Annotated in this window: 54 protein-coding genes and 1 tRNA gene (1 of these 55 running past the window's edge); 41 read left to right on the forward strand and 14 right to left on the reverse strand. The window is 37.7% G+C overall.

Translation table 11 applies throughout. The features are described from left to right. Positions 1 to 218 precede the first annotated feature (218 nt). The 5 genes from AC1M9J_RS10930 (at position 219) to AC1M9J_RS10950 (ending at position 5,833) form a co-directional block, all read left to right on the forward strand. Positions 219 to 1,109 carry a LysR substrate-binding domain-containing protein gene (locus tag AC1M9J_RS10930; protein ID WP_481596405.1) on the forward strand — a complete coding sequence of 297 codons (891 nt, stop codon included), beginning with the start codon at positions 219 to 221 and terminating at the stop codon, positions 1,107 to 1,109. A gap of 167 nt (positions 1,110 to 1,276) precedes the next feature. Continuing rightward, positions 1,277 to 2,623 (forward strand): spinster family MFS transporter, encoded by a 1,347-nt coding sequence (locus AC1M9J_RS10935; RefSeq protein WP_481589338.1) that lies wholly within the window; start codon positions 1,277 to 1,279, stop codon positions 2,621 to 2,623. A gap of 36 nt (positions 2,624 to 2,659) precedes the next feature. Further along, complete coding sequence (locus AC1M9J_RS10940) at positions 2,660 to 3,652, forward strand: helix-turn-helix transcriptional regulator (protein ID WP_481587688.1); 993 nt, start codon at positions 2,660 to 2,662, stop codon at positions 3,650 to 3,652. Positions 3,653 to 3,740: 88 nt separating this feature from the next. Next, entirely contained in the window at positions 3,741 to 4,856 is a 1,116-nt protein-coding gene (locus AC1M9J_RS10945; protein ID WP_481596403.1) for an NAD/NADP octopine/nopaline dehydrogenase family protein, read from the forward strand. Beyond that, positions 4,847 to 5,833, forward strand: coding sequence for a 3-hydroxybutyryl-CoA dehydrogenase (locus AC1M9J_RS10950; RefSeq protein ID WP_481596413.1), 987 nt, complete (start codon positions 4,847 to 4,849; stop codon positions 5,831 to 5,833). The genes AC1M9J_RS10945 and AC1M9J_RS10950 overlap by 10 nt, the downstream gene beginning before the upstream one ends. Positions 5,834 to 5,863: 30 nt before the next feature. On the opposite strand, the gene AC1M9J_RS10955 is transcribed toward AC1M9J_RS10950, so the two are convergent. Further along, entirely contained in the window at positions 5,864 to 6,331 is a 468-nt protein-coding gene (locus tag AC1M9J_RS10955; RefSeq protein WP_092767678.1) for a MarR family winged helix-turn-helix transcriptional regulator, read from the reverse strand. Positions 6,332 to 6,469: 138 nt separating this feature from the next. Here AC1M9J_RS10955 and AC1M9J_RS10960 point away from each other — a divergent pair, with 138 nt between their 5' ends. The 17 genes from AC1M9J_RS10960 (at position 6,470) to AC1M9J_RS11040 (ending at position 23,343) form a co-directional block, all read left to right on the forward strand. Next, entirely contained in the window at positions 6,470 to 7,603 is a 1,134-nt protein-coding gene (locus AC1M9J_RS10960; RefSeq protein ID WP_481596402.1) for an amidase, read from the forward strand. Next, positions 7,600 to 8,757 carry an acyl-CoA dehydrogenase family protein gene (locus tag AC1M9J_RS10965; protein ID WP_481592079.1) on the forward strand — a complete coding sequence of 386 codons (1,158 nt, stop codon included), beginning with the start codon at positions 7,600 to 7,602 and terminating at the stop codon, positions 8,755 to 8,757. The genes AC1M9J_RS10960 and AC1M9J_RS10965 overlap by 4 nt, the downstream gene beginning before the upstream one ends. Before the next feature lie 24 nt (positions 8,758 to 8,781). After that, positions 8,782 to 9,141, forward strand: coding sequence for a hypothetical protein (locus AC1M9J_RS10970; RefSeq protein WP_035266405.1), 360 nt, complete (start codon positions 8,782 to 8,784; stop codon positions 9,139 to 9,141). Positions 9,142 to 9,151: 10 nt separating this feature from the next. Continuing rightward, complete coding sequence (locus AC1M9J_RS10975) at positions 9,152 to 9,688, forward strand: nuclear transport factor 2 family protein (RefSeq protein WP_481592080.1); 537 nt, start codon at positions 9,152 to 9,154, stop codon at positions 9,686 to 9,688. A 30-nt stretch (positions 9,689 to 9,718) separates the two neighbouring features. Further along, entirely contained in the window at positions 9,719 to 10,996 is a 1,278-nt protein-coding gene (locus tag AC1M9J_RS10980) for an aromatic ring-hydroxylating oxygenase subunit alpha (protein ID WP_481952310.1), read from the forward strand. 10 nt (positions 10,997 to 11,006) lie between these two features. Continuing rightward, positions 11,007 to 11,492: an aromatic-ring-hydroxylating dioxygenase subunit beta gene (locus AC1M9J_RS10985; RefSeq protein ID WP_092767687.1), complete on the forward strand. Its 486-nt coding sequence runs from the start codon at positions 11,007 to 11,009 to the stop codon at positions 11,490 to 11,492. A gap of 9 nt (positions 11,493 to 11,501) precedes the next feature. Further along, entirely contained in the window at positions 11,502 to 12,239 is a 738-nt protein-coding gene (locus AC1M9J_RS10990) for an SDR family NAD(P)-dependent oxidoreductase (RefSeq protein WP_092767689.1), read from the forward strand. A gap of 29 nt (positions 12,240 to 12,268) precedes the next feature. Beyond that, the gene (locus tag AC1M9J_RS10995) at positions 12,269 to 13,222 is read left to right on the forward strand and encodes a PDR/VanB family oxidoreductase (protein ID WP_481596401.1); all 954 of its coding nucleotides are present in this window, start codon (positions 12,269 to 12,271) and stop codon (positions 13,220 to 13,222) included. Between the two features lie 49 nt (positions 13,223 to 13,271). Further along, positions 13,272 to 14,234: a p-hydroxyphenylacetate 3-hydroxylase reductase component gene (locus AC1M9J_RS11000; RefSeq protein WP_180028234.1), complete on the forward strand. Its 963-nt coding sequence runs from the start codon at positions 13,272 to 13,274 to the stop codon at positions 14,232 to 14,234. 226 nt (positions 14,235 to 14,460) lie between these two features. Next, positions 14,461 to 15,696, forward strand: a complete 1,236-nt coding sequence (locus AC1M9J_RS11005; RefSeq protein ID WP_035266345.1) for an OprD family outer membrane porin — start codon at positions 14,461 to 14,463, stop codon at positions 15,694 to 15,696. A gap of 35 nt (positions 15,697 to 15,731) precedes the next feature. Beyond that, complete coding sequence (locus tag AC1M9J_RS11010) at positions 15,732 to 16,874, forward strand: ABC transporter substrate-binding protein (protein ID WP_180028233.1); 1,143 nt, start codon at positions 15,732 to 15,734, stop codon at positions 16,872 to 16,874. 85 nt (positions 16,875 to 16,959) lie between these two features. Continuing rightward, complete coding sequence (locus tag AC1M9J_RS11015; protein ID WP_481597782.1) at positions 16,960 to 17,997, forward strand: branched-chain amino acid ABC transporter permease; 1,038 nt, start codon at positions 16,960 to 16,962, stop codon at positions 17,995 to 17,997. Then, positions 17,994 to 19,796: a branched-chain amino acid ABC transporter ATP-binding protein/permease gene (locus tag AC1M9J_RS11020; protein ID WP_481609105.1), complete on the forward strand. Its 1,803-nt coding sequence runs from the start codon at positions 17,994 to 17,996 to the stop codon at positions 19,794 to 19,796. Before AC1M9J_RS11015 ends, AC1M9J_RS11020 begins: the two co-directional genes overlap by 4 nt. Then, the gene (locus AC1M9J_RS11025; RefSeq protein WP_481590751.1) at positions 19,793 to 20,566 is read left to right on the forward strand and encodes an ABC transporter ATP-binding protein; all 774 of its coding nucleotides are present in this window, start codon (positions 19,793 to 19,795) and stop codon (positions 20,564 to 20,566) included. The genes AC1M9J_RS11020 and AC1M9J_RS11025 overlap by 4 nt, the downstream gene beginning before the upstream one ends. A gap of 38 nt (positions 20,567 to 20,604) precedes the next feature. Beyond that, a complete protein-coding gene (locus tag AC1M9J_RS11030) occupies positions 20,605 to 21,606 on the forward strand; it encodes a ketopantoate reductase family protein (RefSeq protein ID WP_481587678.1) in 1,002 nt (333 codons plus the stop codon). Next, entirely contained in the window at positions 21,596 to 22,339 is a 744-nt protein-coding gene (locus tag AC1M9J_RS11035) for a class II aldolase/adducin family protein (RefSeq protein ID WP_228143120.1), read from the forward strand. Before AC1M9J_RS11030 ends, AC1M9J_RS11035 begins: the two co-directional genes overlap by 11 nt. A gap of 17 nt (positions 22,340 to 22,356) precedes the next feature. Further along, positions 22,357 to 23,343: a TauD/TfdA family dioxygenase gene (locus tag AC1M9J_RS11040; protein WP_481587677.1), complete on the forward strand. Its 987-nt coding sequence runs from the start codon at positions 22,357 to 22,359 to the stop codon at positions 23,341 to 23,343. 604 nt (positions 23,344 to 23,947) lie between these two features. Here AC1M9J_RS11040 and AC1M9J_RS11045 read toward each other — a convergent pair. Further along, entirely contained in the window at positions 23,948 to 25,309 is a 1,362-nt protein-coding gene (locus tag AC1M9J_RS11045; protein WP_481952311.1) for a spinster family MFS transporter, read from the reverse strand. 173 nt (positions 25,310 to 25,482) lie between these two features. On the opposite strand from AC1M9J_RS11045, the gene AC1M9J_RS11050 reads away from it, so the two are divergent. Continuing rightward, positions 25,483 to 25,932 carry a MarR family winged helix-turn-helix transcriptional regulator gene (locus AC1M9J_RS11050; RefSeq protein ID WP_092767707.1) on the forward strand — a complete coding sequence of 150 codons (450 nt, stop codon included), beginning with the start codon at positions 25,483 to 25,485 and terminating at the stop codon, positions 25,930 to 25,932. A 97-nt stretch (positions 25,933 to 26,029) separates the two neighbouring features. After that, the gene (locus AC1M9J_RS11055; RefSeq protein ID WP_180028226.1) at positions 26,030 to 27,106 is read left to right on the forward strand and encodes a nitrilase-related carbon-nitrogen hydrolase; all 1,077 of its coding nucleotides are present in this window, start codon (positions 26,030 to 26,032) and stop codon (positions 27,104 to 27,106) included. A gap of 13 nt (positions 27,107 to 27,119) precedes the next feature. Here AC1M9J_RS11055 and AC1M9J_RS11060 read toward each other — a convergent pair whose 3' ends face one another. The 3 genes from AC1M9J_RS11060 to cysS all read right to left on the reverse strand — a co-directional run bounded on the left by AC1M9J_RS11060 (position 27,120) and on the right by cysS (position 29,598). After that, a complete protein-coding gene (locus AC1M9J_RS11060) occupies positions 27,120 to 27,812 on the reverse strand; it encodes a cupin domain-containing protein (RefSeq protein ID WP_481952312.1) in 693 nt (230 codons plus the stop codon). A 224-nt stretch (positions 27,813 to 28,036) separates the two neighbouring features. After that, positions 28,037 to 28,112 (reverse strand) — tRNA-Gly (locus AC1M9J_RS11065). 64 nt (positions 28,113 to 28,176) lie between these two features. Continuing rightward, complete coding sequence (gene cysS / locus AC1M9J_RS11070) at positions 28,177 to 29,598, reverse strand: cysteine--tRNA ligase (RefSeq protein ID WP_481952313.1); 1,422 nt, start codon at positions 29,596 to 29,598, stop codon at positions 28,177 to 28,179. 222 nt (positions 29,599 to 29,820) lie between these two features. Between cysS and AC1M9J_RS11075 the strand changes: the two genes are divergently transcribed. The 11 genes from AC1M9J_RS11075 (at position 29,821) to AC1M9J_RS11125 (ending at position 41,639) form a co-directional block, all read left to right on the forward strand. After that, entirely contained in the window at positions 29,821 to 30,786 is a 966-nt protein-coding gene (locus tag AC1M9J_RS11075; protein ID WP_481596412.1) for a KpsF/GutQ family sugar-phosphate isomerase, read from the forward strand. A gap of 3 nt (positions 30,787 to 30,789) precedes the next feature. After that, positions 30,790 to 31,329, forward strand: coding sequence for a KdsC family phosphatase (locus AC1M9J_RS11080; protein WP_481587672.1), 540 nt, complete (start codon positions 30,790 to 30,792; stop codon positions 31,327 to 31,329). 39 nt (positions 31,330 to 31,368) lie between these two features. Beyond that, entirely contained in the window at positions 31,369 to 31,914 is a 546-nt protein-coding gene (lptC, locus tag AC1M9J_RS11085) for an LPS export ABC transporter periplasmic protein LptC (protein WP_180028221.1), read from the forward strand. A gap of 25 nt (positions 31,915 to 31,939) precedes the next feature. After that, positions 31,940 to 32,470 (forward strand): lipopolysaccharide transport periplasmic protein LptA, encoded by a 531-nt coding sequence (gene lptA / locus AC1M9J_RS11090; RefSeq protein ID WP_373683313.1) that lies wholly within the window; start codon positions 31,940 to 31,942, stop codon positions 32,468 to 32,470. Continuing rightward, positions 32,470 to 33,216 (forward strand): LPS export ABC transporter ATP-binding protein, encoded by a 747-nt coding sequence (lptB, locus tag AC1M9J_RS11095; protein WP_481589320.1) that lies wholly within the window; start codon positions 32,470 to 32,472, stop codon positions 33,214 to 33,216. The genes lptA and lptB overlap by 1 nt, the downstream gene beginning before the upstream one ends. A 1,425-nt stretch (positions 33,217 to 34,641) precedes the next feature. Beyond that, positions 34,642 to 36,048, forward strand: coding sequence for a TolC family outer membrane protein (locus AC1M9J_RS11100; RefSeq protein WP_481952346.1), 1,407 nt, complete (start codon positions 34,642 to 34,644; stop codon positions 36,046 to 36,048). After that, the gene (locus tag AC1M9J_RS11105) at positions 36,045 to 38,180 is read left to right on the forward strand and encodes a type I secretion system permease/ATPase (RefSeq protein WP_092767723.1); all 2,136 of its coding nucleotides are present in this window, start codon (positions 36,045 to 36,047) and stop codon (positions 38,178 to 38,180) included. Before AC1M9J_RS11100 ends, AC1M9J_RS11105 begins: the two co-directional genes overlap by 4 nt. Continuing rightward, positions 38,177 to 39,364 (forward strand): HlyD family type I secretion periplasmic adaptor subunit, encoded by a 1,188-nt coding sequence (locus AC1M9J_RS11110; RefSeq protein WP_035266373.1) that lies wholly within the window; start codon positions 38,177 to 38,179, stop codon positions 39,362 to 39,364. The genes AC1M9J_RS11105 and AC1M9J_RS11110 overlap by 4 nt, the downstream gene beginning before the upstream one ends. Positions 39,365 to 39,473: 109 nt before the next feature. Further along, positions 39,474 to 40,076 carry an IMPACT family protein gene (locus AC1M9J_RS11115; RefSeq protein WP_481614198.1) on the forward strand — a complete coding sequence of 201 codons (603 nt, stop codon included), beginning with the start codon at positions 39,474 to 39,476 and terminating at the stop codon, positions 40,074 to 40,076. Then, positions 40,063 to 40,680, forward strand: coding sequence for a DapH/DapD/GlmU-related protein (locus tag AC1M9J_RS11120; protein WP_092767727.1), 618 nt, complete (start codon positions 40,063 to 40,065; stop codon positions 40,678 to 40,680). Before AC1M9J_RS11115 ends, AC1M9J_RS11120 begins: the two co-directional genes overlap by 14 nt. Positions 40,681 to 40,790: 110 nt before the next feature. Then, the gene (locus tag AC1M9J_RS11125; RefSeq protein WP_481952314.1) at positions 40,791 to 41,639 is read left to right on the forward strand and encodes a universal stress protein; all 849 of its coding nucleotides are present in this window, start codon (positions 40,791 to 40,793) and stop codon (positions 41,637 to 41,639) included. Positions 41,640 to 41,918: 279 nt separating this feature from the next. Here AC1M9J_RS11125 and AC1M9J_RS11130 read toward each other — a convergent pair whose 3' ends face one another. From AC1M9J_RS11130 to mutS, 4 genes are all read right to left on the reverse strand, one after another. Continuing rightward, positions 41,919 to 42,584 (reverse strand): O-methyltransferase, encoded by a 666-nt coding sequence (locus tag AC1M9J_RS11130; RefSeq protein WP_035266381.1) that lies wholly within the window; start codon positions 42,582 to 42,584, stop codon positions 41,919 to 41,921. A gap of 136 nt (positions 42,585 to 42,720) precedes the next feature. Next, on the reverse strand, positions 42,721 to 43,440 hold the full coding sequence (locus tag AC1M9J_RS11135) for a D-Ala-D-Ala carboxypeptidase family metallohydrolase (protein ID WP_035266384.1): 720 nt from the start codon (positions 43,438 to 43,440) through the stop codon (positions 42,721 to 42,723). Between the two features lie 131 nt (positions 43,441 to 43,571). Then, positions 43,572 to 43,895 (reverse strand): ferredoxin FdxA, encoded by a 324-nt coding sequence (fdxA, locus tag AC1M9J_RS11140; protein WP_035266386.1) that lies wholly within the window; start codon positions 43,893 to 43,895, stop codon positions 43,572 to 43,574. 236 nt (positions 43,896 to 44,131) lie between these two features. Beyond that, positions 44,132 to 46,783, reverse strand: a complete 2,652-nt coding sequence (mutS, locus tag AC1M9J_RS11145) for a DNA mismatch repair protein MutS (protein WP_481952315.1) — start codon at positions 46,781 to 46,783, stop codon at positions 44,132 to 44,134. A gap of 298 nt (positions 46,784 to 47,081) precedes the next feature. Between mutS and AC1M9J_RS11150 the strand changes: the two genes are divergently transcribed. The 5 genes from AC1M9J_RS11150 to AC1M9J_RS11170 are packed head-to-tail and all read left to right on the forward strand — an operon-like array spanning position 47,082 to position 51,941. After that, on the forward strand, positions 47,082 to 48,332 hold the full coding sequence (locus AC1M9J_RS11150; RefSeq protein WP_481952316.1) for a dienelactone hydrolase family protein: 1,251 nt from the start codon (positions 47,082 to 47,084) through the stop codon (positions 48,330 to 48,332). Between the two features lie 21 nt (positions 48,333 to 48,353). Then, on the forward strand, positions 48,354 to 49,139 hold the full coding sequence (locus AC1M9J_RS11155) for an SDR family oxidoreductase (RefSeq protein WP_481952317.1): 786 nt from the start codon (positions 48,354 to 48,356) through the stop codon (positions 49,137 to 49,139). Positions 49,140 to 49,160: 21 nt separating this feature from the next. Further along, positions 49,161 to 50,399: a styrene monooxygenase/indole monooxygenase family protein gene (locus AC1M9J_RS11160; RefSeq protein ID WP_481952318.1), complete on the forward strand. Its 1,239-nt coding sequence runs from the start codon at positions 49,161 to 49,163 to the stop codon at positions 50,397 to 50,399. A gap of 19 nt (positions 50,400 to 50,418) precedes the next feature. Further along, positions 50,419 to 50,943 (forward strand): flavin reductase family protein, encoded by a 525-nt coding sequence (locus tag AC1M9J_RS11165; RefSeq protein ID WP_035266396.1) that lies wholly within the window; start codon positions 50,419 to 50,421, stop codon positions 50,941 to 50,943. Between the two features lie 53 nt (positions 50,944 to 50,996). Beyond that, complete coding sequence (locus AC1M9J_RS11170; protein WP_481952319.1) at positions 50,997 to 51,941, forward strand: SphA family protein; 945 nt, start codon at positions 50,997 to 50,999, stop codon at positions 51,939 to 51,941. Between the two features lie 49 nt (positions 51,942 to 51,990). On the opposite strand, the gene AC1M9J_RS11175 is transcribed toward AC1M9J_RS11170, so the two are convergent. Further along, a complete protein-coding gene (locus tag AC1M9J_RS11175; protein ID WP_092767742.1) occupies positions 51,991 to 53,028 on the reverse strand; it encodes an AraC family transcriptional regulator in 1,038 nt (345 codons plus the stop codon). Between the two features lie 460 nt (positions 53,029 to 53,488). Here AC1M9J_RS11175 and AC1M9J_RS11180 point away from each other — a divergent pair, with 460 nt between their 5' ends. After that, positions 53,489 to 54,469 (forward strand): AraC family transcriptional regulator, encoded by a 981-nt coding sequence (locus AC1M9J_RS11180; protein WP_481952320.1) that lies wholly within the window; start codon positions 53,489 to 53,491, stop codon positions 54,467 to 54,469. 43 nt (positions 54,470 to 54,512) lie between these two features. On the opposite strand, the gene AC1M9J_RS11185 is transcribed toward AC1M9J_RS11180, so the two are convergent. From AC1M9J_RS11185 to antA, 4 genes are all read right to left on the reverse strand, one after another. Then, complete coding sequence (locus AC1M9J_RS11185) at positions 54,513 to 55,856, reverse strand: MFS transporter (protein WP_481952321.1); 1,344 nt, start codon at positions 55,854 to 55,856, stop codon at positions 54,513 to 54,515. Between the two features lie 98 nt (positions 55,857 to 55,954). Further along, the gene (gene antC, locus AC1M9J_RS11190; protein WP_481952322.1) at positions 55,955 to 56,989 is read right to left on the reverse strand and encodes an anthranilate 1,2-dioxygenase electron transfer component AntC; all 1,035 of its coding nucleotides are present in this window, start codon (positions 56,987 to 56,989) and stop codon (positions 55,955 to 55,957) included. An 11-nt stretch (positions 56,990 to 57,000) separates the two neighbouring features. Continuing rightward, the gene (antB, locus tag AC1M9J_RS11195) at positions 57,001 to 57,492 is read right to left on the reverse strand and encodes an anthranilate 1,2-dioxygenase small subunit (RefSeq protein ID WP_035266119.1); all 492 of its coding nucleotides are present in this window, start codon (positions 57,490 to 57,492) and stop codon (positions 57,001 to 57,003) included. A 2-nt stretch (positions 57,493 to 57,494) separates the two neighbouring features. Then, on the reverse strand, positions 57,495 to 57,671 hold the 3' portion of the coding sequence (gene antA, locus AC1M9J_RS11200) for an anthranilate 1,2-dioxygenase large subunit (protein WP_035266117.1). Its footprint extends 1,260 nt past the window's final position; the window shows 177 of its 1,437 coding nt (coding positions 1,261-1,437); the start codon falls outside the window, past its right edge — the gene reads right to left on this strand; the stop codon is at positions 57,495 to 57,497.

Below are 57,671 nucleotides of genomic sequence, written 5' to 3' on the forward strand. Positions count from 1 at the left end.
ATTTTAATGAGGACTAAGGTTTGAGTTTGCATCGTTGCGACCGCCATCTTGTGTGGGCGGATCGTCGGGATTTCAACGAGCAAGGTTTCAATATTTTTGTACATGCAGCAATATATTCCATTAATATATGCTAAATACCTTATTTGAAATAAAGTATTGAAAATAGAGGTTAAGTAGTATATTAAAATACTAAAAAAGTATGGATTGAGGAAATTTCAATGGAATTAAGAACATTAAAGTATTTTGCTACTGTGGTCGAAGAAAAAAGTATTACAAAAGCTGCTGAAAAATTATGTATCGCACAACCACCACTTACACGACAAATCAAAAACTTAGAGTCAGAGTTAGGTGTCGTATTATTTGAAAGAGGCATGAGACCGATCAAAACAACTGAAGTTGGAGAATTTTTTTACCAATATGCTGTACAGATACTGACCTTAACAGCACATGCTAAATCGATGGTAAATCGATATAAAGTGACAGATACTACCGTACGAATTGGGTATGTTGGTTCGCTTTTTTATTGGAAATTACCTGAGATTATTGATTATTTAAGAAAGCATATTGCAAATATAAAAGTTGAATTAGTGGAATGCGGAACCAGAGACCAGGTAGAAGCTTTGAAATTGGGAAAAATTGATATTGGGTTTGGTCGATTAGGAATTAGTGATCCTTCAATAAAAAGAATAGTGATCGAAAGAGAGCAACTTTTTTTAGCAGTGCACAAAGATCATACATTAGTGACCCAAAATGTTAAGGAAGTACATTTATCACAATTGGTCAACGAACATATTTATATATATCCAAATACTCCTAAACCAAACTTCTCAACTTTTATTCAAGGAATATTCTCTGAACTTGACTTAATTCCACAAAATCTGATCGAGACGAGAGAAATCCATATGGCATTGGGGATGGTGTCATCTGGTGAGGGGGGGTGTATTATTCCAAAGAGTGCATGCTCTATAGGTATGAAAAATTTGAAATTTATACCAATTCTAGATAATGAGGCTGAAAGTCCAATTACAGTTGCCTATAGAAGTATCGATAATAATGAATACATCAAACAAATATTAGATTATCTAGACGAATTGAAGAGCATGAACTAATTTTTATGATTAGATTAATATAAAATATCTATTTATATGTAATATTTAATGGAAAAATAAATAGAATAATAATGTTAAAAATGATATTAATTTTATAAATCAGCATAAATTGGCATGGATTTGTCATAGGGATAGCGCTGATCTATAAAATATTTAGGATGATTTCGATGGAAAAAATTTCCGAGTTAAAGAGTAATGATGCAAAAAAAAAGGATATTTATGCTTGGTATGTTGTAATACTTTGCATGATTGCATATATATTTTCTTTTATCGATCGTCAAATTTTGGCTTTGATGATTGAACCGATAAAAGCAGATTTGAATTTAACAGACACGCAATTCAGTTTACTTCACGGACTAGCTTTTTCTTTATTTTACGCATTCATGGGTCTTCCATTGGCTTATATCGCAGATCGATTCTCAAGACCAAAATTAATTGCTGCCGGGATTGTATTTTGGAGCATTGCAACAGCTTTATGTGGTTTAAGTAAGAACTTTATCCAGTTGTTTTTGAGCAGAATGGGTGTAGGAATTGGTGAAGCTGCTTTGTCACCTGCAGCCTATTCAATGTTTAGTGATATGTTTGCAAAAGATAAATTGGGTCGAGCTGTCGCTATTTATTCGATTGGATCTTTTGTTGGTGGGGGAATCGCATTCTTAGTAGGTGGTTTTGTCATTGGATTACTCAAGGACATGTCTCTTATCGCTGTACCCTTATTTGGAATGTTAAAGGCATGGCAAGTGGCGTTTATTTTAGTAGGTTTACCAGGAGTCATTATTGGCATATTGGTACTTTTAACTGTTAAAGATCCTAAGCGTAAAGGGCAAATGGTCGATGCGCAGGGGAACGTGGTAAAAGTAAAGCTTAGTGATACTTTTAAATTTTTGAAAAAGCATAAAAAAACATTTACATGTCATTATTTGGGATTTACTTTTTATGCCATGGCATTGTTTTGCTTAATTAGCTGGACACCTGCATTTTACATACGACATTACAATATGACAGCTACTGAAGTGGGCTATATGTTGGGTGCCGTGTTACTGATTTCAAATACTTTAGGTGTATTTGCGGCTGGTTGGATGAATGATTATTTTATTCAAAAAGGCAGAAAAGATTCGCCTATGTTTGTGGGTGTGATTGGAATCGTAGGTCTGATTATTCCAATGATTTTGTTTTCACAAGTTAATGAATTATGGCTATCAGTTACATTGTTGGTTGTTGCAATGTTTTTCGCTTCTTTCCCAATGCCGATCTCAACAACAGCAATGCAAATGCTTTCGCCAAATCAATTACGTGCCCAAATCTCATCTATCTTTTTACTCATCAGTAATTTGATTGCTTTAGGTATTGGTACCACATTAGTGGCTTTAATTACGGATCGTATTTTTGAAAATCCTTTAATGGTCGGTTCATCGATATCTATCGTTGGTGCAATATCATGCGTATTGTGCTTTGTCTTATTGAAAGTGGGTTGTAAAGCCTTCGAAAATAGTTTGCAAGTTGAGTCTAAATAAATCATGTCTGAATAAAGTAATGAGGGTACACCTATCATGTATTTATCGAATCTGAAACTTTTAAAGAAATTCAACTTATTGTCTTCAAAAGATTATTTTCAGATTAAAGATGTGATAGGACAATACTTGTGCCCTCATCAATTTGAAGTATTGAATGATGAATCTTTAGAAGTAAAATTAAGTGGGTTTTCATTTGGTCAAGTTGCACTATTTGAATTAAGTTACAATGCTCCAGTTCAAATTAGTTTTGGTGCTGAGTGTCAAAGTTATCTGTTTAGATTTAATTTGGAAGGGGAATGTAAAGTCAAATATGATCATTCAACTTATCAACAACGTCCTGGATTACTTACAGTTTCTCATCCTCATTTTGAAAATAGAATTGAACTCCAAGCCAAATGTAGAAATATCATATTAAAAATTGATCATGAGTTGATCAACACTGTTTTATATCGCTTGTTGGGGTATATCCCTCAAAAAAATCTTATTTTCGATAGTGGCATTTCCTATACATCTGAAGAAAGAATTTCAATTTTAGAAACACTGAACTACTTATGCTTTGCATATTCAAATATTGAAAACTGGTGGCAAATTTCTGATAGCTTTAGTTCATATTTGACTGAGTTATTACTGATCAAAATTCCACATAATTTCAGTGAACGAATCGCAGATAAAAAATATCAACTCATCCCAAGTTATATCAAAAATGCAGCTCATTTGATTGAGCAACATTATATGGAAGCAATCTCGATTGAGGAAGTTGCGAGGCTTGTAAAAGTCTCGGTAAGAACGCTTCAAAAGGGATTTAATACCTATTTGAACCAAACGCCTCTCAGTTTCATGACATCAATCAAATTGGACCGAGTTCATCAAGAACTTAAACACACTCAGGTTGATCAGCCTATAATTGATATCTTCAATGCTCATGGTGTAAGAAGTTTTGGACACTTTACTCGGCTTTATAAAAAACGTTATGGATGCACGCCTTCAGAAACCGTGAAACAAAACAAATTAATAGAAATAAATTCGTAATTCGAATAGCAGCACCGCTTTTTGACGCGAGTAAAAGGAAGAATCTTTCCTACTATCACAATACACAATAAATATGTAAGGGAAGAAAATGAAAATCACGGTTCTTGGCGGTGGACATGGATGTTATGCATCAGCAGTGGAGATGGCGGAAAAAAATCACGAAGTTAAATTATGGCGAAGAGATCGAGATTCACTAAAAGAATTAGCGAAATATGGTGAGCTTACTGTAAAAGACTTTCGTGGCACTAGAACAGTATCTGTTGGGGATGAACATCAAAAAATCCAACTTGAAACTGATTTATCCAAAGCTATTGAAAACGCTGAATTGATTATTATTCCTTTACCCGCAACAAGCCATGAAGATTTATCGATTGAAATAGCACCCTACTTAACATCTGGTCAAGTCGTATTTTTACCCCCAGGTACTTTTGGAACATACCTATTTGCTCAAGCAATGCTTAAAGTTGGAAATAAGTCTGACGTGGCTTTTGCTGAAACGGGTACTTTGCCATATTTAGTAAGAAAACATAGTCCGAATTCTATCGTGATTAGTGTATATGCGACGCGATTGCCTACTGGGGTCTATCCAGCAAAATTAAAAGATCATGCTATTAGAGTATTAAAGCAAGCTTATGACAGCATCGAGCCTATAGAGGATGCTTTGAGTGGAGCTTTAATGAATGCAGGACCCATTATTCATCCTCCATTAATTATGCTCAATGCTGCACCTTTAGAACATTTTGATGTATGGGATATTCATAATGAAGGTACTCAACCTTCAGTGAGGAAAGTAACGAGCTTATTAGATCAAGAGCGAATGAATATTCGTGAAGCATTGGGATACTCGAAACAGCATTTCCCACTCGCAGATCATTACAATAAAGAGGGTGAAGGAGATGAGTGGATGTATGGTAGGGGGGCACATGGTAAGTTGACTGACAGTGGCGATTGGCGCGAGAAAATAGATTTACATTTACATCGGTATATGCTCGAAGACACACGATTAGGCCTGTCATTTATTGTATCGGTTGGTAAGTATGTTGGAGTCAAAGCGCCGATTGCTGAAGGGCTTCTGAATATCGCATCATCAATTACTGGTAGGGATTTGTATAGTGAGGGTCGCACTCTTGAAAATTTAGGGTTATTTGATTTAACACAGCAACAATTAAAACACCTGTTGAACTCCGGAGAGCAATCTGCATGATTAAAAATATTATTATTGTAGGTGCAGGTAGAATGGGTAATGCGATTGCGATCGCATTCGCATATGCAGGAATTGAGATTGCACTTGTAGACGTAAAAGATCGAAACCCAGCAGAAAAAAATGAATTTCTGCAAAAATGGAATGACAGCCTCGACCAAGAGTTGCATCTCTTAGAACATATCGGGATGTTAGTGAATGATCAATGTAAAGTATTAAAAGAAAGAATTCATTTCTATTTCAAAGATAATCAAACTATTGATTGGAAAAATTGTGAATTAATTATTGAAGGTGTACCTGAAATAATGACTCATAAACAACACTGTTTTCGGTGGTTGGAACCCTTAATTTCTAAAAACTGTATTGTGGCATCAACGACTTCGACCTTTTTGGTCACTGATATAGCAAAATTAATTTCTCATCCAGAACGTATTGTTAATGCGCATTGGCTTAATCCTGGATATTTAATGCCTTTAGTTGAGCTAAGCCGATCTGAGCATACTGCTGATATAGCAGTAGAAAAACTAAAAACATTACTTGAGGCAATTGGTAAAGTCCCTGTGATTTGTAATGCAGTTGCTGGATACATTGTTCCAAGAATTCAAGCATTGGCAATGAATGAAGCAGCGAGAATGGTTGAAGAACACGTAGCAAGTGCTGAGGATATTGATAAAGCGATTCGTACAGGTTTTGGTTTGCGTTTTTCAGTGTTAGGTATGCTAGAGTTTATCGATTGGGGTGGAGGAGATATTTTGTATCATGCTTCTGAGTATTTGAGAGAAGAACTTGGTGAGCGTTACAAAGCCCCTGATATTATCAAAAAAAATATGATGGAAAATAGAAATGGCATTAGAGAACTATCAGGTTTTTACAAATATGAAAGTATGGATATTTATCAATATAAACTAAATGTCATATCAAAATTCGCTGAAAATTTGCGATTTAATCAGCTTATTCCACAATATGAAATTATGAAATAAGCGTTAGTAGGTAAAAAGATTTTAGTCTTTTTACCTATTTGGCATTAAATTGAATATTTTCTTTAATTGTAAATTTAGTGACTCAAGTTCTTGTTCATCAAAAGAATTTAATATACCAGCTAAAGTAACACGATTGATCTGATTAATTTCATCCACAAGACCATATCCTTTTTCAGTGAGCTTCACCATAGAAATCCTTTCATCATGAGGGGATGAGAAAACTTCAACTATCCCTTCTTCGACTAATCTATAGATTGCCTTAGTTGCAGTTGTTAATTTGATTGTTGCTAAATTTGCTATTTCAGTGATATTGGCTTCACCGAGAGCATTTGTACTCAAAATGATTTTTCTTTTTGTATTATCGAGACCTATTTTTTTTAAAGATTTATCAATCAATTGGGAATACTTACCATTAACTTGAGATATCCAAAAAAATGGAAAATTTTCCAAACTTTTGGGATCGTTATTTGGCAAATAATTTTCAAAATTTTTTAACATGAGCAGCAATTAAACTTAAAAAAATATAATTGATTATACAAGAAAAAAGACAAAGATTATTTTATTTCAAAATAACTTGACAAATACATTAATTTTTCAGATATTGATGTTGAGTATAAAAATACATGGAAAAGTGAATTGAATATTATATCTAGAAGTCTCTCTTTAGGAGATGGAAAAATTAGAGTCATGGTTAAAGACTCAATTGATATACAAAATGAAGTGACGACACTTGGAACTCAGGCGCGCGTTGAAGCATGCCCTGCAAACTCACACGCTGAAATTATAAAAAATATACTCAACAGTGATTGCAAAATTATTGGAAAAACTCATCTTCATGAACTTGCATTCGGTATAACTGGAGTAAACAAAAACTTCGGAACACCTTTAAATGTTAAGTATCCGAAGCTTATTCCTGGAGGTTCTTCCAGTGGTTCGGCTGCAGCTGTTGCGGCGGGTCTAGCAGACTTTAGTATTGGTACAGATACAGGTGGCTCAATTCGTATGCCAGCCGCTTGCTGTGGAGTGTATGGTTTAAAACCTTCATTTGGGCGTGTTAGCCGTGTTGGGGTTTGGCCAAAAGATACCACTTTAGACTGTGTTGGGCCATTCGCATCAGATATCAATAATCTGATTCTTGCTATGCAAATCATTGATCCTACTTTTAAACAAATCCAAATTGATCAACAGCAGATTCAATTAGGAATATTGCGTGTCGAAGCGGAATCTGAAATTTGGCATGTCTTAGATGCTGAGTTAACAAAAATTGATTTACCTCAAAAAAATCTAGTCATAAACAATATTGATGAAGCATATCAAGCAGGTATGTCGATCATTAATTATGAAACTTGGGGTGCATATCATGATCTTACTCAAACTGGACTTCTAGCCAATGATGTTCAGCAGCGTTTATTAAAAGCATCTGAAACCACTCAAAAAGATGTTGAAAATGCTGAATTAATCAGAACTCAATTCACAAAGCAGATCAATGATTTACTCAACAACGTTGATGTCTTGATACTGCCGACACTACCTCAATTTCCACCTAAATTAGACGAAGCTGAAAATACTGTTGCTTTCCTCAATTTAACTAAGCTCGTGCGACCATTTAATTTATCGGGCCATCCAGCGCTCACGATTCCATATGAAACATCAAATGGCTTACCTGTCGGTATGCAATTAATCGCTAAGCATGGTGAAGATGAAAAATTGTGTGCTATTGCACAACACATTGTCGATATTACGAAGCATTCACAAGGAGGTGGCAAATGAGCAATTTAGCCAAAGATCAAACTGAGAGCTTGATTGATCTTGAAGAATTATGTCAAGAGATTAGACAGCGAGCGTGTTCGGGTGAATTCGACGAACAAGCATACGTGAGTCAAGACATTATTCAAAAACTGAAATCAATTGGGGTATATCGTGCTTTAGTTCCTAAACGTTTCGGTGGTGATGAGGTTTCACCGCGTACGTTTTGTGAACTTATTGAAAGGCTTTCTAAAGCAGATGGATCAGTAGGTTGGGTTGCAAGTTTTGGTATGAGCCCAGCTTATCTTGGGAGTTTACCTGAAGAGACACTTTCTGAACTTTATAAAAATGGCCCAGATATCGTTTTTGCTGGTGGAATTTTTCCACCGCAAGCTGCTCAAGTGACCGATGATGGTTTAGTTGTAAAAGGCCGTTGGAAATTCTCAAGTGGTTGTAAAGGTGCAGATATCGTTGGTGTAGGCATTGCCCCGATCAAAGATAATGAATCTCATGGCTTACCACGTATGGCTGTTTTACCAGCGCATAAAGCACAAATTGAAATGACGTGGGATACAGTAGGTTTAAAAGGCACAGGTAGTCACGATCTCATTGTCGATAATGTACTTGTACCTGAGCATTGGACTTTTGTTCGGGGTGAGCCATCTAAACTCAGCGAACCATTTTTCAAATATCCATCCCTCTCTTTGGCGACTCAAGTCCTCACCGTAGTCGGAATTGGCGTAGCCTCGGCGTCATTGGAAGAATTTAGAAAATTAGCTCCAGGTAAGTCGTCGATTACTGGAGGTGCAGAAATTGCTAATCGACCTATCACTCAGTACGAATTTGCGAAAGCTGAAGCTGAGTTCCTAGCTGCAAGAACATGGTTCTACAACACCATGGATATTGTATGGGAAGAAGTACTCAACGGGCGAAAACCTGCGCCACATTTAATTAGTGATATGCGTCTATCTTGTACACATGCTGCAAGAGTCTGTGCAAAGGTCACACGCAAAATGCAAATGTTAGCTGGCATGACTGCCATTTATACCAACCATCCATTTAGTCGCTTTGTGAATGACACGAATGTCGTGACACAGCATGCATTTATGGGTGATGCAACTTTACAAAATGCTGGTGCGATGAGCTTTGGGCTTAATCCGACACCTGGATATTTATAAATGACCGAAAAGAAGGAAATCGAAATGGAAGCTAAAAAATCATTACGCGTATTGTTCTGTATGGGGATTAACCAAAACTTCTTTGATGCAGAGCCAGCAGAAGCAAAGGCAGTATGGGCAGCATTTGGTGAAATGTGGAATGGTATCCATGATTTACCTGGCGTTCATGTATACGGCAACTTAGATGATGATCAAAGCATGGTAGGTGCAAGTACGGGTTGGCCTTGGACAACCTATTTATTGGCTGATGTACCTGATATTGAAACAGTTCATGCTGCATGTAATTTATTCCGTACGACTGTGGTCGGAGAAGGTCCATATAAACTTTGGAAGTATTGCAAAGTTGAAGCAAGAGTTGGTCGTGAATTAATTATTCAACGATAAGGATATCGATATGGTCGACTCTAATGAACTCAAAAGCATTCTTCAACGTCTTCAACAGTTGGAAGCGCAGAATCAAATTCGTAATTGCGTAAATCGCTATATGGAAATTTGTGATGAACTTAATCAAAACACAAATTTAGAAGCGCTGATGGATTTATTTGATCGTGAGTGTATTTGGGAGGGGGTAGGGAAAAAATACGCCCAGTCATTTGGTCGGCTTGAGTCTTGGCAGGCAGTATATGACATGTTTAAAACATACACGCTGAAGGACTCGCATTTTGTTATGAATGCACATTTTGTGAATTCTGAACAAATTTATATTGATGGTGATGTGGCTGTTGGTCACTGGTTGATGTTGCAAACATCAACTTTCAAAACGGGTGCAAGCCACTTGAATGCAGCCAAACTGACAATCCGTTTTAAGCAACAAAATAATGGCATTTGGAAAATCAAACACTTCCAAACAGAAAATATTTTCAGTCGACCAGTAACGCATTGGACCAGTGATGATGAGTTACCAGTACCGCAATCAAATTTAGTCGGTTGAGTTGCATAAACAGTTATAAGGGAATACATGATGAATAGTGCAATACCAGTTCAAAATATTGAAATTGATTACAATGAATTAGTTCAAAGTGACCGAGTGCATACCTCTTTATATAAAGATGCACAAATCTTTGAAGATGAAATGGAAAAAATTTTCTACAGCACTTGGGTTTGGGTTGCTCATGCAAGTGAAATTCCAGATGCTGGTAGTTATAAAACGATTAATATTGGTAAACAACCTGTAGTTGCTGTACGAGATCGTAAGAAAAAAGTCCACGTTTTACTCAACCGCTGTCGCCATCGTGCTGCTACAGTTTGTGAGCATAAAAAAGGCAAAACAAATAGCTTTGTATGTCCATATCATGGTTGGAGTTACGCTTTGGATGGTACATTGCGTGGCGTTCCTTCACCTGAAAGTTATGGCGAATGTTTAGATAAATCTGAATTTCCACTGATCAGCTTACGTGTAGAAGAATATAACGGCATGATCTTTGCGACCTTCAAAGACGATATTGAGCCATTAGAAGACTTTTTAGGTGCTGCGAAAAAGTGGATTGATCTATTCATGAAGCAAGGCGCAGGTTATCCAGTCAAAGTATTAGGTGAACATCGTTTTACATTCCCAGGTAACTGGAAGATTCAGTTGGAAAATACAACTGACGCGTATCATTTCCCATTGGTTCATAAATCATTCTTAAGTTCTGTAGACGAAAAAACAGAAGAGCTTTTCAACTTTGAAAATCAACCAGGCTATGTTGAAGATCTAGGAAATGGTCACAGCGTGATGGTGATGATTCCAGAACTGGTAGATCTTGATGAAGAGTTGATGGAGCGACCAATCCAAGAGCGTTTTCAAGAACTTGCCCAAGCGCTACGTGAAGAAGGTCATGAGGAACTTGAAGTTCGTCGAATTTGCCGTGCTGTCGGTGGTTCGGGCTTTAACTTAAATATTTTCCCTAACATTGCATGTTCTATGGCGTTCTTCCGTGTAATGCAACCATTAGCGGTAGATAAAACTGAAATTCACCACTCAGTGATTACGATGGATGGTGGACCACAAATTGCCAACCAATATCGCCTACGTCTACATGAACATTTCCAAGGTCCTTTCGGTTTTGGTACGCCAGATGATGCGGAAGCTTGGGAGCGTGTACAGCATGGTGCAAATGCGGGCAATGATCTTTGGATCATGTTGAACCGTGGTTTACCAGGAGAAGTCAAAACTGAAGATGGTCTGAAGAGTGACGTGAGTGCTGAAACAGGCATGCGTGGCGCTTACCAACAATGGAAAAAGTTGATGACGGCTTAAGGGGAAGAGCATGAAAATTAATTTAAATCTTTTGAACGAAGTAACAGCATTCATTTGGGCTGAAGCTGACATGTTAGATCATTCAGAGTATCAAGCATGGTTAAATTTATGGAATGAAAATGGCAAATACATCATTCCAATTGATCCATCATTGACAGATTACGAAAACCATTTGAACTATGCATATGACAATCACCACATGCGTCAATTACGTGTAGAGCGTTTAGAAAATGGTGAAGCAATCTCGACAGCTCCCAAGGCCAATACTGTTCGTAGCCTGTCACGTGTGCGAATTATTGAAGAAACTGATCACAAGATAATTTTACGCTGTGCACAAAATTTAAGAGAGTTCCGCAAAGAAAATTTACGTCATTACACTGCTGATGTGATTTATGAGCTAATACGTCAAGAGAATGGCGAACTCAAAATAGACCGTAAAATTATCAATCTAGTCAATTCGACAGATACCTTAGCTGGTATCAGTTACATTCTATAGGAGGTGACCATGTCACAAGTTGTTTTGGTTACTGGTGCTGCCTCTGGTTTAGGTAATGTGATTGCTGAATATTTTGCTGAACAAGGGCATCAAGTTATTTTAACTGCAAGTACCTTAGAAAAAGCGGAAAGTGCTAAAGCTGCGAGTCAGTATCCATCGCAAATGTATCCCTTAAAACTGGATATATCAGTAGAGCAGGACTTTAGAGAAGCAGTGAGTTGGATTGAAACTCATTTCAACAAGTTGGATGTTTTAATCAATAACGCCACAGTAACTAAAGCAACTCCTGTCCTTGAAATCACTGCGAGTGATTTTGATTGGGTGACACAAGTCAACCAACGAGGAACCTTTCAGTCATGCCAAATTATTGGTCAATATATGGCATCTAAAGGCTTTGGTCGAATTATCAACATGGCTTCATTGGCTGGTCAGAATGGTGGTACTGCAACGGGAGCGCATTATGCAGCTTCAAAAGGGGCAATCGTAACTTTGACTAAAATTTTTGCAAAAGAATTTGCCGCTAAAGGTGTGACGGTAAATGCCGTAGCACCAGGACCAATGGAGTCTCCAATAGTACACAGCGTTGTTTCAGATGAAAAAATGGAAGCGTTTATCAATAACATTCCTGTCAAGGCTTTAGGCAGTATGAGTTTTATCGCTGAAACTTGTGCTTTGTTAGCATCCCCACAAGCAGCTTTTGTGACAGGAGCAACATGGGATATTAACGGAGGACTATTTATGCGCTAAGCATTGGCTTAGTCATAAAGGGGAAAACTATGAACGAAAAATACTCCGTAATAGTAAATAAAAGATCAGTAGAAGCGGAAAATGTTGTTGTATTAGATTTAATTTCAGCAACTGAGTCTCCATTACCTGAAATCGAAGCTGGATCACATATCGATCTATTCCTGCCTAATGGTTTAATCCGTCAGTATTCTCTATGTCAAGATCCTAGTTTAAAAGGTGTTTTTCGACTAGGGATCTTAAAAGACGAAGCATCAAGAGGGGGGTCACTGTCGGCGTTTAATGACATCTTTGAAGGGATGCAACTACAAGTCAGCCATCCTAAAAATTTGTTCCCATTGTTAGATGCATCTCACAGCATTTTAGTTGGTGGTGGTATTGGGATTACACCGTTAATTACCATGGCTTATGATTTATTAAATAACGATAAGTCATTTGAATTGCATTATTGTGCAGCTTCCAAACAAACCGCTGCATTTGTAGATGAAATCAAGCAAGGTCCCTTAGCGAGTTATACAACTTTCCATTTTAAAGATGATGGTGCAAATCATCGTGAATTTTTTGATCACGCAATGAAAGATATTGCCAAAGATTCACATTTATATACCTGTGGTCCTAATGGATTTATGGATTGGATTATTAATCTTGCTGAGTCTAAGGGTTTTAGTTCCGATCAATTACATAAAGAATATTTTCAGGTAGATATTGATTTAGGTGGCGCTAGTTTTGAAGTTGTTGCACAACAAAGTGGTAAAACGATTCAAGTAGCTCCAGAGGAAACTATTCTGCAAGCTTTAGCGCGAGAAGGGATTAAAGTCGAGTTATCGTGCGAACAGGGCGTTTGTGGAACGTGTATGTGTGATGTGCTTGAAGGCGAACCCGATCATCGAGACGTCTACTTTACTGACGAAGAAAAAGAAAGTAATGAGCAGATTTTAGTGTGTTGTTCTCGATCAAAAACACCGAGATTAGTTTTAGATATTTAATAGTTGAATTGCCATCATGGAAGGTCATTTTGGGATTCAGGAGAAGGGAATGAATAGTTATCAAAAATCGGAAGAACAAGCTATTGATCCGATGAAATTCCGCAGAGCACTCGGTAATTTTGCAACTGGGGTTACTATTATTACAGCGCAAAATGCGCAAGGTGAAAAAGTGGGTGTAACTGCCAATAGTTTTAACTCAGTTTCATTAGACCCACCTTTAATCTTGTGGAGTATTGATAAAAAATCGACCAGTTTTGAAGTTTTTAAAAACTCTAGTCATTTTGCAGTCAATATTTTATCTGGATCACAAATCGAGGTATCGAATAAATTTGCTAAACGCAATATTGATAAATTCGAAGGAGCAAACTACCGTTTGGGTGTAGGTAATGCTCCAGTTCTGGAAAATTGCTCTGCTGTTTTTGAATGTGAATTATTTCAAATTGTAGAAGGCGGGGATCACTGGATTATTATTGGAAAGGTAGTTAATTTTCAAGATGAAGGTCGTAGTCCATTAGTATATCACCAGGGTGCGTACTCAGCAGTAACACCACACCCAATGTTAAGAATTAAAGATTCAAATCCGGTCCAAACTGATGATTTGGGTCAACTATATCAAGGTAACTTATATAATAATGTTGCCTATCTCATGAGTCGAGCATTCAAGTTTTATCAAAATGATTACATCCCAAAGCAATTAGTCACAGGTTTTAGAACGAGTGAAGCTCGAATGCTTTTAGTGCTAGGCAGTGGTGCAAGTTCATGCAAAGATGATTTGCCACGTGATATAGCAATGCCTATGCGAGAAATAGAAAGAGCAGCGGAAATCCTTAAGAAAGATGAGCTACTAGTCGAAACAGAAGAATTCTACCAATTAACGGATAAAGGTAAAAAAACCGCACATTATTTATTTGATATAGCTGATGAGCATCAAAATGAAGTATTTGCAAAATACAGTGATCAAGAAAAGAATACTTTTATCACCATTCTAAAAGATATTGCGGGTATTCATTAAATCAAATTGGGCTAAATGTTAGATCATTTGGCCTTTTTTTCAATCTATGAAGATTTAAAAGGGATTTAATTATTAATTAAGGTATATAAATATACTTAAAAGAAAATTGAATTTTCTATGGAATTGGAAAAGAATTGGGTTGAATATATGAAATTTCATATAGCTGAATAGAAAAAATTAAACAGGGTTGAGTGAGAAAATCAGTAAAAAACTAAGGGGAAGTTGAGTGAAAAAGTTACCTACATTTGCAATACTAGCAATTTGCTGTAATACAGCAGTTTATGCGGACTTGGTAAAAGATAGTCAAACGACAATAAATTTAAGAAATTTCTTTATTGATCGAAATAACACAACACAGCCTGATGTTGGTAGTTGGTCACAAGCATTAGGTCTAAAGTTTAGTTCAGGTTATACCAATACACCCGTTCAGGTGGGTTTTGACGTGACTTCAAGTTACGCACTAAGATTATCAAATCATAATGCTGAAAGGTCTGATTCGATCTTACCATTTGATCCCATAAAAAATGAGCAAGAACGTAGTTATAATAAATTTGGTGCAACCTTAAAGCTGAAATATAAAGATTCTGAGCTATTAGTTGGGGAACTTTCGCCAAGAACACCTGTTGCATTTATTGATGATTCACGTCAGTTGGTGACAACATATGCTGGTGCGGCATTTGAAACGAAAGCGATTCAAAATTTAAAATTTTCAGCTGGAAGAATCACTCATATAAACGCGCGTAATGATGATGAGTTTGAAAAACTAAGCTTGTTTGCACCAGGTAAAGCAAGAATAGAAAGTAATGGTTTAAGTTATGTTGGTTTAGACTATAATTTTAGCCCTAAAATTTCAGGCTCTTACTGGTTTGGTCAGCTCGAAGATATTTATAACCAACATTATTTAAATGCAGCATATAACACTCAAATTGGCGACTCTAAAATCAAATTAGATGCACGTTATTTCCATAACAGTGAAGCTGGTGACAAATACTATGGAAACATAGATAGCAAAACATTTGGCGTTCAGGCCAACATTCAAAATGGCTCACATAGTTTTGCTGCAGGTGTTCAAAAAAATTCCGGGGATACCAATTTTCCAACATTTGATGGATTCGCTCCTCAACCTTTCCTACATACTTGGTCAACTTTAGGTTTCATCAAACCTGAAGAACTTACTTATCATGCACTTTATTCTTATGACTTTAAAAATGTTGGTTTGCCGGGTTTAAGAACGACTTTGCGTTATTTATATGGTACGAACATAGAGCGTAATGGCCTACCAGATAATAAAGAAACTGAAGCTAATTTCATTGTCGGCTACACCGTTCCAGAAGGGTCTTTTAAAGGGTTGGGTATAGAATGGAGGTATATCGACACGACTACTAAATATGGTGCAGGAACAACCAATGGTAATGATTTTGTTGAAAATCGAATCATTACTACATATAGCTATAAATTCTAATTACATAAACAGTTAATGGACAAACTGGAGATTATATGATGTTTAAAAAATTATTATTATCAACAAGCTTAATCGCAATTGCCACTTATGCTCAAGCTGATATCACGATTGGAGTTGTGACATCATCATCCGGACCTGTAGCAATGGTAGGTATACCACAAAAAAATACAGTTGCTTTATTACCTAAAAAAATTGGTAATGAGAATGTTCGATATATTTCTCTTGATGATGCGAGTGATCCTACAGCATCTGTCAAAGCTGTCGAGAAACTAATTAAAGAAAACAAAGTTGATGCAATCATTGGTCCTTCTGGTTCACCAAATGCTTCTGCTGTGATTGGGACGATTGCTAAAGCGAAAGTACCTCTTCTTGCACCGGTTGGAACTTCTACGATAGTCATGCCAATGACGGATCAAAAAAAATGGGTGTTTAAGACCACTCAGAATGATGAAATCATCGCAGAAGCGCTTGTGCAAGATATGGTGAAGCGAAAAATTACAACTCTAGGATTTATCGGTACTGCTGATCCGTACGGAGAAAACTGGGGAAAAGTCTTAGCGAATTTAGCAAAGAAAAATGGGATTAAGATCGTTGCTCAAGAATCATTTCAACGTCAAGACACCTCTCTAACTGGTCAAGCGTTAAAACTTATAAGTAAAAAACCACAGGCAATTCTAGTTGCAGCACCAGGCAGTTCAGCAGTGCCCCCACAAACTGCTTTATATGATCGAGGCTATCGAGGGCAAATTTATCAAACGCATGGTGCGGCTTTAGATCAATATTTAAAAATGGGTGGCAAGAAAGTAGAAAATACGATTTTAGCTGCCAGTTTAATGCTTGTTTTAAATGAAGTATCTAATACACATCCTTCTAAGAAAATTGCTACTAAATATATCAATGATTATAAAGCAAAATATAAACAAACACCTGCAACCTTCGGGGCAAATGTGTATGACGCAGGTATTTTGCTTGAAAAAGCTGTACCGACTGCTTTGAAAAAAGCAAAGCCTGGCACCGTGCAATTCCGTGAAGCTCTACGTGATGCATTGGAATCTACAAAAGAAGTCGCAGGAACTCAAGGCGTGTATAACATGAGCCCATCTGATCATAGTGGATTTGACAAGCGTGGGCGTGAAATGATCATTGTTAAAAATGGTCAGTGGAAACTACTGAAGTAAATTTAGCTTTTCATAAATGAACTCAGAGCGATATGCATATATCGCTCTAGGTAAATTCATCCTCAAAAAAGGGTAGGAAGATGTTATGGATTTAAATATCGCGTTAATTTTGGGGCAGGATGGTATTACCAGTGGTGCTATTTATGCATTATTAGCGCTTTGTATCATTTTAGTTTTTACTGTCACTCGGATATTACTTATTCCATTGGGTGAATTTGCTGTGTTTGGTGCATTGACTTTGGCATCCATTCAAGCAGGTATTCCAAGCTTAATAGTTTGGCTGGTCGTTGCGTTTTTTATTGTCAATACAAGTCTGGATTTATACGCTAAATTTTTTAAAAATCAAATATTTAATATCAAAATTTTTATTGCATCAATAATTTATATTTCTTTGATCGTTATCGCGATGTACACACTACCTTTAGCGACGCTTCCAATGCCAATTCAAGTTTTATTGACTTTGGCTGTGATTACACCGCTTGGTCCTCAAATGTATCGCACTTTTTTTCAACCTTTGGTGGCAGCCAAACCTTTAGTCTTATTGATAGTGTCGATAGCGGTTCATGTGGCATTAGTCGGTTTAGGACTCGTGATATTCGGTCCAAATGGTGCTCAAACACAACCGTTTAGTGACAAAAGCTTTGAGATTGGAACTCTTGTTTTAAGTAGTCAAACTTTGATCATTATCGCTTCATTCTTTGTGATGATTTTAGTGCTTTGGTATTTCTTTGAAAAAACACTCTATGGCAAGGCTTTGCATGCAACCGCTGTCAATCGAATCGGTGCACAGCTCATGGGTATTTCTCCAATCTTTGCGGGCAAACTGACTTTTGTTTTAGCTACATTTATCGGAACCTTATCAGGCATTTTAATTGCACCGATCACAACCCTGTACTACGACTCAGGATTTATTTTAAGTCTGAAGGGATTTGTAGGGGCAATCATTGGAGGACTAATCAGCTTCCCAGTCGCAGCAATTGGTGCCGTGATTGTTGGTGTTATTGAGTCTTTCTCGATGTTTTGGGCAAGTGATTACAAAGAAATCATCGTCTTTACATTAATTATTCCTTTCTTACTTTGGAAATCGCTCACAACTCGTCATGTTGAGGAGGATGAAGAATGAAATCAAAAACTTATTTCTTTATATTTGCGCTTATTGTATTCATCAGCCCATTTTTTTTACCGACCTATCAAGTCACTTTATTGAACTATATTGGTCTAAATGCATTAGTCGTGTTGGGTCTTGTATTGGTGACAGGCGTTGGAGGCATGACTACATTTGGTCAAGCAGCCTTAGTGGGAATTGGCGCATACGCAACTGCTTACTTAACTGTGACTGAACAATTACCAAGTTTCCTCGCATGGACAGGTGGAAATCCTTGGTTTGGACTTCTGCTCGGAATAGTTATCACAGTCGCATCTGCGATTTTGGTGGGTGGCTTAACACTTAAACTTTCAGGGCATTATCTGCCTTTAGGTACGATCGCTTGGGGCATTTCACTTTATTATTTCTTTTCCACCATTGAAACTTTAGGTGGGCATTCTGGAATTTCGAATATTCCCTCTATTTCTATCGCAGGATTTGCCTTTGATAATGGCAACAAAATGTTCTACCTCATTTGGCTCATTGTATTCATTGCCATTATTTTGACAAAAAATCTTTTAAATTCTCGAGAGGGTCGAGCAATCCGTGCTTTGAAAGGCGGACAAGTAATGGCTGAGTCTATGGGAGTAAATACGTTTAGAGCAAAAATGATCATCTTTGTGATTGCTGCAATTTTTGCATCAATTTCAGGGTGGCTTTATGCACACACGCAAACTTTTATTAACCCGACACCTTTTGGACTCCAAATGGGTATCGACTACTTGTTTATGGCGTTGTTAGGCGGTGTCGGTAGTATTTGGGGTGCAATATTAGGTGCAGGCATATTCACCATGGTACGCCAATGGTTGCAAGATGCTTTGCCTATTATTTTTGGCGGACAAGGTCATTACGAAACAATCGTATTTGGATTAATCATTGTTGTATTGATGCAAAAAGCACCATCAGGGATTTGGTCATTTATTACTAAGTTGATCCCAAATAAATATAAGCCAGTAGATTTATATCCTTCAATCCACCCCATTCCTCAAATGGACAAAGTAGAAAATCAAATCAACAAGGGTGAATTGATATTAGATGCGAAGAACATCACGAAAAAATTTGGTGGCTTAGTTGCGAACAATGAAATGAATCTGAAAATTCACGCTGGAGAGGTTCTCGCTTTAATTGGTCCGAATGGTGCTGGTAAAAGTACCATGTTCAATCAAATATCAGGTGTAGATGTTCCAACAAGTGGTGAAGTTTTATTTAAAGGTAAAAAAATAAATGGCATACCATCCAGAGAAATTGCCAAATTAGGATTAAGTCGCACATTCCAACACGTAAAAATATTGCCTGAAATGACTGTATTAGAAAATACAGCCATAGGTGCACATTTGCGCGGAGAAAAAAGTGTCATCTCATCCATGTTACTTCTTGATCGAGTTGAAGAAAATGAACTTCTCAATGAGGCTAAATATCAACTAGAACGTGTAGGGCTTGGAGAATATTTGTATGTCGAAGCTGGCAGTTTAGCACTCGGGCAGCAACGTATTTTAGAAATTGCACGTGCTTTATGTGCGAACCCAAGCTTATTACTACTTGATGAGCCCGCAGCAGGATTAAGATTTAAAGAGAAACAAGCCTTAGCTGAACTTCTAGCGAAATTACGTGCTGAAGGTATGGCGATTCTCTTGGTCGAGCATGATATGGACTTTGTCATGAATCTCGCAGACCGAATTGTGGTCATGGAGTTCGGTCAAAAAATTGCTGAAGGATTACCAGAAGAAATTCAAAAAAATGAAGCTGTATTGGAAGCTTATTTAGGAGGTGCTGCATGATCACAATGCTTGGAAATCAAGAGGGCACGCCTCTGCTAGAAGTAAATAATTTGAGTGTTGCTTACGGAAAAGTCGAAGCGCTTTCAAATTTTAATATGCGTGTTAATCAAGGCCAAATTGTTTCTGTTGTTGGTCCAAATGGTGCGGGTAAAACAACTTTATTGTCTGCAATTATGGGGGTGCTGGGTTCTAAAGGACACGTCGATTTCGATGGACATGTGGAGCAATGTCCACAGGTTGAGCAAATGGTCATTCGTGGGCTTGGATTAGTGCCTGAAAAACGAGAGTTATTTGGAACAATGTCTATTGAAGACAATCTTATGCTTGGCGCTTTTCAACGCTATCGCCAAAGAGACAAAGAGATTTTGAGCACTTTAGATGAAGTGTATGACATTTTTCCTCGTTTGAAAGAAAGACGATCACAGCAAGCAGGAACACTTTCTGGTGGTGAACGACAAATGCTTGCAGTAGGTCGTGCACTCATGGCTAAACCTAAATTGTTGATGCTTGACGAGCCGAGTTTGGGATTAGCGCCACTCATCACCCGAGAAATTTTTAAGGTGATTGACCAATTAAGAGGACATGGCGTGTCTATCTTGTTAGTTGAGCAGAATGCTAGAGCTGCTTTAAAACTTGCAGATTATGCTTATGTCTTAGAAATGGGAGAGCTTTCAATGGAAGGAAAGGGCTCTGATTTAGTTGAAGATCCAAGAATCATCGAAAGTTACTTAGGAATTAATAGTAAGCATCAAGACGTATTAGCTATTTAGAACATAACTACTTATACGCTTTTCAGGGTTTTGAATGGATGTCAAAAAAAATTTTGGTATATGGTGCTGGAGCCATAGGCTGTGTAGTTGCTGCTAGATTAACGCTAGCAGGACACCAAGTCACTGTTTTAGCGCGAGGGGAAAAAGTCGAAACGCTAAAGCAAAAAGGGATTCATTTAAAAGATGTACTGGGTGAATTTCAAGTACATCCATCTCGAATTGTGGATACTGAAGAATGCATTGAAAAACAGGATTTTATATTTATAGCAACCAAGTTTAACGCTTTATACGAAATCTCAACTCAGCTGAAGCGTTATATGCATAACGCGACAGTCATCGTGCCGTTAATGAATGGCATACCCTTTTGGTATTTTTACGGTTTAGAGAATAACTCTGAACATTCAAGCATAAATTGTTTAGATCAACAGGGCGTTTTAAATGACCATTTTCCATTAGAACATTTAATTGGCGCTGTCGTATTTATTACAGCGCAAAGTGTCAATGGAAATGAGGTCAAATCAGACAATCCATATTTGTTGATCTTTGGTGAGCCGAGTCATCAAATGACTGAACGATTACATGCTCTTGTTGAATTGTTTGAAAATACAAGTATCGAAGCACGACCCGTAGAGAACATCCGAGATCAAATTTGGACCAAGGTTATGGCTAACTTGAGCTCCAATCCATTATCGGTTGTGGCTGATGCTCCGCTAAGTAAAATTTATTCTGATCACAATTTAACTCGAATTACGCAACAAATTTTATATGAAGTTCGAGCTGTTGCGGCTTGCTATGGCGCTCGTATCAATATCGACCCAAACACATTTTTAAAATTGGGTTCAGAGATGGGGGAAACATATACATCAATGTGGCATGACTACAAAAATCATCGCCCTTTAGAGTTAGCACCCATTGCAGAAGCTGTATTTGAATTGGCAGATGCTTATGAATGTCCGATGCCGACATCCAAACTTATATATGAATTAACGGTCTATTTAAGCGAACAAGCCAGAACAAGGAATAATGAAGATGAAAAATAATGTATTGAATGTGTCTGAAGCTGAATGGGCGCTCAGAGTTAAATTAGCGAATTGTTATCACCTTATTGATTATTTTGGTTGGACGGAAACAATTTTTAATCATGTCTCAGCGCGCTTACCAGGAGCTGAACACTATTATTTAGTAAATCCTTTCGGCTTGAACTATACGGAAATCACACCCGAAAATTTATTAAAAGTTGATTTAAACGGTAATAAAGTGATTCATTCTGAATATGATGCCAATCCTGCAGGATTTGCTTTACATAGTGCTGTTCATGGTGCTCGTGATGATATTCGATGTTTAATACATACACATACCACACCAATCAGTGCCATTGCACAAAAGAAAGATGGCTTTAAAAATGACAATTTTTATGGTGCGCAGTTATATGGTCGGGTAGGCTATCATGCCTTTGAAGGCATTACCCTATTCGAAGAAGAAAAACAAAGAATGATCAAAAGTTTAGGTGATCATCACATTCTGGTACTTAGAAATCATGGTGTAGCTGTGGGAGAGAGTACGATTGAAAAAGCTTTTTTCCTACTCTGGACAGTTCAACGAGCGGCAGAAATACAATGCCAAGCGGATTCAATGCGTGGTGACGATGTTGAATTAGATCATATCGTAAAACAGAAGTGTGCAGACTTAACTCAAATGTTAATTCAAGAAAGTGCTTTCGCAGATAAGTTTTTTAATGCGATGGTTCGAAAAATGCAGGAAAACAAACACTAGTTCAGGGATAAATTGCGATGAATACGATATTAAAAGAGAAAATCAGTCATAAGTCGGCATGGGTGGGCAAAGACCTAAAAAATCAGACAGATTGGATTTATTATTTAAGCGCAGAAATGCTTCATGAATTAAGCCAAAATTTGCAATTGATAGAACAACAAGATCTAGAAATTGATCAATTGAATAACACGCATTTAACGATTAATAATTCACAAGTTTTATCTGAATTTAAAAAATATGCCGATGAGCTTGAGAATGGATATGGTTTCTTTCTATTAAAAGGTTTGGATGTCTCTAAATTTAGTGAACGCCAATTGGCGATTATTTACTATTTAATAGGCATGTATATGGGTCAACCCGTTACCCAAAATCCTAAAGGCGATTTATTGGGTAAAGTAGAAAACGTTGGTGATCTTAACAACAAATCAACGCGAGTTTATGAAACAAACGCATATCTCCCTTACCACACTGACTTATCTGACGTAGTTGGATTGCTATCAATTAGAAAAGCAATGAGTGGAGGATTGAGTAGTCTCGTCAGTGCTGCCACAGTCTACAATAGAATTTTAGAAAATTATCCTGAATATCTAGGTTATTATTATCATCCGACTTATTGTGATCATCTTGGTGACTCAGAACCAACACTCACGCCTATATTTAGCTTTTATGACAATAAATTAAGTTGCCGATACTTAAGAGCATATATTGAACTAGGACATGAGCGAAAAGGAATACCTTTATCCAGAGTTCAAGTCGATGCGCTTGATATTTTCGATCAGTACATACAAGATCCTGATCTCAGACTAGATATGATGCTTGAACCGGGTGATATGCAGTTCTGTAATAACTATTGTGTAATGCATTCACGATCGTCATTTATAGATGATGAAGACATCTCAAAGCGAAGAAAATTATTAAGATTATGGTTAAAAATGCCTAATGCCCGATCTTTAGCCAAGGATTTCCCAGGTAGAAATGGTATTCAAAAAGTAAATCTTTCTTAAAAAATGCTCAATATTTGACTACAACCTGACTCGGACTTTTAAGTCCGAGTCTTTTTTTTGCGATTACTCAAAAGTTGTAAGACTGAATCTGATTTAGAGATGAGTATAAATAATAATTACGCACTCATCTGATTGATCACCTAAACAATATTCTTTTTTTGTTAACGCGCTATATGGTTAGGTATTATATCGTCTAACAATATTCACACTTTGTATGAGTTAAGTTAAATCAGCTTCTGGAAGTGAGTTTTCCTCATTCAGCAGTCCTGAACGCATTTTATTAAATTTGAGAGTGATTTCTATTCAAGTAGGGAGAATAATCTGCTCTTCAAACGAAAAATGTTGAAAGCCTAGACCTGACAGGGAATACGTCGTTTATCTTTATTTAATCGGGCATCGGACATGGGTATTCATCATAATGCGGCTTTGGCTTGCAACAAGTAGATTTTGATTATTTTTTTCTACCTTTGATTAGTTTAATCATTATTGATTCTCAGTTGAGAAAAAAGAACTCGAACAGATGTTCGAGTTCTTTTTCTAAAATAAACTAAATATGAGCTTAGATTTTAGAAAATGCTTTATGTAATTTTGCACAAATCACTTCTTATCTGACCATTTCATCTTTTTCTACATCTAGACTTTTCACAAAATGTTTACATCCTGTTTTGAGTAAAATAATAGTCAATAACGCTGAGAATCCACCTACGATTGAAATTGAATAACCCACCATGTTGGTATCACCGAATACTTTATCGGTAATTAATGCGACTAAAGTTGTTCCAATACCTAAACCAATTAAGCTACTGATTAACAAGAAAATTGCAGAAATTTGAGCTCGTAATTGATTTGGAGCTAAAATTTGCATAGCTGCTGTTGAGGTTGGCATTGGGAAAGATGCAAAGAACATAGCCACTGTAAAAATAGCAACAGATAACCACAGTGAGTCTACTAATGTATAGCTAATAATCGGTAAGATAATTCCTAAACCACCTAAATAACCAGCATACATTGCAGCATCACGTCGACCTTTACTTGTCAGATAGTCAGTTAACCAGCCTGCAAAGAAAACGCCAGATGTGTTTGCGATAAGTAGAATCGTTCCTAACATATAACCTGTTTCAACAGGACTTAGACCAAAGTTACGCATATAAAATGCAGGTGACCAGCTCATGACACAAAACAATGCCATTGCATAGAATGTGAAGCCCATGTAGTGACAAGTAAATGTCTTACTGTGCTTTTTTAAGAATTTAAACGAATCCGTAAATTTAACTTTTACGACATTGCCTGAGGCATCGAGTTTTTGTCCTGTTCGTTGCGGATCTCTTACTGTTAAAATAAATAAAAGACCAATAAAAACGCCTGGCAGTCCAACGAGAATAAAGGCAACTTGCCAAGCCTTCATCATACCGAGTAAAGGAACATCAATAAACGTTGCATCTTTTAATAAGCTGATCACATAGCCGCCAACGAGAAAAGCCATCCCTCCACCGATAAAAGAACCAATGGAGTAAATACCAACGGCTTTACCTAATTTGTCTTTACTGAACATATCACTAAACATGGAATATGCTGCGGGTGATAATGCTGCTTCACCAATGCCAATCCCCATTCTTGAAAGAAAAAGTTGAATGAAGTTTTTACTTAGACCACAAGCCGCTGTTGCTAAGCTCCAAAAAATAATGCCAATTGCAATAATTTTTGGTCGGGAAAATCGGTCTGCTAAATAAGCGATAGGCAATCCCATAAATGCGTAAAATAGGGAAAAAGCTAAACCGTGCAATAGACTAAACTGAGTATCAGTTAAATTTAAATCTGCTTTGATCGGTTCAATCATCAAGACTAAAATTTGTCGATCAATATATGAAAATATATAAGCCAACATACATAGTGTGACTACGTACCAAGCGTATCTCGTATTTTTTTTGACCGAAGCAGGTTCTTCAGCATTTAGAGTATTATGCATTTTCGTATCCTATATCCTTAAGGGTTTGATTTTTATTCCATTATTTTTTTAGCTAAACTGTGACTAGGTATTCAAATTTAAGCAGCATTAGTCATATATAATGCAAAGTTAAACTCAAATGCTTTTTATCAGCATACTGATAATATTTATGATTTTATAAAAGGGCAATAGGTATGTTTAAAAAAAATACGAATTCACCTGAAATATTTGATAATGAATCGGGTTACCTTGGATTTTTATTAAGAAAGACATCTCATGTATATCGTTTAAAAATGGAGCGTGTACTTGCTGAATATTCAATCACTCCACCACAGTTCACAATTTTGAAAATTATTTTGACTTACCCAGGTTTCACAAATGCGGAAATAGCACGTTTTGCTTCATTAACACCGCAAACAGTAAATTTGATGATCTCAAAATTAGAAAAACAAAATATTCTCTATAAAACTTCTCATTCTACGAATAAGAAAATTCAATTAATTGAGATATCAGATTTAGGGAAAAAACTTATGGAAGATTGTGGTGATGCTATTGATCGTTTAGAAGATTCTCTAGTCGATGGTTTTAGTGAAAGTGAAATAAGAATCGTCAGGAATTGGATGAAAAAAATTAATGAAGAATAATTTTCTAAATTATTTGGTTTTTGAACTTGTATAATTATCAGTACACTGATAATTTTTAAGTACATAAAAAAACTGAATGGATTTAGAGGAAAATAAAATGATCAAACCTTATGGTGTAGTAGGATTAGTTCCAACAATATGGGGCACAAGTTGTAGAGCAGATATTATGAAAAATATCTCTCATTTAGAGGAACTTACATCCGGTGCATTATGGTTGAGTTCTTTAGATATTCCAGTAAGACTGTTGGTTCTCCCAGAGGGGGCATTACAGGGCTTCAACGATGAAGCACTCGATGTTGATATTCAAGAATTCTTGGATGATGGTGCGATCGATATACCAGGCCCTGAAACAGATCGTTTAGGTGAGTTAGCTAAAAAACATAATGTTTTTATCATGGCGCAAGCCAAAGCTAAAAATGAGGATTGGCCAGGCATTATGTTTAATGTCGGATTTATTATAAATCCTCAAGGCGAAATTATTTTAAAACACCACAAAATGTCTGCTTTATTGCCATGCGAGCGTTCAGCATCACCTCATGATTTGTATGATGAGTGGGTAAAAAAATATGGTGAAGAGCTTCAATCATTTTGGCCAGTAGTTGATACGGAAATTGGTCGATTGGGCATCATGATGGCAATGGAAGGTAATTTTCCAGAAAATGGTCGAGGCCTAGCGATGAATGGTGCTGAAGTCGTCTATCGTGCATCTTTACCAGCTTCATTTACTGAAAATGATGTATTTGAAATCTCCAATCGTGCTCGTGCTTTAGAAAATAATATGTACGTAGTAGCACCTAATATTGGGGGGATGTATCTTGATGAAAATACATTAGCACCAATCGATTGTGGTGGTGGTCTTTCTATGATTGTGGACCATAAAGGTAAAATAGTGGGTAAACAGCATGATACCAATGGATCTACCTATGTGACTGGTGTAGTTGATATTGAGGCACTTCGTTATCATCGTACACACGCTCAGGTGACCAATTGGATGAAAGATATACGTGCAGAATGCGCACAATTAATTTATAAAAATAATATATATCCTAAAAATTTGTATTTGCAGCAAAAACAGGGACATCACGACGAATATAAAGCGGAAGTGATTGATAAGCAAATTCAGAAGCTTATTGATATGGGTGTCTGGAAAAAAAGCGCATATGATGAATCTTAATCAATGCACTAGCTTAAAAACCCAATAATGTATTGGGTTTTTTTGGGTATATATTTTTTAAATGATCTTTTTTTACATAAATCAAAGCGCCAGAAGCACCTGCTTTGAATTCAATACGATGTTGAGTCGGAAACCTCATCCACGAACCAGCTGAATAATTTCGTTCATTCATCACCAATTCACCTTCGATAATGAAAATTTCAATACCGTTATGATGTGTTGATTCTAAAACCTGTTGGCTTTCGAGTTTTTCGAGAAAGGTGTCTTCATACTCAGATTGAAATAGTTGGCAAATCTTTCTGTTGTTAAAATAGGTCCAGTTTCGCTCGTCACGAGTATCAATTCGGGTAGCTAATTTTTCTTCTTCAGACATTTGCATGAGTTTCACCAAGATCAGACATCCATCTAAGCTCGAGACAATATGTTTAGAAAGGTGAGGATTTCGCATATACCATCCAGATGGATAGTGCTGATGATCATCTTCAGTAAAAGTCCCTTTTAACACTAGAACTTCTTCACCGAAGGGGTGTTGATGCTCTGGGAACTGAGAATTTGAAGGGAACTCAACTAGGCTGGTTGCTCTTGCTTGTTCTAAGCCAACACGATCAAACATCATTCGTTTAACTTCGCCTCTTGGGGATTGAACCCATTGATACTCCTCTGGAGTAATCATTACAGGTTGAGAGAAGTCAGCATTTAATCTCATGCTTTTAGCCTAAAAATGCATTAAAGTGATTAATTTTATCAAAAAAAGCGTGAATTTAAGATGAAAACCTGTTCAAGTTCGAGAGTGATTGGGTGTGGAACAACTTTGACTTTGGTCGGCTAGCGTCTTTTTTCTCTTTCGAATAATTTAATCTAGGTCGACTTTATTTGAGAATTTAAGTCAATAAAAAAGCCTCAATCTTTCGATTGAGGCTTTTAAAATTTTGGAGCGGGAAACGAGACTCGAACTCGCGACCCCAACCTTGGCAAGGTTGTGCTCTACCAACTGAGCTATTCCCGCAATATGGTGTGAATTATAGTGATTTTGCACACCCTGTCAACACTTCCAAAACTTAATTGATGAATTAATCAGCACGTCGCCATAAAGTTCCTTGACGCGTATCTTCAAGTACAATGCCTTGATCAAGAAGATTTTGGCGAATCTCATCTGCACGCGCAAAGTTTTTCTCTTTCTTGGCATCTTTGCGTTGTTGAATGAGATTTTCAATTTCATCATTACTCAAAGATAAGCTTTCTTGACCAATATCTGATTTTAGGAATTCATCAACATTATGTTGAACAAGACCTAAGATATTGGTCAGATGGCGCAAGGTGGCATAATATATGGCCGCCTGTTCAGCAAGTTCGTCTTTTACGGCACGATTTAATTCTTTATTGATTTCAAAAAGTACGGCAATCGCTTCTGATGTGTTGAAATCATCCCGCATTGCTGCATTAAACTTTTCAACGAGTGCTTCATCGTATTGCGAATTAATTTCGGCACCATATATCTGTTGATATGCTTTAAATGAATGATAAAAACGACTTAATGTGTTTTTAGCTTCTTTAAGCGCAGTATCAGAAAAATTCACAGGACTACGATAGTGTGATGAAACGATAAAGTAACGAATAACTTCAGGATGGAATTTTTCCATGACATCGCGAATCGTGAAAAAATTGCCTAAAGATTTAGACATTTTTTCACCATCGACATTGATAAAGCCTACGTGCATCCAATAGTTTACATATTGTTCGCCAGTTGCAGCTTCACTTTGTGCGATTTCATTTTCGTGATGGGGGAAGGTTAAGTCAGACCCACCACCATGAATATCAAAATGATTACCAAGGCAACATGTAGACATTGCTGAACATTCAATATGCCAACCTGGACGACCATTCCCCCAAGGAGATTTCCAAGAAGGTTCATTTTCTTTTGCATGCTTCCATAGCACAAAATCGAAAGGATGTTTCTTTTCAACTTCAACATCGACTCGTTCGGAAGCACCTGCTTGCATGTCTTCGAGTTTACGACCAGATAGACGCCCGTATTTTTTAAATTTTTCAACTTCGAAGTACACATCACCGTTTGACGCAGGATATGCAGTGCCATTATTGACCAAAGTACCAATCATATTTTGCATTTGATCGATGTACTCTGTCGCACGAGGTGCTTCATCAGGTGCCAAGCATCCTAAATTAGCAGCATCTTCATTCATTGCCTGAATAAAGCGATCAGTGAGTGCTGTAATGCTTTCACCATTTTCATTTGCACGTGCAATGATTTTGTCATCAATGTCAGTAATATTGCGAATATATTTAACTTTCCAACCTTGGCTACGAAGAAAACGAATAATATAGTCAAATGCAACCATAACCCGAGCATGACCGATATGACAGTAGTCGTAAACTGTCATCCCACAGACATACATATCAATATGTCCTTCTTTGCGTGGTACAAACTCAACTTTTTTTCGTTGCTCTGAGTTATATAGAACAAATGGTTGCATAGGTCTTCAAAAAGCTAAAAAAATGGTGGTTCATCTTAACCTAAGGCTTATCTTTCACAAAGTTTTATGCGTAAAAAATCTATGCAAATGAAATTTATACATTTAAGAAAAAGATACTTGCATGCTTATGTTAATATATGAAGAATAATTTAATGATTGAAATTGTGGCTGAATCCAGCCTCAAGGTGCCCAGATTTGAATTCTGAAAATACTACATATTTAATTGATTTTCAAAAGGTTGCAAAAGAAACCTTAGAGATTGAGCGTCAAGCTTTATCGGTACTATCCAGTCAGATTGATGATCGTTTTTCCCAAGCATGTCAAATTATCCTACAGTGTCAAGGTCGTTTAGTGGTCACTGGTATGGGGAAATCTGGTCATATCGGTCGAAAAATGGCTGCAACATTTGCATCAACAGGAACTCCGTCTTTCTTTATGCATCCAGGTGAAGCTGGTCATGGTGATCTCGGGATGTTAGTTCGTGGAGATGTGCTGATCGCGATTTCGAACTCTGGTAAAAGTGATGAAATCATGATGTTAATGCCACTCATCAAACATTTGGGTGTGCCATTGATAACAATTTCAGGTGATGACCGTGGACCAATGCCACAGAACGCTGATGTTGCGCTTACACTTGGTCATATTCAAGAGGCATGCCCATTAGGTTTGGCACCAACTTCAAGCACGACAGCGACTTTAGCTTTAGGTGATGCTTTGGCTGTTGCTTTACTTGAAGCGCGTGGATTTACTGCAAATGATTTTGCCATGTCGCATCCAGCTGGTGCACTCGGTAAGCGATTACTGTTGCATGTTAAACATCTGATGCACGTGGGTGACTCTCTACCAAAAGTTTCACCAGATACACCAATGAATAAAGTTTTATACGAAATATCAAACAAACGTCTCGGATTAACCACAATTGTGGATGAAAATGATGTTTTGTTAGGTATATTTACGGATGGTGACTTGCGACGTCTCATTGATAAGCAACAAGGTTTTGATGTTAATCTTGCTGTATCAAAGGTTATGATTGAAAATCCTCTAACCATTTCACAAGAAGCAAGAGCGGTTGAAGCGCTAGAGCAAATGAATGCTAAAAAAATCAATCAATTTGTAGTAGTCAATGATGCCAAACAAGTGATTGGTGTGATTAGCATGCACGATTTAATTCAAGCTGGGGTAAATTAATTCATGGCATCTTATGTATTGTTAGAACAAGCACGACATATCGAAGCGTTGGTTTTGGATGTGGATGGTATTCTAAGTGATGGTTTTGTAACGTTGACGAACTCAGGTGATGAAATTAAGTCATTTGATATTCGTGATGGACTTGGGATGAAACTTGTTCAGCAAGCTGGAATTAAAGTTGTCATTATTACCGGTCGTCAAAGCAATATTGTGGCAAAGCGTATGAATGATCTAGGTGTAGACTTAGTTTATCAGGGGCGTGAAGACAAAGGGACTGCCTTACAGCAAGCTTGTACGCAACTGGGTTTAAAACCAGAAGATTGCTTGTATATGGGGGATGATTGGCCAGATTTATCAGCTTTTGCGATTGCGGGAATGAAAGTAACAGTGCCAAATGGTCATGTTGAAGTTCGTCGTCGTGCAGACCTTGTAACCCAAGCTTATGGTGGTCGTGGCGCTGTGCGTGAAATTTGTGACATGTTATTGTTGTCAAAAGGGGTTTACCATGAACTTCTTGAAAAATATTTGGCTGTAACGCATTAATACGCAGTTGATATGAACGCTGAATATAGTTGATGATTTATGGATACTAAAGTTTTATACATTACTGCTGTTATTGTCGCTGCTATAAGTGGTGGCTATTATTATTACAGCGGTAAAGGGAAAAAATTAGAGGGTTCATCCGCTCAATCGATGACATATTCAGCAAAGAATATTAATCTTTTGCAAACTGATGAAAAAGGCATGCTTTATGTTAAGGCTACAGTGGATGAGCTGAACCAAGATATGAAACAGAAAACATCAAGCTTGCAGAATTTAAATGCCAGCATGTTTACTAATAATGTAGAAGACGCTACGTTTTATGCTAAACAAGCACATGGTTTCAATGACAATGAGAAGATTGTGTTATCTGGAGATGTTGTTGCAACCAAGCAAGGAGAAATGGGCAAAATGGTTTTTCGAACCGATGCGCTTACAGGATATCCAAAAACAAGAAAGCTTGAAACATCTGAGCAAGTTACTGTACAAACACCAAATGCAGATTTTGTCAGCCAAGGCTTAGAAGCAGATTTGAATGAAGGTCAGTACGATTTTAAAAATATTCGAGGAAAGTATGCACCAAACTAAACCTTCTTATTTATCAGGTTCAAAAATGCTTAAAGCAATAGCAATGGTGGCACTCAGTTCTATTTCTGTTATGGCATTTGCATTGCCAAGTGATCGTAATCAACCCATCATGCTTTTAGCTGATCGTGCGACCTATAATGACAAAACAGGTATAACGACCTATGTGGGGAATGTTTCTGTTGAACAAGGTACTTTCAAGTTAAATGCAGCCTCTATAGTTGCTAATCTCAATGCCAATCGCCAAATTAGCTCAGTAAATGCGTCAGGTTCCCCTGCAAAATTCCAACAGCAATTAGAGTCTAAACGTGGCATTGCACGTGGTGAAGCCTCTAAAATTGTATATAACGCTGATACAGGCATTATTACTTTGTCGGGTAATGCATACTTGTATCAAGATGGCGCAAGTATTCGTGGGAACACTTTGCGTTACAGTATGAATAAGGGTGATATCGAAGTTGTAGGCGGTGGCAGTAGTGGCACAGGCAGTTCGAAAGGTCGTGTACAAATTATCATTCCACCTTCTGCCTCAAAATCATTCTCTGGAGTACGTGATTAATGAGTGTCAATGAATCACAAATCCAAACATTAAAAATTAAACATCTTGCCAAAGTTTATAGTAAACGCTGGGTGGTGAAAGATGTTTCATTTAGCATGCAAAGTGGTCAAATTGTGGGTTTGCTTGGACCGAACGGGGCGGGAAAAACGACAAGCTTTTACATGGTAGTCGGACTGGTTCGAATGGATAAAGGTGAAATTCATTTAGATAATCTTGATCTTTCGGACCTTGCAATGCATGAGCGTGCTCGTCATGGAATTGGTTATTTGCCACAAGAGGCTTCAATTTTTCGTAAATTGAGTATTTCAGATAATATTATGGCGATTCTTGAAACGCGGAAGGATCTTAATAAGCAACAACGTAAAGAGAGACTTCAAGAGTTATTAGAAGACTTTAAAATTACACATATTAAAGATTCTTTGGGGATGAGTGTGTCAGGGGGGGAACGTCGCCGTGCTGAAATCGCTCGAGCATTAGCCGCCGATCCTAAGTTTATGCTCCTTGATGAGCCTTTTGCTGGGGTAGATCCAATTTCTGTAGGTGATATCAAAGATATCATTCGCAATTTAAAAGAACGTGGTATCGGTGTGCTCATTACAGACCATAACGTTCGCGAAACGCTCGCGATTTGTGAGCATGCTTATATTGTCAGCGAAGGATCTGTCATTGCGGAAGGAACACCAGATCAAGTACTTATGGATGAAACTGTCCGTAAAGTTTATTTAGGTGATGATTTCACAGTTTAAAAAAATAGTGTGATATCTATAAAATAATGTTGTTTTATAGATATTTAGACTGTAAATTAACTCAAACAAATCGTAAGTTTACAATTGACGCAGAAATAATATAAAAATCATTGTAGAATACGATTGATTTTATGTGACGTAGTTCACACTTTTTAATAGAGATTACAAGTGGCTAAACATCAATTAAGTCAGAAGGATATGGGGTATATCACGCTGTTTGCGATCAGTTTATGTACGACACAAGTACATGCTGAAGATGCAATCGCTCCTCTAGCAATTGACGATACCCAACGTGCACTATCAGCAGAATTACAAAAACCAAAAATCAACTTTAGTTTGGAAAAAAAGACTGTTGAAGATATACCTGAACAGCTTGAAAAGCCACGTTTTAAATTATTCCAATCGAAATCCAAAATCTCGAAAGAGCAAGTGAAAGAACAGGTTCTTGTTCCTAAAGTTATTGAACAAGTTCCTGATTTAGACGACATAGTCGAAAATGAAATTGCTCAAGTTAACACTATACCTTTATCTAATTCGCAGTCTCAGAATGAGTCGAAGGAAAAGACTCAAAAGAAATCTTTCTTTGCATTTGTTAAGCGTGAAAAAGCGGCATCTGAACCAAAAATATTGCTGCCAAAGGTAAAGCAGGTTATTGAAGAGGCTTCAGCGCCAAATGTTCTAAAACCTACTATTTCATCTACTGTACAACCCGCTACTAAAGACACTCGTCAGGTTTTAAAACCGCTTAAACCAAAGATCCAAAATCAACTAACAGAATCTTTAATTGACGCGCAACACGCAAAATTACTAGAAAATGAAACATCGGTTTCAGAAGACAAAACAGAAAAACCAAAAAGTAAACTCTTTACATTTATTGGGAATATAGGCAAAGATAAAACTAAGTTGGATGAGGGTCATCACCAAGCTACTGGCAATGTTTCAAATACAAAAGTTTTGACACCGACTTTACAAAAATCGCTGAGTGAATCTTCATTGAAAGTGTCTAGTACACCAAAACCGAAGATTGTTAATGATCAACAAATTAACAGCCAAAACAACTTGCTACAAGCTCCACCTTCAACTGTAGCGAAAGTTGAACATCGTCAAAGTCTTGTATCTAAAGCCAAAGCTTTTTGGCCTTTTAAATCAGGTTCTCATAATAAGTTAGAAACACAGAATGTAATTGAGCGTCCAAACTTGATCGTTCAGCAACCGACTAGTGCTTTGGCTGTAAATAAACCTACAATTGTTTATTCAAAACCAATAGAGCAGAAAGCGAAAATATCTGAACAATCGCAGTCGATTAAGCCAGTTGTAAATATTAAGCCTAAAGCTGATCAAGTCGTCTCTGAACTAAAATACAATACGGTGAATGCTGAACCGCAAGCAAAGAAAAAATTCAGCTTAACTGCATTAAAATCAAATATGGATCAGTTTTTTAAACCTAAAGCTGATGATGACTTTAGACAAGTTAAGTTAAATGAACTGAGTGATTTTAGCTTTGATCCTAAACATGTCGAACAATTGCCTGTGATCACGACACAAGCTTCGCCAAGTGCTCCAGTATCTATGATGCCACTTGTGAATGGGACGGCTGATAAACAAACGTTAAGCTTATACGATGCGATTAAGATCGCAGTAGCGAGACATCCTGAAGTGACACAAAGTGTTTCTTCACTCGCATCACAAAATGCATTTATTGATGTTGCTAAAGCAGGTTATTACCCACAGTTGAGTGCAGGTGTTTCAACTGGAGATATGACTTCAGGAGAAAGAGGGCGTCAATTATTTAATGTCAATGCGACGCAACTACTTTTTGACTTTGGTAAACAAAAATCACTAGTTAGTACAGAAGAAGCCAAGTTGCAGTTTAGCCAAGCTCAAGTTCTTGTCACAATTGACCAAATTGCTCTTGAAGTGGCTTCTGCCATCGTGAATATTAAGCGATATGAAGAAATTACACGTATTGCACGTGAGCAAATTGCTGGTATATCACGAATCCGAGAAATTGCTAATTTACGTGCAGAGGCAGGTATCAGCAGTCAGGCCGATCCAATTCAAGCGCAATCATATTATGAATCTGCACAATCAAATTTAATTCTGCAAGAAACACAGCTCAATGTATTTAAACAACGTCTTAGAACTTTGATGGGAACAGATATATCAAAATATAACTGGGAAATACCTGAGAGTTTAATTAAGGCTTCAGATATTTATTCAGAGCCAAAGTTTAACGAAATTCCGAAAATGATGGCTGCCAAAGCAGAAGTTGATGTTGCAGAATTGGAAAAAAAACAAACTCAATTGAGTCGTTATCCTACGTTAAATGTTAAAGGTACATTGAGTCAAGCAGTCAACGGACGTAATCCGAATAACAATCAAGACGATGGAACAGATAGTTCTATTATGCTTGAAGCAAATAGTACTTTCTTCCAAGGTGGTGCAATTAGTTCACGCAGTCGTGCGGCATCGTTTGCAGAAGAAGCTGCTAAAGCAAAAGTAAATGCAGTTTATTTAGAAACAATTGATGAAATTCGTCGTGCTCAAGAACAAGTTGAAAATAAACAGCGACAAATGAAAGTATTAATTGATCAACAAGCGACATCAGTCAGAACAAAAGAGTTATATCAAGAACAATATAAACTTGGCACTCGTACAGCTGTTGATCTTTTAAATGCTGAGCAAGCGATTCACCGTTCAAATTCAGATATTGAAACGGCACGTTATGATATTTATGAAAACTTAGTTCAATATATTGCCGCTTCTGGTAAGAGCCGCGATGTATATCAACTTAATAATTTGACCATTCAAGGGGTAGAATTGAAACCATGAATACAAGAATAAATTATCAACCATGGTTACAAGGTGTCCTGACGGTTGCACGTCATTATCGAATTGAAACCTCTGCTGAACGTATTCGCTTAGAACTAAACTGGAATCAGAACCAGTCAGTCGATGACATCTTGGCAATTATGACACGCCAAGTAGGTTTACATGTCCGTAAAGTGGATTTTAGCCCCGATATTTTAAATCCGTGGCGTTTACCGGTATTGGTCGGATTTAAAGATGGGCAAGTTGGCGTCATTGATCGTGCAGATGCACAAGGTAATGCAAGTGTTCAACTGAGCGGTGATGAAGGGTTAGCACAGACATTTTCAGTAGATACATTGTTAGATGTCATCGACTCAGTCTATATTTTAAGACCAGAAACCTCAGTGCCTGATGCGCGTATTGACGAATACATTAAACCATATGAAAAAAACTGGTTTTGGGAAATTGTATTACGCGATTGGAAACGCTATATCGATATTATGTTTGCATCATTGCTTGCAAACGTATTAGCACTCGCGACAATCGTATTCTCGATGAATGTGTATGACCGCGTTATTCCAGCTCAATCTATTCCAACCTTGTGGGTACTGGCAGGTGGTGTATTACTTGCTGCAATCTTTGAATTCGCATTGAAATACTCACGATTAATTCTTTCAGATATGATTGGTAAGCGTGCGGATTTAAGAGTCTCGGATCGGGTCTTTGGTCATGCTTTACGTATTAAAAATAGTGAACGCTCTAAATCCACGGGAACGTTTATTTCACAAATTCGTGAATTAGAAGGTGTGCGTGAGCTTGTAACATCTACAACAATTACCGCCTTTGCTGATTTACCATTCTTCTTCCTGTTTCTTGGTATTTTTTGGCTTATTGGTGGCAATCTTTTCTGGGTAATTTTGGTGGTTGTACCGCTGATGATTATTCCAGGGCTTTTGGCGCAAAAAAAATTAGCGCAATTGGCTAAAGAGGGTATGCGTGAGTCATCAATACGAAATGCGATTCTCGTTGAAGCCGTTCAAGGTATTGAAGATATTAAACTGCTACGTGCAGAGTCTCGCTTTCAAAATCAGTGGAATCACATGAATGATGTTTCAGCTTCTATCAGCATGAAACAACGTAAAATTGTAGGCGTATTGAATCTTTGGACTCAAAAATTACAGGGGTTGACTTTTGCAATTGTGGTGTTGGTGGGTTGTTTTGCGGTAATGGATGGAGAAATGACCACCGGTGCGTTGGTGGCATGTTCGATTCTATCATCACGTATGTTAGCGCCAATTGCACAGGTTACAGGTGTTCTTGGTCGTTATCAGCAAGCTAAAACAGCGAAAGAAAGTCTTGATGAATTAATGAGTAAACAGGTTGACCATCCTGAGCGTTCACAATTGATTCAGCGATCAGTACTCGATGGTCATTATGAATTAAATGGTGTGGTCTTTAAATACGGCGAAGAAGATCCTAAACCAAGTATCGTTATTCCTAAACTTGAAATTAAACCAGGTGAAAAAATTGCGATTCTTGGGCGTAACGGTGCAGGTAAATCGACCATTCTTCAATTACTTTCAGGTATGCAAACTGCAGTTCAAGGTAAGGTTCAATTAGATAATATTGATATTACCTTGTTAGATCCATCGGACGTTCGTCGTGACGTAGGTTTGTTGAATCAAAATGCGCACCTATTCTTTGGTACAGTCAGAGAAAACTTAACGTTAGGTGCACCATTAGCTACAGATGATGATTTATTAAAAGCACTTGCAGTAACCGGTGCACTCAACTTCATTCAAGAAAAGAAGGAGGGACTAGATCATATTATTTTAGAAGGTGGTGTAGGCTTCTCAGGTGGACAACGTCAGGCACTTTTATTGTCAAGACTCCTCATTTGTCAGCCAAATATTCTGTTGTTAGATGAGCCTACAGCTGCGATTGATGATGTATCTGAAAAACAATTAATTGATCATATGAAGAACTGGCTTGGACATCGCACATTGGTTGTGGCAACCCACCGCCGTGCAGTATTAGAGTTAGTGGATCGTATTATTGTGGTGAATGATGGTCGTATCGTTATGGATGGCCCACGTGATCAAATTTTAAATAATTCTGGCCAGCAACAAGCAAATTCAGGGGCTAAATCATGAGCGAAGAATTAAAACAACAACGTTCATTAAAAGTGTCTCAGTTAGAGCCACCATTACCGAAGGTCAGTATTACGATTTGGATTATTGGTCTGGGTTTGCTTGCACTCATTATTTGGGCAGCTATTTTCAAACTTGAAGAAGTTTCTAATGGTACAGGTAAAGTGGTTCCAACTTCTAAGGAACAAGTGATTCAATCTTTAGAGGGCGGGATTCTAACCAAACTTGAAGTTAAAGAAGGTGATATTGTTGAAAAAGGGCAAACCCTTGCTCAACTTGATCCGACAAGATTTGCTTCAAATGTGGGTGAATCAGAATCATTACTACTATCATCTCAAGCAACAGCTGCGCGTTTACGTGCGGAAGTGAATGGTGGTCCACTGGTATTTCCAGAATCAGTTCAAAAAATTCCAAAATTGGTTGCTGAAGAAACTCAGCTTTATCGTTCTAGACGTGCCAATATGGAAGAATCTATTGCTGGCTTAACGCAAGCACTTACGTTAGTTCAGCAAGAATTGAGAATGACAGAACCGCTTGTTGCCAAAGGTGCTGCGAGTGAAGTTGAAGTTTTACGTTTAAAACGTCAAGCAAATGAATTGACCAACCAAATTAACGATATTCGTAACCAGTACTATGTGCAGGCACGCGAAGAGTTATCTAAGGCGAGCACTGATGTCGAAACTCAACAACAAGTGATCAAAGGTAAATCTGATAGTCTGAATCGTACAATCTTTAAAGCACCAGTCCGCGGTGTGGTAAAAGAAATTGATGTGATGACTTTGGGTGGTGTTATTCCTCAGAATGGTAAGTTGATGACCATTGTCCCTTTAGATGAACAACTTTTAATTGAGGCGCGAATTTCACCGCGTGATATTGCATTTATTCATCCTGGACAGGAAGCTTTAGTTAAAATCACTGCTTACGATTATTCAATCTACGGTGGCTTGAAAGGAGAGGTAACAGTTATTTCTCCTGATACGTTACGTGATGAAGTTAAACAAGATCAATTCTATTATCGTGTGTATATTCGTACTGATTCAGACAAGCTTTATAACAAAGCTGGGCAAGCTTTCCCAATCACGCCGGGTATGGTATCAACGGTTGATATTAAGACAGGTCAAAAAACGATTCTTGAATACCTGTTGAAACCATTCAATAAGGCGAAAGAAGCGTTACGCGAACGATAATCTCTATTTTTTCAGTCTGTTTAAAACCCAATCAATGATGTTTTGATTGGGTTTTTTAATATGATTGAATCACGCATAATGTATTTGAGTTCAACCTTTGTAATTTACCATGCCATTTACTCTTGCTCAGATTTATATCTATGAAGAAGATATTAAGAAAAGCCGTTTTCAGGCGATCACCGCACCTGTGGAAAATGAACAGGATGTAAAAGAGTTTTTAAACCAGTATTTTGATGCCTCGACGACCCATCAATGCTGGGCATGGAAAATTGGGCATCAAGTCCGTTTTAATGATGATGGAGAACCTTCAGGAACAGCTGGAAGACCCATACTTGCAACGATTGAAGGGAATGAGCTCACTAATATTATTGTATTGGTAAACCGCTGGTATGGTGGTATCAAACTCGGAACTGGAGGCTTGGTACGAGCATACGGAGGTGTAGCAGGGCAATGCTTATTACAGGTCGAAAAAATTGAACTCATCGAAAAGAAAACTGTAAATTTTAAATGCCAATTTAATGAGTGGTCGATTTTTCAATACGAGCTAAATCAACAAAAAATTGAATATATTGAAGAATATGTTGACTCTGGAGTATTGATTACTGCACGTATGCAAATTCATGAAATTGAGCCGTTTAAACTGAAAATCCAAGATGTTACTCGTGGACGTGAACAATTGAATATAGAGGATGTCGAACGTGACGGAACATGATCCTTTACTCAAGTATCGAGAACAACATAAACATCGTTTGAATTACATGCCTTGGTTATATTGGTCACTCAAGGCAAAGCATCGTGAATGGGCTGAAGCTTGGCAAAAAGATTATCAAGCCTATTTAATGGACATGGAGACTGTTGAAATTGGAGAAAATTGTTTCATTTCCCCTTTAGCCCATATTTTTGCTGAGCGTGGTCGGAAGATCATTATTGGAGATAATACTTTTATTGCCGCGGATTGTACCTTGCATGGTCCTTTAGAAATTGGGTCTGAAGTCGCCGTTAATCATCATTGTATTTTAGATGGTGGACGCGTTGGGATTAAGATTCATGACCAAGTACGGATCGCAGCTTATTGTCATCTTTATGCATTTGACCATGGCATGAGTTTAGATCAACCTATTTACCAGCAAGCAGTACGCTCAAAAGGCATTGAGATTCATCGTGATGTTTGGTTAGGGGCGCATGTGGGCATTAAAGATGGCGTGACCATACATGAACAGGTGATTGTAGGTATGAATAGTATGGTTACTAAGGATATTCAGGCAAGAGAAGTTGTTGCAGGGAATCCAGCTCAATTTATACGAATGCGTGAATAATTCGTAACGCGAAAGATTGGATTAAATTACATAAACCATGTTCATTTGCCCGAAAGCTATGATAGTTTAAAGAAAAGAACAATCAGACATCATGTCAAAGTGAGGCAATCATGAACCGTGTAATTGCGTGTATTGATTCATCCCCATGTATTCATGCCTTAGCTGAAGCAGCAGCCTGGATTGCGGATCGAACTAAACGTGAGTTAGTCCTTTTACAGGTTTTAGATTACTATCCTGCAAGTTATCATCTGGGTGAAATTAGTGGTGTGATTGGATTTGAAAGTAATGCGATGCTCTTAAAAGAACTCGCAGAATTAGAACAAAAACAAAGTGAATTAGCTTTAGATTATAGTAATAATCTTCTTTCACATATTTCAGAAGTGATTGAAGAAAAATATGGTATTACGCCGATAAAAATTCAAGAAAAAGGCGATTTCCTCGAACAGAGTTTCAATGTTTTAAATGAAAATGAAAATGATATTGCGATTATTGGTCGAGTAGGTGAGCGCTCCGCGGAAAAACACAAAAGCTTAGGGAGTAATGTAGAGAATTTTATTCGTGGTGCTCGTTGTACGGTTTTAACTGTTGGTGAAACCTTTAAGCCACCAACACGTTTTATTTTCGCCTATGAAGATTCTCAGACTTGTAAAGAAATGATGCATCGTGTTGCTAAAAGTGATTTATTAAGAACACTTCAGTGTCATTTGCTTTATGTGGGTGATCATCCCGAAATTCTTGATATCCCAGCTCAGTATTTACGTGAAGCTGGATTGGATGTGGTTGTTGAATACCGTTTTGGAGATGTCGCTGAGAATATTTTAGATTATCAGCAACAACATCAAATTCAATTAATTGTGCTAGGTGCTTATAGTCGCAGTAAAGTAAAACAATTTTTCTTGGGCAGTATTACGACCAATATATTTAGAAATTCAGTCGTTCCATTGTTGGTTGCTAAATGATCAATCAATTTTGATTAATTTTACTTGATAAATATTGGTTCAACTTTACTGGTAGAAGGTGGATAAATTTTTAGAACAGTAGGGTTTTATGGTTTGATTATTTTATAATCTTTTGATTAAAGCTTATGAAAATCAGGTGTTTGCCATAATATTTTATTTTTATCCACAGGAATACAAACAGGAATCGGGGATAACTTTTTCAGGGCTTTAGTGCAAAAAAAAGGAGTATTCAAATTGATGAATACTCCTTTAAGTGATACTAATGACTAGTATTAAGATTTATTTGACAATCGCCAGTGCAAAACCATCATGTCCTTTACTGCCGACGGTTTGTAATGCTGTACTCGACAATAGTCGAGGATGATTCTGCATAAGGCGGTACATTTCACGAATACCTTCGATGCTTGGTTTGACATTTTTTTCATCCAAAATATCACCAGCGCGAATCACATTATCTAAAAAAATAATGGTACCTGAGCGTGAAAATTTAAGTGATAGTTCTAAATACTCTGGGTAACTTTGTTTATCAGCATCAATAAATATAAAGTCAAATGGCTCAAAATTTTCAGGTAAAGATTTGAGAATATCCGCAGCGCGACCAACTTTTAATTCAACCGTTTGCTTTAATTTCGCATTGTCGATATTTTCTTGACCGAGTGCTGCATGTGTATCACGACCCTCGATCGTGAGAATATATCCATCCTCAGGAAGAGCTCTTGCTAGCCACATGGTGCTATAAGCCGCAAAGGTTCCAAGCTCTAACACACGCTTACACTGATTCATTTGAATCAACATTTGTAATAACATGCCTTGGTTAGCAGCAACTGCTAGATGGTCAGGAAAACCCTTATCAGCTGTATTTTGTAGAGTCTGAGTTAAAATTGGATCTTCTGGCATCAGATGAGATTCAATATAAGCATCAATATCTGACCATTGTTGTTGCATAACTGAGTACCTGTAGGGAGTTCAGTGCATTGTAATCGTTTCGAGTGAATGTGCAAATTTCTGATGCTTTGATGCTGAAAAATCAGTCAAAAAAAAAGAGGTCAAAGACCTCTTAATTAAATGTGATCATCTAAAATTAGTAATGGCATAAAGATGTATTTCGAGTCAGATCGGGTCCCCAAGTTCGGTAACCTTGAGTATCAATATGTATTTGACCAGTCGCATACAAACCTAAGCCCATATTTAAGCTTTGACCATAATTTTGCCAAAATTGGCACAATTTAAATTTAGAATTTTCGATGAATGCATAATCTTCAGCCTGAGGAAATTCAGGACCGATTCTGAAATCAATGGCTGAGTTATACAAGTGTCGAGACGAACCTGCGCCACCAGCACACTGATTTAATGGAAGGTCACGATATACAGATGTAACCTCAAAATCAGTTAAAATCCTTGCTGCAACGAGATATTTAAATACTTTCAGTGTTGGTAACTGATTCGACCATAGCTCACGGTTTGGAACCATATATTCAGATTTACCACATTTCTGCCAAGCACGTGCTGATTTAAATAATTCAAAACTTGGGATAATATTGCCAACATTATTACGTTCTAAGTATTGTTCATATTCTCGTGCTTGAGCTTGGTTATTACCTTGCATCAGCCAAACACGATAAGAATTCGGCATGACTTTTGGTCGCGCTGGACGTTCATAGGTTATTTTTTCTTGTGGAATATATATGCGTTGACCATCATTGGTGACGATAGTTCGTCCTTTTTGAGGGGAGGACGTACATCCAATCAATATCAACGATATTGCACTGATTGAGCACAAGCCCTTCAAAATTAATTTCATTATAAATAAATTTTACTAAAGCAAATAAGTTTCTATTTTATGCTAATTGATTATCAAGAATGCGTATAAATTGCAAATAAATGTACCAATTGGGTATAAAAAAGATCAGCCGAAGCTGATCTCTCATTGGATTATTTTTCTAAATATTGCAATTTATTTGGTTTGCCATTCCATTCTTCACGGTCAGCTGGTTGATCACCAATCTGCGTAATGTTAGGCCATTTTTCTGCAAGTTCAGCATTGAGTTCGATAAAGACTTCTTGACCTTCAGGTAGTTCATCTTCCGAGAAAATGGCATTTGCAGGGCATTCAGGCTCACATAACGCGCAGTCAATACACTCATCTGGATTAATGACTAGAAAGTTTGGACCTTCATAGAAACAGTCAACTGGGCAAACTTCTACGCAGTCTTGATACTTACATTTAATACAATTTTCAGTGACAACAAAGGTCATGGCGTCAGCTACCTAAAAAATATGGTTCTAATAACGAATGCTGTATTTTAGGCAAATTGAACGAAACTAACAATTCCTTTTCTTGATATTTAATATAGGGGATGCTACTAAATCAATAATATTTATGATGAGATCGTACTAATTTGCAAATTCTCAGGCATTCTGCCTCTGATTTCAAAAATCATGAATAAAAAAAAGCCAGCAGTTGACTGGCTTATTGATTGAGTGTGCTTGAACTAAGATTTTTGGAGTAATTGTTTGAGTTGGTAGAGTTGGTCTAAAGCCTGTCTTGGACTTAAGTCATCTACAATAATTTCTGAAAGGAGTTGTTCAACTTGAGAAGGTTGATGAATTTCAACCACATTTTCAACTTCAATAATTTTTTCTACAGGTTCACTATTTGAAAATAAATCTTGAGAGAACAGATCTTTTTGCACAGGTTGAGTTTGCAGTTGGAGTTTCTCCAGTTTTTTAAGTTTAGCTTGAGCCTCTTTAATCACGTTTTGAGGAATACCTGCTAGTTTAGCGACCTGTAAACCATGACTTTGACTTGCAGGACCTTTTTGAACCTTATGCAATAAGATGAGATGACCATTCACTTCTTGCGCAGTGACATGATAATTATAAATACACGGATCCATGCCTAATTCTGTTAATTCAAAATAGTGCGTTGCAAAAAGACATAAACATTTAATGCGATGCGTCAAATCAAGAACACAAGCCCAAGCTAATGACAAACCATCATAAGTGCTTGTGCCACGACCTACTTCGTCCATCAATACCAAAGATTGTTGAGTGGCATGATGTAAAATTTGAGAAGTTTCCGTCATTTCCACCATAAATGTAGATTTGCCAGAAGAAAGATCGTCTGCTGAACCGATACGCGTAAAGATCCGATCAATAGGTCCCAATTTGGCAGATTTCGCTGGAACGAAACTACCGCAATATGCTAAGAGCGTAATTAACGCCGTCTGACGCATGAATGTGGATTTACCACCCATATTGGGGCCTGTGATAATCGACATACGATGCTGTACATCTAGATAAGTATCATTTGGGGTGTAAGGCGTTTTAATCAGTGATTCAACAACGGGATGGCGTCCTGCTTGAATGTGTATTCCAATTTCAGGGCTAAATTCCGGACGATTCCAATTATATAATCTTGATAGATGTGCGAAGTTTGTAAGAACATCCAGTTGAGCAATAGCGCTCGCCATCATTTGAAGATTGGCGATATCTTGACGTAATTCATCCAATAACATTTCAAACAAAAGTTTTTCACGAGCCAATGCACGTGATTCGCTTGAAAGCACTTTATCTTCGAAAGACTTCAATTCAGGGGTGATATAACGTTCAGCATTTTTTAATGTTTGACGACGAATATAATGTGCAGGAGCTTGTTCTGCTTGCGCTCTGGTTAATTCAATATAGTAGCCACTCACTCGGTTATAACCGATTTTTAGTGTGTTTATACCTGTTGTTTCTCTTTCTTTGATTTCTAAATCAATTAAAAATTGTCCTGCATGATCACGTATTTGACGAAGTTCATCCAATTCATGATCAAAACCATTTGCAATGACATTACCATCTCTGAGTAGAACAGGTGGGTTTTCCACAATGGCTGACATGAGGCGATGATGTAAACCATTAAAGTCACCCAATTCCTCATTCAATTGATTGATTAAAGCGGATTGCGGTGTTGAGGTCATCGGTGCTAATGCATGGCGTAAATACGGAATCTGAGCACAGGCTTGACGTAGTTGCACTAAATCACGTGGTCGCGCACTTCCTAATGCCACACGGCTGAGTACGCGTTCGATATCACTGATTTCTTTTAATACCAGACGAATCGGAGATTCATGATAGCCAGAGAGTATTGTTTGTATCGCATCTAAACGCTGATCTAACAACGCAGTATCACGAATCGGTTGCATTAAGGTTCGACTAAGTAGTCGGCTACCCATAGCCGTTTGACATTGGTTGGTCAAATCAAATAATGAAGTGCCATGCTCAAACAAAGGATCAATGATCTCTAGATTTCGTCGCGTCACAGGATCAAGAGCGATAAAATCGGAGCTTTGTTCAAGTCGAATTGAACGAATATGTGGCAAAGCTGTTTTCTGGGTATCTTTAGCATAATGAATTAAAGCTGCCGCGGCTGCTTTCGCTAACTCAAGATGTTCAATTCCAAAGCCAGATAAAGTACTTACGGCAAATTGATCACATAAAGTTTTTTGCGCATTATTCAGATTGAAGTCTACATTTGGGCGTTTTGTAACGGGACAATCAAGAATTTGCTTAATCTGTTCAACCACTTCTGGATACTTGAAATCTTCATCAATCAAAACTTCACTTGGCATAAGACGCGCAAGTTCCAGAGGAAGTTGTTCAGCTTGAAAATTTTGTTGTTGGACTTTAAAAATACCTGCACTGAGATCTAATAGGGCGATACCAATTTCATCAGATTTAATACAGATGGATACTAAATTTGAACTCTGATGGGCATTCAGCAATGCATCGTCTGTCAATGTACCCGGTGTAATAATTCTGACTACACCACGTTCGACAGGTCCTTTACCAGTGACTTCCCCAAGTTGTTCACAAATAACAACGGTTTCACCTTTTTTAACTAAACGCGCTAAGTATCCTTCTGCTGCATGATACGGAACTCCAGCCATGGGTATCGGTTGTCCATTCGCTTTACCGCGGTGGGTTAACGTAATCCCTAAAATTTTGGCGGCTTTATGCGCATCGTCAAAAAATAACTCGTAGAAATCACCCATACGATAGAACATTAACGAATGCGGGTGCTGTAATTTCACCGTCATGTATTGCTGCATCATTGGCGTCAATGTTGAAAGATCGATATTGGATTGATCTAAAGTCATCTTTGAAAAAAACCTGTAGTTAAATTTTGAAACGAAGAAGTACTGCTCAAGCTTAGCATGAGAAAAAATGCGTAAATCGATTATAAGATCTATTTTTAGCAAAAGATAAATGAGTCGAACCAATATTATAACCAACGACTCAATTTCGTTCATTGAATAATTAAATTCGATATCCATTTATGCAAATTCTTTGTGTAAAGAATCAGCAGTCTCAGGATAGTCTCCGCATTTTTTGGACAGTTTGTTATCGCATTTCATTTCATGATCAGATCATATTCGATGTCTTAGGGAAGAAAAAATGACAGGTCAAACGATTGAGATAACTACCAAATCAGGGAATCGCTATTCAGGGTATTTGGCAGTCCCAGAAGCGAAGAAAGGTCCAGGGATTGTATTGTGTCATGAAATATTTGGTATCAATGCAGCGATGCGAGCAAAAGCTGACTTTCTCGCAGAGGAAGGCTATACCGTTTTAGTTCCTGATCTATTTTGGCGTACTGCACCAAACATTGAGTTAGGTTATACACCTGAGGATTTTGAAAAAGCTTTTCAACTTTATCAACAATATGGTGAAGATCAGGGTGTAAATGATATTCGTGAAAGTTTAGATTTTTTAACGACTTTAGATGCGTGTGACACGACTTCGGGTCAGTCAGTGGTGGGATATTGTCTTGGTGGAAAACTTGCATATTTGGCGGCATGCCGTATTGATAACTTAGCGTGTTCGGTTGCTTACTACGGTGTAGGCATTGAAAAAGCGCTCGATGAACTCTCGAATGTGAAGGGTAAGCTTGTGTTACACATGGCTGAACTTGATCAATTCTGTCCAGCTGAAGCGCGAAATCAAATCACTGAAGCATGCGCACAATTTAAACACATTCATGCCTATGTTTATGAAGGTGTTGATCACGCATTTGCACGACCGAACAGCGATCATTATCACAAACCATCGGCGCGATTCGCCCATGAACGTACCGTAACAGCATTACATGAAACGGTTGGCCCTCACTATGACTTAGTTGCATTGTGGGAAGAGCATATCAGACATGAGTTCGACACGCGCGATGTACCAGCAACCATGGCAACGATGGTCGCTCAACCATATGTGAATCACATTCCAACATTGACAGGTGGTGTGGGATATAGCCAGTTAGCGCGATTCTATCGATATCATTTTGTACATCAAAACCCTCAAGATATGAAAATCACCTCAATTTCTAGAACTGTGGGATCTACTCAGGTTGTGGATGAATTCATCATGAGTTTCACTCACGACACTGAAATTGATTGGTTATTACCAGGTGTAAAACCGACTGGAAAATATGTCGAAATTCCAATGTTGGGGGTCATTCAGTTTAGAGGTCCAAAACTTTGTCACGAACATATTTATTGGGATCAAGCTTCTGTACTTGTCCAAATCGGATTACTTAATCCAGAAGGATTGCCTGTTGCAGGTGTAGAAACAGCGAAAAAACTTTTAGATGAAGATATTCCTTCAAATGGCTTGATGCCAAGTTGGGAGTCGAGTGCTGGTAAGCCAATCGAATAATCAAAATATATGGGGCAAAAAATGGAATTAAATATTAAAGATAAAGTTGCCATTGTCAGTGGAGGATCAACGTTGATTGGACAGGCTGTGGTTCAAAGTCTCGTGAATTTAGGGGCTAAAGTTGCCATTTTAGACATTGATGACTACGGAAAAACCATAGCTGCGCAACATCCTTATGAAGTGATGTTTATACAAACTGATCTAACTTCAGACATCGCAATTCATGAAGCGGTGAAAAGCATTAGAAATCATCTAGGTGAAGTCAGTTATTTAGTGAACTTGGCATGTACCTATCTTGATGATGGTTTCAAATCACCACGATCAGATTGGTTAAAAGCATTAGATATCAATTTGGTGTCTATTGTTGAGCTAACGCGTGCCGTATATGAAGATTTGCAAAAAAATAAAGGGTCAGTGGTGAATTTCACCTCGATTTCAGCGCAATGTGCTCAAACGGGACGTTGGTTATATCCAGTGTCTAAAGCGGCAATTTTACAACTGACCAAATCGATGGCAATGGATTTTGCGCCAGATGGTATCCGTGTCAACTCAGTTTCACCAGGTTGGACTTGGTCGAGAGTGATTTCTGAAGTGAGTGGACAAAATCGTGCGAAAGCTGATGCTGTAGCAAGTGATTATCATCTCTTGGGGCGTTTGGGTAATCCGGCAGAAGTGGCAAATGTAGTGACCTTTTTATTGTCGGATGCTGCAAGTTTTGTGACTGGCGCAGATTATGCGGTAGATGGTGGGTATTCAGTCATGGGGCCTGAAACGAATCAACCCGCAATACCACGTTTAGCAGAATAAATTAAATATTGGAGAATAAAGATGAGAAAAATTGCAATTGTTGGTGCAGGTCAGTCAGGACTTCAACTTGGATTAGGACTGCTTGATAAGGGATATGACATCACGATTTTGTCGAATAAAACTCCTGATGAGATTCGTCAAGGTAAAGTCATGTCTAGTCAATGTATGTTCCATACTGCGTTACAGACAGAGCGTGATTTAGGATTAAATTTTTGGGAAGAGCATTGTCCAGCGGTAGAAGGTATTAGTTTTGCTTTGGTTGATCCAGCAAGTGGTGAAAGAGCATTTAAATGGAGTGCGCGATTAGAGCGTTATGCTCAATCTGTTGATCAACGTGTCAAGATGCCTTATTGGCTTGAAGAGTTTCAGCGCCGTGGAGGCAAGTTTGTTCTCCAAGACGTTGGTCTAAACGAATTAGAACATTTGGCTGACGAGTATGAATTAGTGCTCTTGGCTGCGGGTAAAGGTGAAGTGGTTAAAGAGTTTGTACGTGACGCAGAACGAAGTACTTTTGACAAACCTCAGCGTGCATTGGCTTTGACTTATGTGAATGGAATGAAGCCAATTTCGCCATACTCGAGAGTGAGCTTTAATATTATTCCTGGGGTGGGTGAGTATTTTTGTTTTCCTGCGCTTACAGTAAATGGTCCATGTGACATTATGGTTTTTGAAGGGATTCCTAATGGTCCTATGGATTGCTGGGCTGAAGTTAAAACACCAGAAGAACATTTAAATAAAAGCTTAGAAATTCTGAAACAACATTTGCCGTGGGAATATGAGCGTTGTAAAGACGTAACGCTGACAGATAATGGCGGATATTTAGCAGGACGTTTCCCACCAACGGTACGTAAACCTGTCATGACATTGGCTTCTGGTAAAAAAATATTTGGTATGGCAGATGCATTGGTGGTGAATGATCCAATCACAGGTCAAGGATCAAATAATGCAGCTAAGTGTAGCAAGGTTTATTTCGATGCGATCTTAGCACACGGTAATCAAGCGTTTACTGAAGATTGGATGGAGTCAACGTTTGAGAAATATTGGTCATATGCTGAAAAAGTCGTGAGCTGGACAAATAGTTTATTGGTTCCACCTCAACCTCATGTTGTTGAGCTACTAGGTGCAGCCTCTCAGAATCACAATTTAGCTTCTCAGATCGTTAATAATTTTGATGATCCACGTAACTTTTCACCGTGGTGGTTTGACGAAAACGCAGCGAAAGAATTATTAGAAACAGATCAAGTTTCTCAAGTGGCTTGATGGAACTGAGGTGTTAAAAATGGATGTATTAGATAAAATTAATCTGCAAGAGATTGACATCAGTAATCCTCGCGAGATTCGTAATCTTCTTGGTCAGTTTGCCACAGGTGTTACCGTAATCACCACACGTGGAACGGATGGACGAAAAGTGGGTATGACAGCCAATTCATTTTCTTCGTTGTCATTAGATCCACCGCTGGTATTGTGGAGCTTGTCGAAAACAGCACCAAGTTTGCCCGATTTTGTTGCAGCTGAGCACTTTGCAATTCATATGTTAACGAAGGAGCAGCATCAGCTTTCTACCCATTTTGCCCGTGGTGCACAAGATAAGTTTGCCACAGTTGATCATGGTGAATGTGATACAGGTGTTCCATTACTGAACGAAGCACTTGCTACACTTGTCTGTAAAAATGTACAGCAATACGAAGGTGGCGATCACTTGATTTTTATCGGTGAAATTCAAAAATATCAACAAACTGCTGGTGAGCCCTTAGTGTTTCATGCTGGTCGTTACCAAATTGCAGCGAGCCATCCAGACCTTTAATCATTGCTTTAAAAACCACGATGAACAATCGTGGTTTTTTATGGGAAATACACATGAAAAATAAAATTATATTAAGTGCTTTAACCTTGTTTACTACAGCAAATTCATCACATGTTTTTGCTTATGATTTACCGACTGTGAATTTGGGTATGACCAGCTTTCTAGATGGTGGACTACCAGCTGGAGCTGGTTGGTATTCGCAAACGTATTTTCAACATTATGACAGTGATAAGTTGAGAGATACGAGTGGACAAAAGCTTCCGCTGCCCAAAACAGATTTAAATTATCAAGTGATTGTCGAGCAATTAAGTTACATGTCGACCTATAAACCGACTGCTCATTCAAGTCTAGGTTTGAATTTACTTATCCCTTATTTAAGTAAAATAAGTGTTGACGATGGTTTAAATAATCAAGCCTTAAAAGCTAAAAGTGGATTTGGAGATTTGATGATTGGTCCATTTCTCCAGTTTGATCCAGTCATGGGTGAACAGGGACCAAAATTTGTCCATCGAATTGAATTACAGATAAATTTGCCAACAGGGGAATATCAGCAAAACCGTGATATTAATCCGGGTAATAATGCATTTTCCTTCAATCCATATTGGGCTGCAACGTATTGGTTTAATCCGAAATGGACAGCTTCGACACGCGCTCATTATTTGTATAATTTTAAAAATGATGATCCAACTTATGGTTTTGGTGCTGCTGATGACATCCAAGCGGGGCAAGCAGTACACATTAACCTAGCATCTGAATATGCTGTACATGATCAGATTCGATTGGGTTTAAGTGGGTACTATTTAAAACAGCTTACCGATACTAAAGTTGATGGTGTAAAAGTCGATGGTCGCAAAGAAAGTGTGTGGGCAGTTGGACCTGGACTTATGTATAGTCACTCGCCAAAAAATCATGTCATCGCAAATGCATATTTCGAGCATGATGCAAAAAATAGAACTGAAGGCGATCGATTTCAAATTCGATACATTCATCATTTCTAATCAAAAAAAGCCTGTGATTTCACAGGCTTTTTTATTGACAGACATAAAATTAAGAGAAGAGTGAATTTTGTGTAATCTTACGCGTTGATGATGGCAGCTCGCCATAACGACGTTTGTACTCTTGTGAAAAACGACCTAAATGAGTAAAGCCCCACTTAAATGCAACATCAGTGACCGTGGCATGTTCATTATTCATCAGTTCAAGATGAGCTTGTTCAAAACGAAGCTCACGTAAATATGCCATAGGGGTAATGCCAAAATGGTTTTTGAATCCTGCAAAGAGTGTTCGTGCACTTACACCTGATTGTTCCGCCAAGACTTCTATGTTGAGTGGTTCATGTAAGTGGTGGTGAATGTATGCTTCAGCACGTTTGATAAAGTAGGGCGCTAATTTTTTCTCATGATGAGAATTTGCTTTAAAAAAAGCATTATTTGGTTGTCCATAAATTAGCGCATTAAATAGATTTGATTCAAACTGCTTAAATGCAAGTGGGTGGTGGAGAGGATGATGCTCACATTTAAGTGCATCCATCATGGTTCTCAAAAGTTGCAGAAAATAACCACCAGATTGAGTGGTAAAATCAAGTCGAGGATTAAAAATTACATTTTTTTGTTCAGATTTCACGATATGTTGCTGACAATGATGTGCAAAATCATCTTTTGAAATTTTGAGAATGAGTTGAGGGGAGTGAGCACGCCAGCGCATTCTGAGTGATTGGTCAGGTGAGATAATGGACGCTACTTCTGAGTATGAAATAAATTTATCTTGACCAAATTCAATTTCAGCATAACCTCGAGTAGGAATCTGAATAAGATAAAACTTTTCAAGTTGATCTGGTTCGATCAATACATCTGCGCCATATTCCAAGCGGCTGATAGAAAGAGCCCCAGTTTGAACATGATGCATGCTTGCACTAAAATTTTTAGCTGATTTTAACACTTTAAGAGCATGAGGCTTAAAAATTTGCCCTACATTTTTACAAGTTTCGCTCAAATCTGCTTGATTGAAGACCAAGTTTTGACTGTTGAAAATTGATTCATTACTAAAATTTTGCCCAGTTAGCTGAGAGGAATGAAGCTGGTTCATTGTGAATCCTTTTGGCTCATTAGTAGTCCGTACCACGACAGTAGTGTTAAATTGATATCATGGAATGAGATTTACGATATAAATAAATGAAGCAATATTCAGACCAGAAATAATAATTTTAAAATATAATAGCTATAGTGGTAATTGAAAAAAATTACATTTATTTATATCAGTCCTATCCTTAGGACGTTATTTAAAAATCTATCTCTATAATCGCTGAATGTCAAATAATACCGAATTTTTTATCATTATGATTTTAATATAAGTTAATGAAAATATTATAAAAAATAAAAATACCTTTTAAGTAATATAAGATACCAAATTAGTATTTTTTAATTTACTAATCTGTGTTCAAAAATATATGTAAATATTTAGTCGAAGCAAAGAGACTTTATTTCGACATTATTATTAAAAATGTTTTATAGTATTTATCATGATTCAAAATAGCTAGGTGAACAGGATGATCACACTCAGCCAACATAAGGATCTTAGTCACGCATCGCGTGAATTGAATGTTGCTCAACGATTAATGAGCCTTATTTGTGGTTCACATCAATTAGAAACTGCTCGTAAAGATCAGCTTGATTTTCATTATTCAGGTATACGCTTGCCGAGTAAAAAAATGGCAATTGGCTGTATCAGTTATGGCACAGATGTGTCTATTCAAATTCAGCAGCTAGGTGCATACAGTATCAGTTTGCCTATTCATGGACAGCAAACATTGCGTATGAATGGAGAAACTCATTTATCACACAGTAATAATGGAATCATTGTTTCTAGTCAGGATCAGCAAGAACTGATCATTCACCGTAATTGTAAAAAATTTCAAGTGGTGATTCCTGAAGAAAGTGTCAAATCTGTACTTTCCAACTTGCTTTCTAAACCTGTTAAAGAGCGGGTGATTTTTGAACCAGATATGCCATTTAGTGAAGATAACTTCCTAAGATTGTGGTGGAATAATATTCAACAATGTTTATCGCTCAGGCAAGATTATTCTCGTTTTGATGGTTTAAATCTGCTTTCTCAAGATTATGAAAGTTTTTTGATTAAGGCTTTGCTTTTAACCCAGCACAATAATTATTCCAATGAATTAAGATCGCTCCAAGAGTATCAGCTTCCGAAGCCAGTCATGGTGGTCAGAGAGTTTATTCATCGTTTTGCAGATCAAGAGTTGGATGCATCAGATTTAGTCATGATATCGGGGACATCAAAATCGACTTTATACCGTGAGTTTCAACAAGCGCTGCATATGAGTCCTATGGATTATTTAAAAAACTATAGACTTGAACAGATTCATCATGCTTTGCTGCAGAACAATGTAAATATTTCCATTTCAAGATTGGCTTATGACTGGGGATTCAGACATTTAGGACGATTTTCTCAAGAATACAAAGCCAAATATGGGGTTCTCCCGAGTGAAACTCTTAAAATTATGGTTTAAAAAAAGCCCCTTTATTGGGGGCTTTTTAATGACTGATTTTAAATTACTGCGTCATTTCAGCAGTTGATGTATTAGCTGATTCAGGTTGTTTTAGTCCTTTTAATGCGAGCGCAATAAACGAAATAAATGTCGGAATTGCTAGGACATAGAAAATACCTGCAAGAGATAATTCAAAAGTAAAAATCAGTGATCCGTAGAACGCACCTAAGATCGCACCGATACGACCAATACCATGCATCCATGAAACACCTACACCGCGGCACACTGAAGGGTAGAACAGTGCTGTTAATGGAAGTAGTGATGATTGAGCACCCACTAATAATGCGCCAATTAAGAAAATTGCAATACCGAGTAAAACAATACTTTGGCTTACGAATGCTGCAACGAAGAACAATACAAATGCTGCGAGATAAGAATATTTAATCACAGTATTTGGATTAACTTTATCCATATACCACCCCATAAAGCATGCACCTATTACACCGCCGAATGGGAAAATCGCTGCAATTAAACTAAACTGCTCTGTTGTAAATCCAGCGGTTTTAAGAATAGTTGGCATCCAGCTGGTTAACAGATAAAACACCATTAGGCTGGTAAAGCAACACAGCCAAAGCATTGCCGAACCCCAAAAGTATTTGCTAAATAAAATTTTAACAGGGCTTTGTTTAGGATCTAATACTTCTGCTTCAGGTAGAACAAATACAGTACTTTGATCAAATGTTTGACCGTGAATCTTCTCAAGAATTGGTTTTGCTTTTTCTTGACGATTTTGTTTGATGAGGTATTGAGGTGATTCAGGTAACTTGGTAATCAAAAATACCAATACAATGAGTGGGATTACACCGCCAATAATAATGACATTTGCCCACCCTTGATTCTCTAATAAGAACGCAGATAAGACACCGCCACTTGAGATCCCTAACATAAATCCGCAACCTGCTAATCCGGTCAGGAATGCTTTACGTTTTAGAGGCATGTATTCGGATACCATTGTGCTGATATTCGGCATAGCCGCACCAAGTCCGACCCCTGTAATAAAACGATAGATCATAAGTTCTTGTGTGTTAGAAGCAAATCCACACATGATGGTGAAAATTGAAAACAACAAAGTCGTCATTACGATGACACCCTTGCGTCCAAATTTATCTGATAATGGTCCTGAGATAATGGCGCCGATCGACATGCCTACTAAGGCCGCACTCAGCACAGGTGCTAGATCTGGTTTTGAAATCCCCCAATCATCTAACAATGCTGGTGCAATAAAGCCTAAGATGCCAGTGTCTAATCCATCACAGAAAAAAACCAAAAACCCCAGAAAGAAAACTGTCCATTGTAAAGGGGACATTTTTTCCCGATCAATAACGTCATTTACAATTATTTTTTGCATTTAAAATTTCCATATATTCAAACGTTAGAACAAAAAAGGACTATCGTTTGCAAAGAATATTAACGATAGTCCTTAGTGATTGTCATCAGCTCATTTAATTATCTAGAGCTATGACTTTGAATAAACTTCTCACTGTAAACACGTCCGTTGTCTATCTGGTGATCAGCTAACCAATTTTTGACAGCATCGATCATTGGTGGCGGACCACACAAATACATATCGAATGCTGATTCGCTTAATTGCGATTGATCTAAATGTTCGTGGATAAATCCTTTTTTTCCAGTCCAATCATTAGAAGGTTGTCCGATTACGGGATGATACTCAAAGTGTGGAATCTTAGCTGAGTATGCTTTTAACCTTTCTTGTTCACACAAATCTTGCTCTTTGTTTACACCATAATACAGATGTACTGGTGGAATTTGAGGTTGTTTCACAATTTGATCTAGCATTCCTAAAAATGCTGACAATCCAGTACCTCCTGCGACAAAGACTAATGGCTTGTCTTTTTCCACTTCGCGAAGATAAAAACTTCCTAAAGGTGCTTCGAGTAAAATTGTATCCCCAACTTTTGCTCGATCTCGCAGATAGTCACTCATGAGACCTTGCGGGAGTAAGCGAATTAAAAACTGTAATTGATTACCTTCATTGGGTAAATTGGCAAAGGAATAAGAACGCCAATCATTTGCACCAGGAATTTTTAATCGAGCATATTGACCCGGTAAATAATCAATTTTCTGCGTATGTTGACTGGCATCTACATGAATGATTGCCGTAGTTTCAGAGACTAATTCTACGTGAGTCACTTTGGTTTCGAGTTGAAGTGTTTCACCAGCATTACAGAAACTTGAGTCATGATCGAAATAGAATGCAGCATTCGATTGCACTCGTGTTTGACAAGCTAAAATTTTACGCTCTGCCAGATCACGTTCGGTTAATGCTTCTTCATCGACATAATCTTGAGTGTAATTGCCACTTTCACATTGCCCTTGACAGGTTGCGCAAACGCCTTCACGGCAGTCTAAAGGCAATGTGATACCTTGACGGAACGCAGCATCAAGTAAAAGCTCATCATTATTCACAGAGATAAAGAACGTTTTACCATCTGCAAAGTTGAGTGCAACAGAATGACTCATTCTTTTACTCCTTAAACGTGATAGAAGTCGAGCACAGAATCAATTTTGTCATTCAACAAAATGGTGTGCTGTTTACGAATGCGGAAAGTGTCTTCATGTTGACGAAGGATATAAGTGACATGCCCGTAAAAATAGCCTTCTAAACCTTGGCGGTTATAGAATGTCGACCAACCCGCTTTAACTTCTAATAATCCGTCTTCAAGTGTTTTTACACGGATGTTGTGAATCGCATGCATGAGACGCGGAAGGGGCGTAGCTGATGCAGCTTTACCAGTTCCTATACGGAATACGCGATCTTCAAGGCCAGCACGGTTTTCATAATAGATATATGAAAGCCCTTGGTTTGGATCAGTGACGTATTCATGGTCACTAATCCATTGTGGAATGTGGTATTCGCTGTCTTCGTCATAGAGTTCTAGATATGCGTCCCATTCATAGTTGTCACAAAGCGCAGATTTTTCATATAAAAATTGAGAAACTTGATGTACAAGAGCTTGTGTCATGATTAAGCCTCCTCAGTTGTCGCTTGTGATGCAGGGCATTCGTGTGGTTCAGAAGTATCTTCAGTGAGTTTAAGTGCTTTATTTTTTAAGCCTTTTAACATGAGATCGCGCCAAACTTGGTGTTGATTGACATATAAACCTTCTTGAGTGATTTCAGTACCCGTGATGACTGGTTTGAT

Source organism: Acinetobacter sp. ANC_7588 (assembly GCF_056783995.1).

Excerpts from the sequence above, each read along its gene's own strand:
- AC1M9J_RS11105 (WP_092767723.1), top strand. The coding sequence starts at position 36,045 with ATGAATACAAGAATAAATTATCAACCATGGTTACAAGGTGTCCTGACG.
- lptC (WP_180028221.1), top strand. The coding sequence starts at position 31,369 with ATGGATACTAAAGTTTTATACATTACTGCTGTTATTGTCGCTGCTATA.
- lptA (WP_373683313.1), top strand. The coding sequence starts at position 31,940 with ATGCTTAAAGCAATAGCAATGGTGGCACTCAGTTCTATTTCTGTTATG.
- AC1M9J_RS11080 (WP_481587672.1), top strand. The coding sequence starts at position 30,790 with ATGGCATCTTATGTATTGTTAGAACAAGCACGACATATCGAAGCGTTG.
- antC (WP_481952322.1), bottom strand. The coding sequence starts at position 56,989 with ATGAGTCATTCTGTTGCACTCAACTTTGCAGATGGTAAAACGTTCTTT.
- AC1M9J_RS11125 (WP_481952314.1), top strand. The coding sequence starts at position 40,791 with ATGAACCGTGTAATTGCGTGTATTGATTCATCCCCATGTATTCATGCC.
- AC1M9J_RS11045 (WP_481952311.1), bottom strand. The coding sequence starts at position 25,309 with ATGCATAATACTCTAAATGCTGAAGAACCTGCTTCGGTCAAAAAAAAT.
- AC1M9J_RS11040 (WP_481587677.1), top strand. The coding sequence starts at position 22,357 with ATGAATACGATATTAAAAGAGAAAATCAGTCATAAGTCGGCATGGGTG.
- AC1M9J_RS11015 (WP_481597782.1), top strand. The coding sequence starts at position 16,960 with ATGGATTTAAATATCGCGTTAATTTTGGGGCAGGATGGTATTACCAGT.
- AC1M9J_RS11010 (WP_180028233.1), top strand. The coding sequence starts at position 15,732 with ATGATGTTTAAAAAATTATTATTATCAACAAGCTTAATCGCAATTGCC.
- AC1M9J_RS11020 (WP_481609105.1), top strand. The coding sequence starts at position 17,994 with ATGAAATCAAAAACTTATTTCTTTATATTTGCGCTTATTGTATTCATC.
- AC1M9J_RS10940 (WP_481587688.1), top strand. The coding sequence starts at position 2,660 with ATGTATTTATCGAATCTGAAACTTTTAAAGAAATTCAACTTATTGTCT.
- AC1M9J_RS10980 (WP_481952310.1), top strand. The coding sequence starts at position 9,719 with ATGAATAGTGCAATACCAGTTCAAAATATTGAAATTGATTACAATGAA.
- AC1M9J_RS11160 (WP_481952318.1), top strand. The coding sequence starts at position 49,161 with ATGAGAAAAATTGCAATTGTTGGTGCAGGTCAGTCAGGACTTCAACTT.
- AC1M9J_RS10965 (WP_481592079.1), top strand. The coding sequence starts at position 7,600 with ATGAGCAATTTAGCCAAAGATCAAACTGAGAGCTTGATTGATCTTGAA.
- AC1M9J_RS11000 (WP_180028234.1), top strand. The coding sequence starts at position 13,272 with ATGAATAGTTATCAAAAATCGGAAGAACAAGCTATTGATCCGATGAAA.
- fdxA (WP_035266386.1), bottom strand. The coding sequence starts at position 43,895 with ATGACCTTTGTTGTCACTGAAAATTGTATTAAATGTAAGTATCAAGAC.
- AC1M9J_RS11035 (WP_228143120.1), top strand. The coding sequence starts at position 21,596 with ATGAAAAATAATGTATTGAATGTGTCTGAAGCTGAATGGGCGCTCAGA.
- AC1M9J_RS10970 (WP_035266405.1), top strand. The coding sequence starts at position 8,782 with ATGGAAGCTAAAAAATCATTACGCGTATTGTTCTGTATGGGGATTAAC.
- AC1M9J_RS11115 (WP_481614198.1), top strand. The coding sequence starts at position 39,474 with ATGCCATTTACTCTTGCTCAGATTTATATCTATGAAGAAGATATTAAG.
- AC1M9J_RS11100 (WP_481952346.1), top strand. The coding sequence starts at position 34,642 with ATGGATCAGTTTTTTAAACCTAAAGCTGATGATGACTTTAGACAAGTT.
- AC1M9J_RS11110 (WP_035266373.1), top strand. The coding sequence starts at position 38,177 with ATGAGCGAAGAATTAAAACAACAACGTTCATTAAAAGTGTCTCAGTTA.
- mutS (WP_481952315.1), bottom strand. The coding sequence starts at position 46,783 with ATGACTTTAGATCAATCCAATATCGATCTTTCAACATTGACGCCAATG.
- AC1M9J_RS11185 (WP_481952321.1), bottom strand. The coding sequence starts at position 55,856 with ATGCAAAAAATAATTGTAAATGACGTTATTGATCGGGAAAAAATGTCC.
- AC1M9J_RS11025 (WP_481590751.1), top strand. The coding sequence starts at position 19,793 with ATGATCACAATGCTTGGAAATCAAGAGGGCACGCCTCTGCTAGAAGTA.
- AC1M9J_RS11150 (WP_481952316.1), top strand. The coding sequence starts at position 47,082 with ATGACAGGTCAAACGATTGAGATAACTACCAAATCAGGGAATCGCTAT.
- AC1M9J_RS10945 (WP_481596403.1), top strand. The coding sequence starts at position 3,741 with ATGAAAATCACGGTTCTTGGCGGTGGACATGGATGTTATGCATCAGCA.
- AC1M9J_RS10990 (WP_092767689.1), top strand. The coding sequence starts at position 11,502 with ATGTCACAAGTTGTTTTGGTTACTGGTGCTGCCTCTGGTTTAGGTAAT.
- AC1M9J_RS10975 (WP_481592080.1), top strand. The coding sequence starts at position 9,152 with ATGGTCGACTCTAATGAACTCAAAAGCATTCTTCAACGTCTTCAACAG.
- lptB (WP_481589320.1), top strand. The coding sequence starts at position 32,470 with ATGAGTGTCAATGAATCACAAATCCAAACATTAAAAATTAAACATCTT.
- AC1M9J_RS11155 (WP_481952317.1), top strand. The coding sequence starts at position 48,354 with ATGGAATTAAATATTAAAGATAAAGTTGCCATTGTCAGTGGAGGATCA.
- AC1M9J_RS10930 (WP_481596405.1), top strand. The coding sequence starts at position 219 with ATGGAATTAAGAACATTAAAGTATTTTGCTACTGTGGTCGAAGAAAAA.
- AC1M9J_RS11130 (WP_035266381.1), bottom strand. The coding sequence starts at position 42,584 with ATGCAACAACAATGGTCAGATATTGATGCTTATATTGAATCTCATCTG.
- AC1M9J_RS11135 (WP_035266384.1), bottom strand. The coding sequence starts at position 43,440 with ATGAAATTAATTTTGAAGGGCTTGTGCTCAATCAGTGCAATATCGTTG.
- AC1M9J_RS11165 (WP_035266396.1), top strand. The coding sequence starts at position 50,419 with ATGGATGTATTAGATAAAATTAATCTGCAAGAGATTGACATCAGTAAT.
- AC1M9J_RS10955 (WP_092767678.1), bottom strand. The coding sequence starts at position 6,331 with ATGTTAAAAAATTTTGAAAATTATTTGCCAAATAACGATCCCAAAAGT.
- AC1M9J_RS11060 (WP_481952312.1), bottom strand. The coding sequence starts at position 27,812 with ATGAGATTAAATGCTGACTTCTCTCAACCTGTAATGATTACTCCAGAG.
- AC1M9J_RS11175 (WP_092767742.1), bottom strand. The coding sequence starts at position 53,028 with ATGAACCAGCTTCATTCCTCTCAGCTAACTGGGCAAAATTTTAGTAAT.
- AC1M9J_RS10995 (WP_481596401.1), top strand. The coding sequence starts at position 12,269 with ATGAACGAAAAATACTCCGTAATAGTAAATAAAAGATCAGTAGAAGCG.
- AC1M9J_RS11055 (WP_180028226.1), top strand. The coding sequence starts at position 26,030 with ATGATCAAACCTTATGGTGTAGTAGGATTAGTTCCAACAATATGGGGC.
- AC1M9J_RS11170 (WP_481952319.1), top strand. The coding sequence starts at position 50,997 with ATGAAAAATAAAATTATATTAAGTGCTTTAACCTTGTTTACTACAGCA.
- cysS (WP_481952313.1), bottom strand. The coding sequence starts at position 29,598 with ATGCAACCATTTGTTCTATATAACTCAGAGCAACGAAAAAAAGTTGAG.
- AC1M9J_RS10985 (WP_092767687.1), top strand. The coding sequence starts at position 11,007 with ATGAAAATTAATTTAAATCTTTTGAACGAAGTAACAGCATTCATTTGG.
- AC1M9J_RS11050 (WP_092767707.1), top strand. The coding sequence starts at position 25,483 with ATGTTTAAAAAAAATACGAATTCACCTGAAATATTTGATAATGAATCG.
- AC1M9J_RS11030 (WP_481587678.1), top strand. The coding sequence starts at position 20,605 with ATGTCAAAAAAAATTTTGGTATATGGTGCTGGAGCCATAGGCTGTGTA.
- AC1M9J_RS10935 (WP_481589338.1), top strand. The coding sequence starts at position 1,277 with ATGGAAAAAATTTCCGAGTTAAAGAGTAATGATGCAAAAAAAAAGGAT.
- antB (WP_035266119.1), bottom strand. The coding sequence starts at position 57,492 with ATGACACAAGCTCTTGTACATCAAGTTTCTCAATTTTTATATGAAAAA.
- AC1M9J_RS11180 (WP_481952320.1), top strand. The coding sequence starts at position 53,489 with ATGATCACACTCAGCCAACATAAGGATCTTAGTCACGCATCGCGTGAA.